46 protein-coding genes, 1 riboswitch and 1 other annotated feature are annotated in these 57,671 nt (G+C 28.7%); of the genes, 36 read left to right on the top strand and 10 right to left on the bottom strand.

The features are described from left to right. Positions 1–83: 83 nt before the first annotated feature. Positions 84–569, bottom strand: coding sequence for a Fur family transcriptional regulator (locus tag J2Z24_RS17645; protein WP_035148316.1), 486 nt, complete (start codon positions 567–569; stop codon positions 84–86). A 243-nt stretch (positions 570–812) separates the two neighbouring features. Here J2Z24_RS17645 and J2Z24_RS17640 point away from each other — a divergent pair, with 243 nt between their 5' ends. From J2Z24_RS17640 to J2Z24_RS17605, 8 genes are all read left to right on the top strand, one after another. Continuing rightward, a complete protein-coding gene (locus tag J2Z24_RS17640; RefSeq protein ID WP_035148317.1) occupies positions 813–1,073 on the top strand; it encodes a FeoA family protein in 261 nt (86 codons plus the stop codon). Beyond that, on the top strand, positions 1,070–3,061 hold the full coding sequence (feoB, locus tag J2Z24_RS17635; protein ID WP_035148318.1) for a ferrous iron transport protein B: 1,992 nt from the start codon (positions 1,070–1,072) through the stop codon (positions 3,059–3,061). Before J2Z24_RS17640 ends, feoB begins: the two co-directional genes overlap by 4 nt. 14 nt (positions 3,062–3,075) lie before the next feature. After that, entirely contained in the window at positions 3,076–3,219 is a 144-nt protein-coding gene (locus J2Z24_RS17630) for a FeoB-associated Cys-rich membrane protein (RefSeq protein ID WP_111947448.1), read from the top strand. Positions 3,220–3,333: 114 nt separating this feature from the next. Continuing rightward, entirely contained in the window at positions 3,334–3,924 is a 591-nt protein-coding gene (locus tag J2Z24_RS17625) for a TetR/AcrR family transcriptional regulator C-terminal domain-containing protein (protein WP_242990607.1), read from the top strand. A gap of 216 nt (positions 3,925–4,140) precedes the next feature. Beyond that, the gene (locus tag J2Z24_RS17620) at positions 4,141–4,665 is read left to right on the top strand and encodes an FmdE family protein (RefSeq protein ID WP_035148377.1); all 525 of its coding nucleotides are present in this window, start codon (positions 4,141–4,143) and stop codon (positions 4,663–4,665) included. Between the two features lie 3 nt (positions 4,666–4,668). Further along, entirely contained in the window at positions 4,669–5,754 is a 1,086-nt protein-coding gene (locus J2Z24_RS17615; protein WP_035148322.1) for a FecCD family ABC transporter permease, read from the top strand. Beyond that, on the top strand, positions 5,751–6,503 hold the full coding sequence (locus tag J2Z24_RS17610) for an ABC transporter ATP-binding protein (protein WP_035148324.1): 753 nt from the start codon (positions 5,751–5,753) through the stop codon (positions 6,501–6,503). Before J2Z24_RS17615 ends, J2Z24_RS17610 begins: the two co-directional genes overlap by 4 nt. A gap of 74 nt (positions 6,504–6,577) precedes the next feature. Beyond that, complete coding sequence (locus J2Z24_RS17605) at positions 6,578–7,681, top strand: iron ABC transporter substrate-binding protein (RefSeq protein WP_035148326.1); 1,104 nt, start codon at positions 6,578–6,580, stop codon at positions 7,679–7,681. A 22-nt stretch (positions 7,682–7,703) separates the two neighbouring features. On the opposite strand, the gene J2Z24_RS17600 is transcribed toward J2Z24_RS17605, so the two are convergent. Further along, complete coding sequence (locus J2Z24_RS17600; protein WP_035148327.1) at positions 7,704–8,150, bottom strand: Lrp/AsnC family transcriptional regulator; 447 nt, start codon at positions 8,148–8,150, stop codon at positions 7,704–7,706. An 18-nt stretch (positions 8,151–8,168) separates the two neighbouring features. Beyond that, positions 8,169–9,152, bottom strand: a complete 984-nt coding sequence (locus J2Z24_RS17595) for an asparaginase (RefSeq protein ID WP_035148329.1) — start codon at positions 9,150–9,152, stop codon at positions 8,169–8,171. A gap of 449 nt (positions 9,153–9,601) precedes the next feature. On the opposite strand from J2Z24_RS17595, the gene J2Z24_RS17590 reads away from it, so the two are divergent. Continuing rightward, positions 9,602–10,360: a GGDEF domain-containing protein gene (locus J2Z24_RS17590; protein ID WP_035148331.1), complete on the top strand. Its 759-nt coding sequence runs from the start codon at positions 9,602–9,604 to the stop codon at positions 10,358–10,360. A 42-nt stretch (positions 10,361–10,402) separates the two neighbouring features. Here J2Z24_RS17590 and J2Z24_RS17585 read toward each other — a convergent pair whose 3' ends face one another. Continuing rightward, positions 10,403–10,612, bottom strand: a complete 210-nt coding sequence (locus J2Z24_RS17585) for a hypothetical protein (RefSeq protein WP_241392989.1) — start codon at positions 10,610–10,612, stop codon at positions 10,403–10,405. Between the two features lie 213 nt (positions 10,613–10,825). Next, positions 10,826–11,350, bottom strand: a complete 525-nt coding sequence (locus J2Z24_RS17580) for a LysR substrate-binding domain-containing protein (RefSeq protein ID WP_085059069.1) — start codon at positions 11,348–11,350, stop codon at positions 10,826–10,828. Between J2Z24_RS17580 and J2Z24_RS17575 the strand changes: the two genes are divergently transcribed. The 7 genes from J2Z24_RS17575 to J2Z24_RS17545 all read left to right on the top strand — a co-directional run bounded on the left by J2Z24_RS17575 (position 11,260) and on the right by J2Z24_RS17545 (position 19,274). Next, entirely contained in the window at positions 11,260–12,738 is a 1,479-nt protein-coding gene (locus J2Z24_RS17575) for an SLC13 family permease (RefSeq protein ID WP_035148334.1), read from the top strand. The genes J2Z24_RS17580 and J2Z24_RS17575 overlap by 91 nt on opposite strands. 13 nt (positions 12,739–12,751) lie before the next feature. Further along, positions 12,752–13,504 (top strand): hypothetical protein, encoded by a 753-nt coding sequence (locus J2Z24_RS17570; RefSeq protein WP_051593290.1) that lies wholly within the window; start codon positions 12,752–12,754, stop codon positions 13,502–13,504. A gap of 25 nt (positions 13,505–13,529) precedes the next feature. After that, positions 13,530–14,681 (top strand): 2,3-bisphosphoglycerate-independent phosphoglycerate mutase, encoded by a 1,152-nt coding sequence (gene apgM, locus J2Z24_RS17565; RefSeq protein ID WP_241392987.1) that lies wholly within the window; start codon positions 13,530–13,532, stop codon positions 14,679–14,681. 478 nt (positions 14,682–15,159) lie between these two features. Continuing rightward, positions 15,160–16,617, top strand: a complete 1,458-nt coding sequence (locus J2Z24_RS17560) for an NAD(P)/FAD-dependent oxidoreductase (RefSeq protein ID WP_035148335.1) — start codon at positions 15,160–15,162, stop codon at positions 16,615–16,617. Beyond that, positions 16,617–17,858, top strand: a complete 1,242-nt coding sequence (locus tag J2Z24_RS17555; RefSeq protein ID WP_035148336.1) for an NAD(P)/FAD-dependent oxidoreductase — start codon at positions 16,617–16,619, stop codon at positions 17,856–17,858. Before J2Z24_RS17560 ends, J2Z24_RS17555 begins: the two co-directional genes overlap by 1 nt. After that, positions 17,855–18,229: a DUF1667 domain-containing protein gene (locus tag J2Z24_RS17550; protein WP_035148338.1), complete on the top strand. Its 375-nt coding sequence runs from the start codon at positions 17,855–17,857 to the stop codon at positions 18,227–18,229. Before J2Z24_RS17555 ends, J2Z24_RS17550 begins: the two co-directional genes overlap by 4 nt. Before the next feature lie 106 nt (positions 18,230–18,335). After that, the gene (locus tag J2Z24_RS17545; protein ID WP_035148339.1) at positions 18,336–19,274 is read left to right on the top strand and encodes an AEC family transporter; all 939 of its coding nucleotides are present in this window, start codon (positions 18,336–18,338) and stop codon (positions 19,272–19,274) included. Positions 19,275–19,528: 254 nt separating this feature from the next. Here J2Z24_RS17545 and J2Z24_RS17540 read toward each other — a convergent pair whose 3' ends face one another. Then, positions 19,529–20,269 carry a FadR/GntR family transcriptional regulator gene (locus J2Z24_RS17540; RefSeq protein WP_035148341.1) on the bottom strand — a complete coding sequence of 247 codons (741 nt, stop codon included), beginning with the start codon at positions 20,267–20,269 and terminating at the stop codon, positions 19,529–19,531. A gap of 213 nt (positions 20,270–20,482) precedes the next feature. Between J2Z24_RS17540 and J2Z24_RS17535 the strand changes: the two genes are divergently transcribed. The 14 genes from J2Z24_RS17535 to J2Z24_RS17470 all read left to right on the top strand — a co-directional run bounded on the left by J2Z24_RS17535 (position 20,483) and on the right by J2Z24_RS17470 (position 37,918). Next, positions 20,483–21,313, top strand: a complete 831-nt coding sequence (locus J2Z24_RS17535) for a class I SAM-dependent methyltransferase (protein ID WP_035148342.1) — start codon at positions 20,483–20,485, stop codon at positions 21,311–21,313. A gap of 69 nt (positions 21,314–21,382) precedes the next feature. Continuing rightward, positions 21,383–22,147, top strand: a complete 765-nt coding sequence (locus J2Z24_RS17530) for a MerR family transcriptional regulator (RefSeq protein ID WP_035148344.1) — start codon at positions 21,383–21,385, stop codon at positions 22,145–22,147. Positions 22,148–22,354: 207 nt separating this feature from the next. Beyond that, entirely contained in the window at positions 22,355–23,599 is a 1,245-nt protein-coding gene (locus J2Z24_RS17525; RefSeq protein WP_035148345.1) for a hypothetical protein, read from the top strand. Between the two features lie 207 nt (positions 23,600–23,806). Further along, positions 23,807–24,532 carry an ABC transporter ATP-binding protein gene (locus J2Z24_RS17520; RefSeq protein ID WP_035148346.1) on the top strand — a complete coding sequence of 242 codons (726 nt, stop codon included), beginning with the start codon at positions 23,807–23,809 and terminating at the stop codon, positions 24,530–24,532. Beyond that, complete coding sequence (locus J2Z24_RS17515) at positions 24,519–25,271, top strand: ABC transporter permease (RefSeq protein ID WP_035148348.1); 753 nt, start codon at positions 24,519–24,521, stop codon at positions 25,269–25,271. Before J2Z24_RS17520 ends, J2Z24_RS17515 begins: the two co-directional genes overlap by 14 nt. A gap of 9 nt (positions 25,272–25,280) precedes the next feature. After that, positions 25,281–26,726 carry a HAMP domain-containing sensor histidine kinase gene (locus J2Z24_RS17510; protein WP_035148349.1) on the top strand — a complete coding sequence of 482 codons (1,446 nt, stop codon included), beginning with the start codon at positions 25,281–25,283 and terminating at the stop codon, positions 26,724–26,726. Positions 26,727–26,759: 33 nt separating this feature from the next. Next, positions 26,760–27,455, top strand: coding sequence for a response regulator transcription factor (locus J2Z24_RS17505; RefSeq protein ID WP_035148350.1), 696 nt, complete (start codon positions 26,760–26,762; stop codon positions 27,453–27,455). A gap of 147 nt (positions 27,456–27,602) precedes the next feature. Further along, positions 27,603–27,974, top strand: coding sequence for an ArsR/SmtB family transcription factor (locus J2Z24_RS17500; protein ID WP_035148352.1), 372 nt, complete (start codon positions 27,603–27,605; stop codon positions 27,972–27,974). A gap of 270 nt (positions 27,975–28,244) precedes the next feature. Then, positions 28,245–30,755 carry a heavy metal translocating P-type ATPase gene (locus tag J2Z24_RS17495; protein WP_035148354.1) on the top strand — a complete coding sequence of 837 codons (2,511 nt, stop codon included), beginning with the start codon at positions 28,245–28,247 and terminating at the stop codon, positions 30,753–30,755. 157 nt (positions 30,756–30,912) lie between these two features. After that, positions 30,913–31,068, top strand: a complete 156-nt coding sequence (locus tag J2Z24_RS17490; RefSeq protein ID WP_173679947.1) for a hypothetical protein — start codon at positions 30,913–30,915, stop codon at positions 31,066–31,068. A gap of 17 nt (positions 31,069–31,085) precedes the next feature. Continuing rightward, complete coding sequence (locus J2Z24_RS17485; RefSeq protein WP_035148355.1) at positions 31,086–32,093, top strand: WG repeat-containing protein; 1,008 nt, start codon at positions 31,086–31,088, stop codon at positions 32,091–32,093. A gap of 178 nt (positions 32,094–32,271) precedes the next feature. Further along, complete coding sequence (locus tag J2Z24_RS17480; protein ID WP_035148356.1) at positions 32,272–33,636, top strand: alanine/glycine:cation symporter family protein; 1,365 nt, start codon at positions 32,272–32,274, stop codon at positions 33,634–33,636. A 224-nt stretch (positions 33,637–33,860) separates the two neighbouring features. Continuing rightward, positions 33,861–35,768: an ATP-dependent zinc metalloprotease FtsH gene (gene ftsH / locus J2Z24_RS17475; RefSeq protein ID WP_035148383.1), complete on the top strand. Its 1,908-nt coding sequence runs from the start codon at positions 33,861–33,863 to the stop codon at positions 35,766–35,768. A 20-nt stretch (positions 35,769–35,788) separates the two neighbouring features. Beyond that, positions 35,789–37,918, top strand: a complete 2,130-nt coding sequence (locus J2Z24_RS17470) for a HelD family protein (protein ID WP_035148357.1) — start codon at positions 35,789–35,791, stop codon at positions 37,916–37,918. A gap of 41 nt (positions 37,919–37,959) precedes the next feature. Here J2Z24_RS17470 and J2Z24_RS17465 read toward each other — a convergent pair whose 3' ends face one another. Together J2Z24_RS17465 and J2Z24_RS17460 are read right to left on the bottom strand one after the other, a co-directional pair. Continuing rightward, a complete protein-coding gene (locus tag J2Z24_RS17465) occupies positions 37,960–39,051 on the bottom strand; it encodes a PRK06851 family protein (protein WP_035148359.1) in 1,092 nt (363 codons plus the stop codon). A 73-nt stretch (positions 39,052–39,124) separates the two neighbouring features. After that, on the bottom strand, positions 39,125–40,303 hold the full coding sequence (locus tag J2Z24_RS17460) for a cation diffusion facilitator family transporter (protein ID WP_035148360.1): 1,179 nt from the start codon (positions 40,301–40,303) through the stop codon (positions 39,125–39,127). Between the two features lie 181 nt (positions 40,304–40,484). Here J2Z24_RS17460 and J2Z24_RS17455 point away from each other — a divergent pair, with 181 nt between their 5' ends. The 3 genes from J2Z24_RS17455 (at position 40,485) to J2Z24_RS17445 (ending at position 52,203) form a co-directional block, all read left to right on the top strand. Continuing rightward, a complete protein-coding gene (locus tag J2Z24_RS17455; RefSeq protein WP_035148362.1) occupies positions 40,485–41,786 on the top strand; it encodes a M18 family aminopeptidase in 1,302 nt (433 codons plus the stop codon). 88 nt (positions 41,787–41,874) lie between these two features. Then, positions 41,875–42,042, top strand: a riboswitch (Lysine riboswitch). Positions 42,043–42,143: 101 nt separating this feature from the next. Beyond that, positions 42,144–43,442 carry a diaminopimelate decarboxylase gene (lysA, locus tag J2Z24_RS17450; protein WP_035148364.1) on the top strand — a complete coding sequence of 433 codons (1,299 nt, stop codon included), beginning with the start codon at positions 42,144–42,146 and terminating at the stop codon, positions 43,440–43,442. Between the two features lie 106 nt (positions 43,443–43,548). Further along, positions 43,549–52,203 carry a glycoside hydrolase family 94 protein gene (locus J2Z24_RS17445; protein ID WP_035148365.1) on the top strand — a complete coding sequence of 2,885 codons (8,655 nt, stop codon included), beginning with the start codon at positions 43,549–43,551 and terminating at the stop codon, positions 52,201–52,203. A 110-nt stretch (positions 52,204–52,313) separates the two neighbouring features. Here J2Z24_RS17445 and J2Z24_RS17440 read toward each other — a convergent pair whose 3' ends face one another. After that, on the bottom strand, positions 52,314–52,517 hold the full coding sequence (locus J2Z24_RS17440; RefSeq protein ID WP_035148366.1) for a hypothetical protein: 204 nt from the start codon (positions 52,515–52,517) through the stop codon (positions 52,314–52,316). 190 nt (positions 52,518–52,707) lie between these two features. Here J2Z24_RS17440 and J2Z24_RS17435 point away from each other — a divergent pair, with 190 nt between their 5' ends. Then, positions 52,708–53,082 (top strand): desulfoferrodoxin, encoded by a 375-nt coding sequence (locus J2Z24_RS17435; RefSeq protein WP_035148367.1) that lies wholly within the window; start codon positions 52,708–52,710, stop codon positions 53,080–53,082. Between the two features lie 46 nt (positions 53,083–53,128). Then, positions 53,129–53,365: a binding site (T-box leader), on the top strand. 158 nt (positions 53,366–53,523) lie between these two features. Next, a complete protein-coding gene (gene trpS / locus J2Z24_RS17430) occupies positions 53,524–54,528 on the top strand; it encodes a tryptophan--tRNA ligase (protein WP_035148369.1) in 1,005 nt (334 codons plus the stop codon). A gap of 79 nt (positions 54,529–54,607) precedes the next feature. Here trpS and yidA read toward each other — a convergent pair whose 3' ends face one another. Continuing rightward, positions 54,608–55,417, bottom strand: coding sequence for a sugar-phosphatase (gene yidA, locus J2Z24_RS17425; protein ID WP_035148370.1), 810 nt, complete (start codon positions 55,415–55,417; stop codon positions 54,608–54,610). A 229-nt stretch (positions 55,418–55,646) separates the two neighbouring features. On the opposite strand from yidA, the gene J2Z24_RS17420 reads away from it, so the two are divergent. Further along, complete coding sequence (locus tag J2Z24_RS17420; protein WP_207714684.1) at positions 55,647–57,239, top strand: peptide chain release factor 3; 1,593 nt, start codon at positions 55,647–55,649, stop codon at positions 57,237–57,239. Positions 57,240–57,671: the final 432 nt, after the last annotated feature.

Raw genomic sequence — 57,671 nt, 5'->3', positions numbered from 1 at the left:
CCTTTCTCAACTTTTAATTTAAAAAACAATTAAATATTAAATAGATAACTCTGTAAATCATGAAGTATCTCACATGGTATGACCTATGAAAAAGTATCAGATGAGCTAAGTTTTTTATTATAACATTCATCACAATAACCATAGAACTTCATTTCCCAATTAGTGATTGTAAATGAAAATTTCTCATTAATAACATTTTTAATAATGTTTATAAGATTAAAATCACAATCTATAATTTTTTTACAGTTAAAACAAATGAGATGAGGATGATGATTAACATGAACGTCAATGTTTGTTCTATTATTTAAAAATAGTTTATAACGACTAATCCTGTCATCAAGAGATAAATGATCTAATAAGTCTAGTCTTAATAATATTTGAATAGTTCTATAAACAGTAGCTAAACCAAGTGATGGACAATTAGCTTTAACCAAATAATAAATTTCATTTGTTGTTAAATGAACATTTCTATTATTAAAGAAAATTTCCAAAATAGCAATTCGACTAGGTGTAAGTCTAATATTATTAATTTGAAAAATACGTTTATAAAATTCTAATTCTTTTTCCATAGTATGCCTCCCTAAAATTTAGTGTTAAGTAATAAATAAAATTGTAGATATAAAAAATTATATTATTATATTTTTTCAAAAAAAATCATTAACTAATATGCTAATGTTGCATAAGCAACAATCCACAATATAATGTTGCATATGCGATTATATGAAGTAAATTATTGATTGAAAAACCATATTGAATAAAATAGAATATACATGTAAATGATAATTATTATCAATTGGATGCGAGGTGAAAGTATGACATTATTAGATGGAAATATTAGAGGGAACTATATTATTGTTAGAACTAATATTAATAAAAGTATTAAAAGAAGGCTTGAAGCTCTAGGATTAACAAATGGAACCAAAATACAAATACTAAATAATAAAAAGAATGGTTCTATTATATTTAAAGTGAGAGGTACAAGGCTAGCTGTTGGAAAAAAGATAGCATTTGGTATTGAAGTAGAAGACATAAGCTCATCTTCATTAAACAGAAAGGAGAATATTACATTATGACTGAAGAACTACATATAGGTTTTATAGGAAATCCTAATTGTGGTAAGACCACATTATTTAATGCATATACAGGAGCAAGACTCAAGGTTGCTAACTGGCCAGGCGTTACTGTTGAAAAAAAAGAAGGTTCAATGAAATGCCAGAATCGTGAGTTTAAGCTTGTAGATTTACCAGGGATTTATAGTTTAACTTCATATACGATGGAAGAAAAACTTTCAAGAAAATATATAATGGAAGATGATGTAGATATTGTTATTGATATTGCTGATGCATCTTGTCTTGAAAGAAATCTTTTTTTGACACTTCAGCTAATTGAACTTGGTAAGCCAGTTATTTTAGTACTTAATATGATGGATATAGTAGAAGAACGTGGAATGAAAATAAATATACATAAATTAGAAGACATGCTTAAGATTCCGGTAGTTCCTGTATCAGCAAGGAAAAAGGTAGGATTAGATAGTCTTATATCTACTGTGATAAGTAATAAGAATAAGCATATTAAAAATAAAAAGTATACAGTTACTTATAGTGATAAGATTGAGGATAAGATTGACATAATTTCAAGAGAACTTGTAAAAAAGTATGGTGAACTTGAAAATAAACGATGGTATGCAATAAAACTTTTAGAACAAGATTTTGAAATAACAGAAAAATATGCAGTGAATTTGCCAGAGATCATTGATAAAAGTTATGAAACAGACATTATTAATGAAAAATATGATTTAATAGAAGAAATTATAAAAAAAGTACTTGTTAACAAAAGCAGAAAAGCTGAGGTAACAGATAAAATTGATGCTGTATTAACTAATAGCTATTTAGGAATTCCAATATTTTTGGGGATTATGGCTTTAGTATTTTTCTTAACATTTACTATAGGTGATATGTTGAAGGGTGTATTTGAATTAGGACTTGATGTTTTTAGTAAAGGAGCTACTAATATTTTGACTAGCATTAATGCAGGTGATATTGCAACTTCACTTATTGTAGATGGTATTATTGCTGGTGTGGGAAGCATATTAACATTTCTACCAAATATATTTATTTTATTTTTAGCCCTTGCTTTGCTAGAAGATAGTGGATATATGTCTAGAGTTGCATATGTAATGGATGGAGTAATGGGTAAGATTGGACTTTCAGGAAGAGCATTTATTCCTATGCTATTAGGTTTTGGATGTACAGTGCCTGCAATTATGGCATCGAGAGCATTAGAAGATTCAAAAGATCGATTTAAAACAATTATTATTACTCCGTTTATGTCATGTAGTGCTAGGTTACCAATTTATGTGTTATTTTCCCAAATGTTTTTCAAAAACAATGCTATGATTGTTGCATATTCTATGTATGTTATTGGCTTAATCGTTGCAATTATTGTAGCTTTAGCTATGAATAAAATAGGGGATAAAAAGGAAATTAATGCTTTACTTATTGAACTTCCAGAATATAAGACACCCAATGGAAGAACTATAGCAATATATGTATGGGAAAAAGTAAAAGAGTATTTATCAAAAGCTGGAACAACAATATTTGTTGCATCTATTATTATGTGGTTTATATTGAACTTTGGACATAATGGAATGGCATCTAATATGTCAGAGAGTTTCGGAGCATCAATTGGTAAAGGATTAGTTCCTATATTAAAGCCAATTGGACTTGGATACTGGCAAATTGTTGTTGCGCTTATTTCAGGTATTGCAGCAAAAGAGGTTGTTATATCGAGCTTTAGTGTACTTTATGGTGTTAATAACATAAATTCACAATTTGGAATGAATAGTATGATGTCAATACTTACAAGTGTAGGATTTACTTCTATAAATGCCTATGCGTTAATGGTATTTTGTTTGCTATATACACCATGTGTTGCCACTATTGGAACAATAAAAAAAGAAACTAATTCTTGGAAGTGGACAGGTTTTTCAATTTTATTTCAGTTAATTATAGCATGGTTAGTATCTTTATTAGTTTATCAAATAGGAATGTTTATTATGTAAAGGAGATAGATAATATGGTAGGAATTATATTTATAGGAATCATCAGTTTATATGCAAGTTATGTCATATATAAAAGAATGAATAATATTAAAAAAGGTGAATTTTGTAATTGCGGATGTAGTGATTGTGGTTTGGAGATAAAATGCAAAAATAAATAGTATTTATTTAAACTAACATAGGAAGTTAACATTGAATGAAATTATTTCAAATGTTATTATAAAAGGGATATAAGTTTAAAAAATGGACAATAAGAATGTTGATTTATATTAGGGGTGAGTATATTGATTGAAACACAGGATTTAAGAGTTGTAAAAACCCTAGATAATATTATGAATAGTTTTTTACAATTAATAAAGGAAAAAAAGTTTAGTAAAATTACTATAAAGGATTTGACAGAGAAGGCAAAAATAAATAGATCAACATTTTATAAATATTATTTGGACAAATATGATTTAAAAGATAAAGTAATTAATAGTTTTTTAACAAACTATAAAAATGAATTTAGTTTAAATTATATTAAGGATAGCATTGATTTAAATATAGATGAATTAGAAAAATTAATGTTATATTTTAAAAGAAAAGAAGAAATAATTATGATATTATGGGACGAAAATATGGAAGATTGTGTTAGATCAAAAATGCAACAAATTTTAGAGATTAAGATGGAAAATTGGATTAAATTAAATACAGGACAATTAGACAAAAAAGATAAGTTGTTTATAAGAATATTTTCATCTTCATTTTTAGTAATTATTAAATGGTGGTTTGAATTTTCACCTGAATGCTCAGCTAGGGAAATTGCACATCTTGTATCCGATAGTAGAGATTTAGCACATAAAAAATTTTTATGTGCTAAATCGTAATTTGTAAAAAATCTTTATATATTTGTGGATATAATTTTATCACTTAATTGACTTTATTTTACTAATATGTTATATTTAACAATAAGTCACGAAGACTCTTTAAATTTTAGTTTATTAACTTTTTATAAAATTATTGGTAAATAACCCACGAAGGGCGCTGTGAAAACAGGTCTTTTGTGGGTTTTTATTTTAATTAAGTTATAGGAGGGAATTATGTTGAATAAAACTTTGTGGGAAAAATGTGTTGAATTTCATGGGCATGAATGTCCAGGACTTGCTATTGGATTTAGGGCAAGCCAAATAGCAATGGAAAAGATGGGATTAAAGTTTTCAGAAGACGAAGAAGTGGTTTGCATAACAGAAAATGATGCCTGTAGTGTTGATGCGGTACAAGTTGTAACAGGATGTACCTTAGGAAAAGGAAACCTTATATATAGAGGTACTGGAAAAATGGCATTTTCATTTTTTAATAGAAAAAATGGTAAAAGTATTAGAGTAGTATTAAGAAAGTTTCAAGGAGAAATGAGTAGAGAAGATAGACTTAAATATATATTAGAAGCTTCAGAACAACAGGTGTTTTATATTAAAAAACCTCACTATTCAATACCCATAAAAGCAAGAAAATTTAATACTATTCTTTGTGAAAAGTGTGGAGAAGGTGCGCCAGAACATAAGATACGAATTAGTAATGGTTTAAAACTTTGCATGGATTGCTTTGAAGAATATTCAAGAGGGTGGTAAAAGATGATAGAGCCTATAACTTTAAAGGAAAACTTTCAAGGAATAAATATATATAAACAATATACTAGGAAAAAAATATTTATAATAGTTATGCTAATTTTTACAATTTTAATTTTATCTATTATAGCAATTAATGCAGGTTCCACAGCTTTAACTCCATATGAAGTTCTTAGTGCTATTTTAGGCAAAGAAGGTAATATTTCTAGTATTGTAATTTGGCGTATCCGTTTACCAAGAATTTTAGCAGGAATAGTTTCTGGAATTGGTTTATCTGTAGCTGGATGTGTAATGCAAAATAACTTAAGAAATCCATTAGCCTCACCATCAACTTTAGGAATATCTAATGCAGCAGCTTTTGGAGCAAATATAGCTATAGTATTATTAGGTGGTGGAAGTATTCATAGTACAAGTGCTGATGCGGTTAATATAAATAATCCATATATGGTGACTGCATCTGCGTTCATATGTTCTATAGTAGCTACTATAATTATTTTAGTTTTAGCTAAATTTCGTAATTTTTTGCCAGAAGCAATAGTTTTAGCAGGGGTAGCCTTAGGATCATTATTTTCAGCAGCCACTACAATAATTCAATATTTTGCTCAAGATGTTCAAATAGCAGCAGCAGTTTTTTGGAGTTTTGGTGATTTAGGTAGAGTATCTTGGAGTGAGCTCATAATTTTGAGTTTTGTTATTGGTGTATCATTAATTTATTTTATGATTAGAAGATGGGATTACAATGCATTAGATAGTGGCGAAGAATCAGCTAAAAGTCTTGGTGTGAATGTAGAGAGAGTGCGATTTGAAAGTATGTTTATTTCATCTTTAATTACTGCTGTATGTGTGTCTTTTTTAGGTATAATTGGATTCGTAGGACTTATAGGGCCTCAAATAATGAGGAGAATTATAGGTGGAGATCATCGTCATCTCATTCCAGCAGCTGCATTAATGGGAGCAAATTTGATTTTACTTTCTGATACTTTAGCTAGAACTATTATTTCACCAGTAGTACTTCCAGTAGGGGCAATAACATCTTTTCTTGGAGCTCCAATGTTTCTTTACTTGTTAATTAGGGGGAGTAAAAAAAGATGATTTTATCAGTAGAAGGAATAAGCTTTAAGTATTCTAGTCACTCTGTGCTAAAGAATATAAATTTTTCATTAGAAACAGGTGAATGTTTAGCGATATTGGGTATAAATGGTGCAGGTAAATCTACATTGTTGAAGTGCGTTAATAGAATATTGAAACCACAAAAAGGGGTGGCTTTAATTGGAAATGAAGACATTAATACTTTTAGTTCTACAGATCTAGCAAAAAGAATAGCATATGTGGCTCAAAGTAATCATTCTTCAAGAAATACTGTTTTTGACACAATTATGCTAGGAAGAAAGCCTTATATTAAGTGGGATATTTCAAAAAAAGATTTAGAGATTGTAGACAATATTATCAATATGTTAAATTTAGAAAAGTATTCTTTAAAATATATAGATGAATTAAGTGGAGGAGAACTTCAGAAGGTAATTATTGCAAGAGCGTTAGCACAAGAACCTAAAATACTTATGCTTGATGAACCCACAAGTAGCCTAGACTTGAAAAATCAATTAGAAGTTATAAGGATAATTAAGAGGATAGTAAGAACTAAGGGGATGATGGCGTTAGTCACCATGCATGACTTGAATTTAGCTCTTCGATTTGCAGATAAATTTATGTTTCTTAAAAATGGTGAGATATTTGCTGTAGGAGGAATAGAAGTAATGACTTCTAAGAATATAGAGAGTGTATATTCAGTGTCTGTTAAAGTTGAAAAGTTTAAAGATACACTAGTAGTTATACCTTTATAGTAATTTAAAACTATTAAAAGAAATAATTTTAGAATACTTTTAAATAATAAGAGTATATAAAGGAGTATTGAATTATGAATAAGAAAATTTTAAAGTTTTTTAGTATTAATTTATTGATAATAATGTTTTTATTATCAGGATGTTCCTCTAAGGTAGTAGAAACTAAAAATAAGGCTACTATTACTATAAAAGACATGATTGGAAGAGAGGTTTCGTTAAATTCATCTGTTAAAAAAGTGGTAGCTATAGGTCCAGGGGCATTAAGACTTTATTTTTATGTAGGTAGCAGTGATAAAATTGCAGGAATTGAAAATATGGAAAAAAGCAATTCAAATGGGAAACCATATATTTTAGCTAATGAATCTATTAAGTCTCTTCCAACAATTGGACAAGGTGGCCCTAACAATGCTCCAGATGCAGAAAAGATTTTAGCAGTTAAACCAGATGTTATTTTTACCACATATATTATTGATAAGAGTTTAGTAGATGAACTACAAAATAAAACAGGGATACCAGTAGTAGCGCTTAGTTATGGTAAAGTAGCTACTTTTGATCCTAATTTATATAACTCCATAAAACTTATTGGAAAGGTGATAAATAAAGAAAAGCGTGCTAATGAAGTAGTTAATTATATGGAAAACTGCAAAAAAGATTTAGATACAAGGACAAAGGATATACTACAGGAAGAAAAATGTACTACATATGTAGGAGGATTGGGAATGAAGGGGACTCATGGTATTGAGAGTACTCAAGGAAATTATTCTCTTTTTAATGTGGTTCATGCTAAGAATGTAGCTGATGAAACAGGCAAGACAGGTTCTGTAATGATAGATAAGGAAAAACTGCTTCAGTGGAATCCAGATAAAATTTTTATTGATTTAGGTGGTCTTAATATTATTAAAGAGGATTATAGAAAGAATACACAATTTTATAATTCAATTTCTGCTTTTAAAAATGGACAGGTATATTCTCAACTTCCATATAACTATTATTCTACTAATATAGATACTGCTATAGCAGATGCTTATTATATTGGTAAAGTTTTATATCCAGAAAAATTTAAAGACATAGAACCAGAGAAAAAAGCAGATGAAATATATAAATTTCTTTTAGGAAAACAGCTTTATTCAGAGATGTGTAAGACTTTTGGAGGTTTTAAGAAGATAACATTAGGGTAGAAGTATTTTTAATCTCTACCCTTTATAGTACACTTTTTGGAGCAATGATGATAATATCTTTTATAGTAGAAGACAGAATTATAAATGTTTCAGTATTACCAAATACTTGAATTTTACCGATCAGCTTTTCCAGACTTGGCATATCGGTAAGTCTGGCTTTAAGAATTTTACAATAGGGTCCGGTGACATGATGACATTCTATAATGGAATGTTCAGTTTTAATGAATTCCATAAATTTTTCATTTTCTTGAATTTTCATGTCTACATTTATAAGTACATTGATAGTTTGCCCTATCTTTTCATAATCAATAATAGCCTTATATCCCTTTATGATACCTGCTTCCTCAAGCCTTCTTACCCTTTCGGCAGCTGCAGGAGCCGAAAGGGATACTTTTTTAGCAAGCTCCTTCATAGATATTCTTCCATCTTCTAAAAGTACTTCTATAATTTTGTGATCGGTAGAATCCATATATATACCTCCTTGTTATCAATAATAATTTTTTTCGAAGATATCTTTTATTTCATATATTTTATTTGTATATCCAAGTGCAACAATAAGTTTGATTCTTGCTTTATGTGAATTAAGGTTATCTCCTAAAATAACTCCTTTTTCAGTGAGTTCTCTTCCAGCACCTTCATAGCCATAATCATCAAGAACTTTTCCCATAAGACATCTTGAAACTAGAATTATTGGAATGTTTTTGCTTAAAGCATATTCTACACCACTAACCATTTTGGGTGGAATATTTCCTCTACCCATTCCTTCAATAACCAGACCTTTGGTACCTGAATCTACACAAAACCTTATAAGACGGTCATCCATGCCACATCCACAATTTATTATATCTACTTGACTGCTGGTGTTTTTAGCCGGAATATACTGTCTTTTAGTATAGCTATAATAGAAATATACTTTGTCATTGTCAACAAAACCAATAGGACCAAAATCTACGCTTTTAAAAGTATCCAGAGTATGTGTGTTAGTCTTGGTAACTTGTGATGCAGCATGTATTTCATTATTCATAACTACCATAACACCTCTATCATATGACTCATCTGCTGCTGCAGTATTTACTGCATCAATGAGGTTCCTAGGGCCATCCCAACCGAATTCAGAGCTGTTTTTCATGGAGCCTACGAAAACTACAGGTTTAGTGTATTTATATGTAAGATCAACTAGATAAGCAGTTTCTTCTAGTGAGTCTGTTCCATGGGTAACTACAACTCCATCGTAGCCTTCATAGGTAACTTTATTATTTATTATTTGTGATAGTTCAAACATTTTCTTAGGAGTCATATGAGGTCCTGGAAGCATACCAAAGTTCACAAAATCTATATTTGCAACTTTTTCAATTCCAGGTGTAAGTTTTATAATGTCATTTCCTGACATAGTAGGTACAGCTGCATGAGTAATTTCATTTTGTTTCATGGATATTGTTCCGCCAGTAAAGATAATAATAATATTCTTCATTATTATATTCCTCTCCTTATTATAATATAAAAAGTGGTTTTTACCACATTTATTAAATTATTGTTATTAACCATTTAAGTTTAACATTGATAATTTTCAGTGTACATGCATTATAAAAAGTATAACTATATATTTACTTAACAAAATAAATTAAATAATTAAATATATTAATTTTATTAGGAATATTAAATATATATTTTAATTTAATAAACAATATATAAGTTAGGCTATGTTGGAGCCAGAAATTCATTTACAAAACATAATATGATATTTTAACATTTAATATATATAATAAAATCAATGTTAGTTTTTATATAATTATGATGAATATAGATACATATTGTAATATAAACGTGAAATGAGAAGGAAAATTTAGAATTTTGAAGAATATATAAATCCGTATAAGCCATAATAATTGAATGAATATTTAAATATGTGGGGGGATTTTTATGTGGGATATTGAAAAAATAATTGTATTTTTGTTTGTTGTAATATTTCTTTTTTATATGATAAGATTATCACTTTTTACAAGACAAAAATGGCAATTAAAAACTTATACATTTAGAATATTATTTATGGGATTATTATTGATTACAACTGCTACATTTTTAGATATGATCTCCCCTGTAATTAGTACTAAATTTACATATATACTTATGAGAGCATGCTTTACATTGGGAGCGATTTTTTACATAATAGGTGTAATTTTGTGGAGTAATTATACAAAAGAAGTAATAGAGAAATTTGAAGAACTAGCTCTAAAGGATTCTATGACAAGCTTACTTAACAGAAAAGGTATGGAAAAGATATACAATACGATTTCTAAGGGAAATAGTCCATTTTATGTTGTTATTTGTGATCTTGATGAAATGAAAAAGATTAATGATAAATATGGCCATCTACAGGGAGATAAGTATATTACAAGTACTGCTAAAATTATTGTGGATGCAATAGGTGAAAAGGGGTATATTGGAAGAATAGGTGGAGATGAGTTCGTTATAATTTTAGAATATGAAGATATAGAAAAAGTTGAGGAAACTGTAATTGAAATAAAACAATCAGTTCATGAAATTTTTCCAGGAAAAAACACAGGAATAAGTTTAGGATATTCATTATTTCCTGATGATGGCAAAACCCTTGAAGATTTAATAAAAATTGCAGATGAAAGAATGTACAATGATAAACAAACTAGAAAAAAACGTGTATAGTGAACAGTGGACATACGGTGCCAGACACTGTATGTCCAATCATTATTTGAATGGATAAAATATGTATACTAATATTAATCCGATTATAGAAAGCAGAAGACCTATGATTAGTAGAGGTAGTGTACTTCCATTCCATGCTGGTTTATTTCTAAAAGCTCTCCATCTATATGATGCATTACTAATTCCCATAAGAAGAAATCCACTAAATAAAACTATTATACTAAATAAGAATAAATTATTTTTCAAAATCATACCCCCTGATAATTTAATTAATATAGCATAGTGTAAAATATAATATTATATTAATCAAGTAATATAATATTATATCGAAGATTTAGAATGAAAATTCCAGTAATAGTTTTAGCATTACTGGAATTTATTACTGTTGTATACACTTTAGGTAGTGTGAAACCAATAAAATAAAGATATAATCGTACATAAAATAAGTATTAAATTATAGATTTTCTATTGGTTTAAAGAATTTTTTAAAAAACTAACAAATACTTCTTCAGCTAGAGAATATTTATGTTCTTTATTTTTTATAAGATAAATTTTTCTAGTCATTTTTATATTTTCTTTAAATGGAACAGTTTTAATTAGTCCATAATTAAGTTCATTTCTAATAGAGTGATAAGATAAAATAGATACTCCTATACGTGAAATAACTGCTTGTTTTATAGCCTCTATATTACCAATTGTATAAATTTTTTCTGGATTAAATTTAAAAGATCCTAATGATTCAATATAGTTAATTATTGAAGTTTTTGGATTGGATATTAAAAAATTAGTATTCTTTAAAGCACTTATTTTTATGGCTTTTCTTTTTGCCCAAGGATGATTCTTACCTACGAATAATACTATAGGGTCTTCGTCAATAGTTTCACAAGTTAAATCTTCAGATGAAAAGAATTTCAGAAAAAGAGGTAAGTATAAAAAAGCAAAAAAGTGCTTTTGAAATAAGAATGCAGTTTTTTGGCTTAACAATCGCATTAGTATTATTTGCAATAATTTTTACAATGCCAACGCCAAATGGTCTTTCTTATTCAGGAAAAATGGCAATGGGGGTATTTTTATTTGCATTAACATTATGGATAACAAATAGTATACCTAATTATGTAACAGCATTACTTACGATAGTTTTATTACCTTTAACAGGTGCTTGGGATGAAACTCATGTTATGGGGGTTTTAGGATATGAAGTTATTTGGTTAACTTTTGCGGCTTTTATAATAGCGTCTGGCATGGAGAAAAGTGGACTTGCTAAAAGATTAGCACTATTTCTTATTAATAAATTTGGAAAGAGCACTAATAATATATTAGCATTACTTATGGTAACAAACTTTCTAATAGCTTTTGTTGTTCCATCAACAACAGCTCGTGCAGCTATGATGTTTCCAATAGTAATGTTAGTAATAGAAGCCTTTCATGTTAATTTAGATGATCCTAAAAATAACTTTGGTAGACTATTAGCATTACAAGGAATTCAGTCAAATAACTTATCGACAGCTGCTATATTAACAGCCACATCATCACAAATACTTGCGGTTAGCTTTATAAGAGACCTTTCAGGTCATGAGATTTCATGGGGTGAATGGTTTATGGCATCAGCTCCAATAACTATACTTACATTAATAGCTTCATTTTTTATAGGTGAATCATTATTTAAAGTACAAAATAAAAAAGCTACTGAAGAAGATATGAAAAAACTTAAAGATCAATATAATAATCTTGGAAAAATGTCAATAATGGAGAAAAAAGCACTTATTATATTTACTATCACAGTTGCTATGTGGGCATTAGATAAGGGACAACTTAAAGTATTTGGGTTTAGATTAAGTTTAGTTATGGTTGCAATATTATCAACAGCATTGTTTTTCATGCCTTATATAGGAATATTAAAGTGGAAAGAAGCTAAGATATCATGGAACTTATTAATATTTGCATGTGGAGCATATGCAGGTGGAGTTGCATTAAATGATACAGGGGTTGCATCATGGGTACTTAATAGTATATTTACTTCATTAGGAATTGAGAATTTAAGCTTTTATGTATTATTTGCAGTAATAATGTTTATTTCAAGTTTTAGTCACTTAGTATTCACATCAAAAACAGTAAGAACAATAATACTTATACCAACAATAATAACGATAGCAAAAACAGCAGGATATAATCCAGTTGCTCTTGCATTGCCAGCAGCATTAACTATTGCAGATACAATTACTTTACCACCAAGTAGTAAGGTCAATCTTATATATTACAACACTGGATACTTTACAGTACTACAAGAATTAATTTATGGATTGCTTGTATTAGTAGTAAAATGGGGAATTTTAATGGTTGCTTCATTTACTTGGTTTAAAGTATTAGGAATAGTTTAGGAGGTAAAATTATATGAAGAAATTAATGACTATATTATTAGCATTAACTTTAATATTTCTATCATTAGGGTCAGCTTTTGCAGCAGATAAAGAAGCCAAATTAGTATCTATAGATGATGTAATAACTAAAGATGGAAAAAACGCCAATATAAAAGAAAGTATAAAAGCTATAACAGACTCTAGAGGTAATATATATTTTCCATCTCATAAAAATGGCACAATAAATAAAATTACCGTAGAAGAGGGAACACAAAATGGGAATATTAATCTTATAAAAAATGGTGACATAGAATATAATTCATTAAACTTCAAAGAAAAGAATAAAGAAGTTAAGCTTTTTCTTGAAATTACACAAGAAGAAACTTATATAGAAAAAAAAGCTAAGATAGGGAATACATTTCCACAAAATGTAAAGTTAATTGACTTTAAAGGAAGGAATGCTTCACCTTTAAATATTGAAAATTACACAGTTAGCCTAGCAGCTCCTAAGGGATATGAACTTTTAAATGTAGTTGAATTCGATCCTGAAAAGAAATATAGGATTTTTGAAAAAGATGGAGAAACATTTGGAAGTTATGTTTTTGGGAAAATTAAAAGTGGAGATGAAATAAAATTTTCAATTAATGTGTATGACAAAAATAAAAATTTTAATTATATAGTTTGGTTATTGGCAATTGTAATTTCAACATTATTTATGATTAAGAATAAAGATTTATTACAAAAGGCTAAAGAAGAAAAATTAAAGAAAATAAGTTTAAAAAACTAATAAGATATTAAGAGGGTGAATTAATTTGAGAAAAAGACAAGGTATATTAATAATATCAGATGGTCTAGGAGACAGACCGAACAAAGAGTTAAATGGATTAACTCCACTTGAAAAAGCAAATACTCCAAATTTAAATAGGTTAGCTGCTGATGGTATGTGTGGCAATGTATATCCAAAATTACCAGGCATAAGAGTTGGTACTGATGTAGGTCACCTTGAGATATTTGGATATGATAGCGATGAAGTTTATCCAGGCAGAGGACCTCTTGAAGCCATGAGTGCTGGAATAGAGATTAAAGATGGAGATGTTGCTTTTAGAGGCAACTTCGGAACCATAGATGATAATAATATTGTTATTGATAGAAGAGCAGGTCGTATTAGAAAAGATACAGATTTATTAGCAAAGTCATTAAATGGAATGATATTAGAAGATGGAACAGAAGTTTTAGTTAAGGAATTAACTGATCATAGAGTAGCTGTTGTATTAAGAGGAGAAGGATTAGGAAAAGAAATGATTTGTACTGATCCAGGGACGGCATGCGAAGGGGAAGAATTAGTAAGACCAGTAGCAATAAATGAAAATGATAGTAGAATCAAGAAAACAGCAAAAAATCTTCTTGAATTTACAGTGAAATCCAATAAAATATTAAAAGATCATCCAATTAATCTAAAGAGAATTGAAGATGGAGAAAAACCTGCAAATGTAATTTTAACTAGAGGTGTTGGACAAAAGAAATTTATGCCGAAGATAACGGAAAAATTTGGAATTAAAGTAGTATGTATAGCTGGGGATAAAACAGTATATGGAATTGCAAATTTAGCAGGAATGGAAAAGTATACTGAAGAAGATTTTACTGCAAACTTTGATACGAGAATGGATAAAAAAGGTAGAAAGGCAGTAGAGTATATAAATAAAGGATATGATTGGGTTATTATTCATATTAAGGCAACAGACCTTGCAGGACATGATAACCTACCTCTAAAGAAAGTTGAGGTTATAGAAAAGATAGATAAGATGGTTGAATATATATTAGACAATATAGATAAATCAAAATGCTATGTAAGTTTTACAGCTGACCACTCAACTCCATGTGAAGCAAGAGATCATACTGGAGATGGAGTTCCAACTATAATATGGGGAGAAGACGTTAGAAGAGATGATGTTAAGGTAGCTTGAGAGAAATACTTTATGAATGGTTCGCTAAATAATCTTACTGCAAGAGATATTTTCATGCTACAAATGGATCTTATGGGCTTTACTAAGAAAAGAGGAGCATAGCTATAATATCATAAGATAATGTTTAATTTAAGAATGAAAATTTTAATATTTATGAATAATAATGAATAGATTATGGTGTAAGTACATGCCATAACCTATTTTTTTATTTATCTATAAGATGTTTAAATGCATTGATCAATTAAAGGTAAAAAGATATTTGCAATTATTTAAATATTTAGAAAATTATATTGACAAAATATTCCTAAGAAGTTAAAATAATATTAAGTTAATTGAGTATACTAAATTAACTTAATAGCATAGGAATTTAAGTTGCTAAAGATTAACAGCTTATATATCTTTCATTTTGAAGGTAGAGAGTGTGGCTGATGTTGGCTATGGTATAAAAATTTTAAGAATATAAGAAGAGGTGAAGAAAATGCAAAAATTATATGACATAATGGTTATTGGCTCAGGGGTAGTTGGTAGTGCAATTGCAAGAGAGATTTCAAGGTATGAATTAAAAATAGGTGTATTAGAAAAAGAATTAGATGTGGTATGTGAGACTAGTGGTAGGAATAGTGGAGTTCTTCATGCAGGTTTTAATAATAAACCAGGAACACTTATGGCAAAGTTTTGTGTAGAAGGTAATTTAGGCTTTGACAAAGTAGCAGAAGAACTCCATATTCCTTTTAAAAGGCTAGGGAAACTAGTAACTGGATTTACAGATGAGGATATAGAAGGACTTAAAGCATTAAAGGAACAGGGAGACAAAAATGGTGTTCCAGGACTAGAAATTGTATCTAGAGAAAGAATTAAAGAATTAGCACCTAATGTAGAAGGAAAAGCAGCATTATATTCACCTATGACAGGAATATTAGATCCATTTATATATACAATAGCTTTAGCAGAAAATGCTTGTGAAAATGGCGTGGATTTTTATTTTGGTAGAGAAGTAACTGGTATCCAAAGAAAAGAAGGATATTACGAAGTAACTACAAAAAATAAAGAAACTTATCGTACTAGGTGGCTAATTAATAGTGCAGGATTAAATTCTGATAAAATAGCAAGAATGGTTGGTATTGCAGACTATACCATATATCCATGTAGGGGAGAATATTTTATTTTAGATAAAAAGGCGGGGGAATTTCTTGAAATTCCAGCATATCCAGTTCCAAATAAAAAAGAGGGAGGACTTGGAATACATCTTACCCCTTCTATTTATGGGAATATATTTATTGGACCAAGTGCTCAATATATTGATGAAAACGATAACTATTCAGCTACTGAAGAAGTTATGGACATGCTTGTAAAAGAAGGAAGAAAAATATTACCTCAAATAAAAAGGGAGCATTTTATTAGAAATTTCTCAGGTATTAGACCTAAACTAGTGAGTAAAGAAAAAGGTGGATATGCAGATTTTGCAATTGAAGAAAGAGAAGAAGCATCAAATATGATTAATTTAATTGGAATCGAATCTCCAGGATTAACTTCAGCAGTTCCAATTGCAAGATATGTATTATATAAGATTAAAAATAAGGAAGATTTAAAAGAAAATAAAGATTTCAATCCTATAAGAAAAGGCATATTAAAATTTTCGGAGCAATCTGAGGAAAAGCAAGCTGAACTTATAAAAGAAAATCCTGATTATGGAGAAATTATTTGTAGATGTGAGACAGTTACAAAAGCAGAAATTATGGAGGCAATAAATAATCCATTAGGAGTAGACACAGTGACTGGAATTAAGTACAGGACAAGATCTATGATGGGAAGATGTCAGGGAGGATATTGTCAGACTAGAATTACAGAAATGATTATGAAAGAAAAAAATAAAAAAGTGGACGAAATAACCTACTTAAGAAAGAATGGAAAAATGTTTTTAGGGAGGGTGAGATAATGGAAGCAATATTAAAAGATGCGGTTATTATTGGAGCAGGTCCAGCTGGACTTGCAGCAGCTTTAAAACTAAAAGAAAAAGGAATAGACGACATTTTAATATTGGAAAGAGAAAAGAAACCCGGTGGAATATTAAGACAATGCATCCATGATGGATTTGGATTAGTAAGATTTAATGAGGCACTGAGCGGGCCAGAATATGCAAATAGATTTATAGAAAAGGTAGTGAAAGAAAATATTGAAATACAAACAAATGCTACTGTAATAAACCTTACAAACAATAAGGAAATTACAATAGCTACAAAAGAAGGACTAAGGAAATATCAAGCCAAAGTAGTAGTGCTAACAATGGGATGTAGGGAAAGAACAAGAGGCGCTATTAGTATACCTGGTACTAGACCAGCAGGCGTATTTACAGCAGGTGTAGCTCAAAGCTATATGAATTTAAAAAATATTATGGTAGGAAAAAAAGTAGTTGTACTAGGCTCTGGAGATATAGGACTTATAATGGCAAGAAGAATGACACTTGAGGGAGCAGAGGTACTTGCAGTAATAGAAAAGTTGCCGTATCCTAGTGGACTACCTAGAAATATACAACAGTGTTTAAATGACTATGACATTCCTTTATTTTTAAGTCATACTGTAACAAATATCAAAGGAAAAGGAAGATTAGAGGCAGTAACTGTAAGTGAAGTAGATGAAAATGGACAACCGATCAAGGGAACAGAAAAGGAATATAAATGTGATACCTTGATACTATCTGTTGGACTTATTCCTGAAAATGAATTATCACTTAAAGCTGGAGTAAAATTAGATGAAAGAACAAAGGGCCCAATTGTAGACGAAAATTTACAGACAACTGTTGAAGGAATTTATGCTGCAGGAAATGTTCTTCATGTACATGATTTAGTAGATTTTGTATCCAACGAAGGAGAAAAACTTGCAGAGTCAGCAGCAAAATATATAAAAGAAGAAAAACAAAATGAAAATAAAATTTTGATAACAACAGATAAGACTATTAATAATGTAGTCCCACAAAAGATAAGTGGAGAAAAAGATGTAGAGATATATTTAAGGGTAAGTAGACCTTCAAGAGACGGAGTAATAGAAATTAAGCAAGGTCAAGAAGTTATTAAAGTAGAGAAATTAAAAAAATTAAATCCAGCAGAAATGATACACATAATATTAAAAAAGCAAGAACTTATTAGTAAAGAAAATATTAAGGTGGTGGTTGCTCAATGAATAAACAGATTACATGTATAATTTGCCCTAATGGATGCGAATTATCTGTAGAATGGGAAGAAAAGAGTATAAAAAACATAAGTGGGGCTTTGTGTAAAAGAGGAGAAGAATATGTGACACAAGAAATACAAAATCCTAAAAGAACTATTGCATCTTTAGTTAAAGTAAATAATGGTGAGATACCATTGGTTAGTGTAAGAACAACAAAGGCTATTCCAAAGGAAAAGATATTCGATGTTATGGAACAAATTAAAAAGTTAGAAATTAATGCACCTGTAAAAATCAATCAAGTAATTGTTAAAAATATTCTGGGACTTGATTCACATATTATTGCTACAAAGTTTGTGAATAAGAAAGCAAGTAACTTTTAGGGTTAGTAGAATTTAAGAATTAATTATCTTCTGTTAATTTAAAGGAATGCATAATACTTTTTCATAATAGTAATACACTTCTCTATTATTGAAAGGAGGATGTTTCGTGGAACTTCTTCATGCTTTTGGTAGTATATTTAGTATTATTATAATGATAGCTATTGGATATATTCTGACTGAAAAAGGATGGATAGATAAGTCTGGAGCTAAGTTGTTCTCAAAAATTGTTATAAATGTGTCACTACCAGCGTTGATGATTAATAACCTTATGTCAGATTTTGATAGGGCAAAGCTTTTAAGTTTGGGAAGAGGACTTATAGTTCCCTTTTTATCTATAGCTTGTACTTATTTATTAGGTAAAATATTTATAAAAGTTTTTAATATTACTCCAAAGAGACGAGGCTCTTTTTTATCTATGTTCTTCGTATCCAATACTATATTTATTGGATTGCCAGTTAATTTAGCGCTATTTGGCTCAGAAAGTATTCCTTATGTTTTGCTATATTATATAGCTAATACTACTTTCTTTTGGACTATAGGGGTTTTTGAAATAAGTAAAGATGGAAAAGGTGAAACTCAGGGATTTCTATCAGTAAATACTATAAAGAGAATATTTTCACCTCCGTTGATGGGATTTATAGTAGCTATAATATTAATACTTTTAGTCATTCCTGTACCTAAGTTTATAATGGATACTTGTAAGTATTTAGGTAATTTAACTACACCATTGTCTATGCTATTTATAGGTAATACAATGTACTATATAGATTTAAAAGGAATAGGATTTGATAAAGATAATTTAGGCATTTTATTAGGAAGATTCGTAATATCACCTTTATTAGTATTATTATTATGTAAGCTTTTTCCTTTACCTGAACTTATGAAAAAGGTATTTATTATTCAAGCAGCTATGCCAGTAATGACTAATACTGCTATAGTATCTAAAGCTTATGATGCAGATTATCAATATGCAGCTATTATGATTACTGTAACTACTATATTAAGTCTATTTATAATCCCTATATATAAAATACTTCTTCAATGAAAAGTTAATGAAACATATCAAAATAAAAAGGTGGGACAATATATTTTAATATGTTCCTACCTTTTTATGGGGTGATTTAAATTATGTGTTATTGAATTTGCTTTAGAGAATAGTATAAATGATTTATCCGATGGCTACCCGCTCTAATAATGCCATCTTCTTTAAAGTGGGAGTAGAGAGCGGCTAAGTCCTTGGATAACGAATTCCCCTAAAGGATAACGACTTCTAAGGAGTAAAACTCCTAAGAATTCTGTTTATTTTGATTCAAAGGTATTATAAAAAATGCTTGGAAGTTGTTTAGTAACACCATAAGCATGTTCTAAATGATCTCTCATTGCCTTTCTTGCCATTTGTTCATTTCTACTTATAAGCGCCTCATATATAGCACGATGTTTTTCTATGGTATTATTTCTGTCATTGTTTGTTAAAGCCCTATGTATTTGTTCTAATTGATCATAAATTAATGTATTAAGAGTATTCATTAATTTAGAACATAATTCATTTTTGGCACAGTTTAAAATCGTAATATGAAATAATTGATCTAATCTAGTAAAGTTTTTTATATCTCCTCTAGGTAGATTAACAAGCTCATCAGATACTCTTTTTAACTCAGCAAAATCTTGTTCTGTTGCTCTAGATGCAGCAAGGCCAACCATCTCTAACTCTATGGACATTCTAAGTTCAAAAAGATCTGTATTACTTGTTTTTTCAAAAGCTAAAATATAGGTTAGTGGTAAATAATAGTTATTATTTTTAGGGTCACTAATAACAATGCCCTTTCGTGGAGATACATTGACTATTCCTAAAAATTCCATAACTCGCAAGGCTTCACGCAAAGTTGGACGGCTCACATTTAGAATTTCCATTAATTCTGCTTCATTATATAATCTGTCTCCATATTCAAGTTGGTTATCCATTATTAAATGAATAAAAGTTTCAATTATTTGAAAATATGCTTTTTTACTTTTAACAGGTTTCATATCTATTTTATTCATATTAGCACCTCAATTAATATATTTTGAAAAAACTATCTATAGTAAGTTCTATCTTATATTTTAAAGGCTAGAGTTGTATGTGTCTACAGTATTATACTAACACTACTAAAGAGGTTGGTCTATTAAATAAATTGTTTGATAGTTTACATAAATTACAATTAAGAATAGAATTAATTATATATTTTTAATCATTAGAAAGAAGGAGTAGAAGAAATGTTTTATAAATTATATGAATATTTGAAGAAACCCCCAAGCTATGCACCAAGCAGCACGAAGTTTTGGGATGATGAATATATATCAAAACAAATGTTAGCAGCCCATTTAAATCCGGATTTTGAGGGAGCTAGTCGGAAACATAAATTTATAGAGAAATCAGTTCAATGGATTTACAAAATTGCTCCTCCAGAGCAATACAGAAATCTTCTTGATTTAGGATGTGGACCTGGACTATATACACAACGATTAGCAGAGAAAGAATATAAAGTCACAGGAATTGATTATTCTAAAAGGTCAATTAATTATGCAAAAAATATTGCTAATAAAACAGCAACTCAGATAGATTATATTTATCAGAATTACCTTTCAATTACATATGAAAATCAGTTTGACATTATTATTTTAATTTATTGTGATTTTGGAGTTCTATCTGATATTGATAGAATGACGCTTTTAAGAAAAGCATATAAAGCATTGAAAAAAGGAGGTAAACTGATTATAGATGCATTTACTCCATATAATTTCACCCATCGTAATGAAGAAACTTCTTGGGAAGTATATGAAGAGCCCGGATTTTGGAATAATGAAAAGCATATATGCTTCAATGGTTTCTATAAATATGAAAATGATACTATGCTAGATCACATAGTAGTTATTACAAAAGAAAAAGTTTCAGCTTATTATCTATGGAACCATTGTTTTACTAAAGAAAGTTTGAACAATGAAATTGTAAAAGCCGGCTTTGAAAAATGTGATTTTTATAATGATGTAGCAGGGGAGAGGCTTTCAAAAGAAAGTAAAACAATATGTGTAGTGGCAGAAAAATAACCTTTAGGAATATATATTGACATTAACGCTACGTAAAAGTTTATAGTTATATTATCAGGAGGTGAGGATATGGAATATACAGTGCAGAAGCTAGCTCGCATAGCAGGAGTTAGTACAAGGACACTTAGATATTATGATGAAATTGGAATCCTTAAGCCGGCAAGGATCAATTCATCAGGATATCGCATTTATGGTGAAAATGAGGTTAATAAATTGCAACAAATACTTTTCTATAAAGAATTAGGTGTAAATTTAGAAAGTATTAAACAGATTGTAACATCACCTTATTTTGATAGAGCAAAAGCACTGAAAGAACATCGTCATAAGCTTCTTGAAAAAAGATTACAATTGGATTTATTAATTGAAAATGTTGATAAAACAATTACAACGATGGAAGGGAGAATTATAATGAGTGATAAAGAAAAGTTTGAAGGCTTTAAACAAAGGCTTATCGAAAATAACGAGAAAAAGTATGGAGAAGAAATACGAAAAAAATATGGTAATGAAGCTATTAATAGATCAAATAAAAAGCTAAAAAATATGACCAAAGAAGAATATAAAAAAATTACTAAACTTGAAGATGAAATTATGGAAAATCTTCAATTAGCTTTCAAAACTTCTAATCCATCTGGTGAGTTAGCCCAAAAGGTTGCAGATTTACATCGACAATGGATAAGCTTTTATTGGGATAGTTACAGCAAAGAAACTCATGCTGGTATTGCACAAATGTATGTTGATGATGAAAGATTTAAAGTATATTATAATAAGAAACAACCCGGAATGGCAGAATTTCTAAGAGATGCTATCTTTGTTTATACAGGAATTAAGAAATAATTTTTAACAAACGCATATATTTTTAACAACTTATTCTTGGATTATTTCATATGAGAGGTTATAGTATATATAATGTATGCTATAACCTCTTTCTAAAAGTTTAGAATTTGTTTATAATTACTTTAGAAAAACTATAGATGCGTCAGTTAAAATAAAAATAAGGAAAGCTTTCCTGGTAAGTATAAAATAAAAGGGAGATGTTATGAATTGAAGATTAAAAAGAAAACAGCAATGATTATGAGTGTTGCTGTAGGTACTTTAATGTTTGCAACAACTGCCATGGCAGAAGTAATATCTAAGAGTGGATATGAGCAAGCAAAAGATGCAATAAAGTATTCAGCAGATAGTTTGACTAGTAAAGTTTCTAATTATACTCTTGATATGTCTATGACAATGAAAGATAATGGTAAGATTATTATCTCTGAGAATACATTAAATAAGTATGATATAACTAAAAGTGCTTGTGAGAATGTTAACACAACCGTTAGAGGAAATAAAAAGGGAAAAAGCTATTACTATAGAGATAAAAATGGAATGGTTAATACTAATGAAAGAGTTGATGAAAACATTTATTATGTAACTGAATTTGAAACTCCGGATGAAGGAAGAGATTTTAAAAATCCATTTAAAGAAAAAGAAGCAGGGGATATTGAAAAGATAGTGGATGCTGCTGTAGGTAATTTAAAAGATTATGTTATAGTAGACGAAAAGGCTGATGGAAGTAAAGAATTATCTGGTTCCATAAAAGAAGCTCAAATACCTGCACTTATTAATGCAGTTACATCCTATGCATTAAAGAATGAAACTTCAATTAATAGAGGTCCTGAAGAAGACAATGTTATGCCTAGAATTACTAAGGATGTATATATTAAAGAAGTTAAAGGTAAGATGATTGTAGATAAGAATGGATTAATAAAAAGTATTCTTGGTACAGGAATACTTTCAGGAAAAGATAAACAAGGCAAGGAGCATGAATTAACTATTGAAATACTTGGTAAAGTAACTAATGTGAATTCTACTGTTGTTAATAAACCAAGCCTTTCAGGAAAGAAAGTAGAAAAGCATATACAAAGAAACAATGATGAATTTGTAAATCCTGAAAAGTATGTTGGTAAGTATAAAAGTAATATAATTATAGAAAAAGATGGAAAATTCCAAAAAATTGGGGAGAGAATATTAAATATAACTCATTCTGATAATGAATCTATTGTTGGAACATATGATGAACAGTATAGAAAAGGATATGAAAGTTATAAAACAAAAGCATCAGGTTTAAAATTTGATGCAAAATATGATAAAGATAAGTACAATGCAAGATTTGATATTGAAGGTTACTCAGATAAGGGTAATATAAGTATTGATAGAAACAGTGTAAAAGTATATTTCTTTATGCCACATTCATCAAGAGGTGGAGCTAATTGTGATGATGAGTTTAATAGAGTATTTGATTAATAATATATAAAATAAGAAATGTAACCAATTTTTTTAGAGTGTAGATTACAGATAACAGAATACAGATAAGGACATTTTTCTTCTGTTATACTAAAGAAAATTTAAATTAGAAATTTGTGGTAATAATGAAAAATTATCTATATCTGTATTCTGTTATCTTGCTCTGTACTTTAAAAAAGTGCGGTGCACTTTTTGGGAGGGTTTCGATTGGATAAAGTTATTGAGATAAATAACTTGAGTAAGGTATATAAAAATGGTAGGGGTATAACAAACATTAATCTTGAGATAAATAGGGGTGAGATATTCGGATTTTTAGGACCAAATGGAGCTGGGAAAACTACTGCTATGAAAATTATGACTGGATTAATAAAACCAGATAGTGGTGATGTTAAGCTTTTAGGATATAGTGTATTAGAAGATTTTGAAAAAGCTATGTCAAAGGTAGGATGTATTATCGAAACTGCGGAATCATATTCTTATTTAACTGCTTATGAAAATCTTAAACAATTTTCAAGATATTATAAAAATGTTGATGATGATAGAATTGAAGAAGTGCTAGAACTTACAGGTATTAGTAAGTTTAAAAACGAAAAAACTAGAAAATTTTCCCTGGGGATGAAGCAGAGACTTGGAATTTCAGCTGCAATTATATCTAGACCTGAAATTGTTATTTTAGACGAACCTTTAAATGGCTTAGATGTTGAAGGAATGATTGATATAAGAAATCTTATAAAAAATCTTGCAGAGAAAGAGAAAACTACTTTTTTTATATCAAGTCATCTTATTCATGACGTGGAGCTTACTTGCAATAAGATAGGAGTTCTATATAATGGAAGAATTCTTAATGTTGATACTACTAAAAACATATTAAATGATTATGCTTCACTAGAAAATTATTTTATAAGTGAGGTGGAGAGAAATGGTAGAATTTAAGGCTGCTGTAATTAATGAAGTTGAAAAGTTATATAAGAAGAAAAAGATTTTAGTAGCAGTAATAGTGTCACTTATTTTCATTGTAATAGGACAACTTACTGTTGTTGGAGTAAGAAGTGGATTTGGATTAAGAGGGGCTTCTAGTATGCAGTTTCCCATACTGGTACTTTCTGTAGTAGTGAACACAATTTTACCGCTATTTACTGCACTTGTAACTATAGATAGTTTTTCAGGAGAATTTTCTCAAAACACTATGAAGATTGCAATTACAAGGCCAATTACAAGATTAAAATTTTTTACTGCAAAAATAGTCTCTATAATGCTTTTTATATTGGCTAATCTTTTATTTGTAATGATTTTTTCAATTATAGCAGGAATTATTTTTAATTCAAACTCATTTACTTTACAAGGATTGATGAGAATAGTTTTATGTTATATAGTTACAATGATACCTATGATGATTTTAGTATTATTAATTGTGACTTTTACCAATATGATAAGGAGTGGAATAGGAGTATTTTTCTTATCTATTCTTGTTTTAATTATTTTTAAAGTTTTAGAGATTGTTTTCTCACAATATTCAGGGATATTTTTTACGTCAATGTTTAGCTGGTATAATTTATGGATGATGAGCAGCTTTCCTTTTCTTAAGATTCTTCGTCAGTTTATGATGATGTGCAGTTACGGAATATTACTTTTTACATGGGGTTATTACTTATTTGATAAAAAAGATTTTTAAGGTGAAAAGATGGATGTAAAAAAACGATTTATAATATCTAATATTATAATAGTTATAGTACCAATCATCATTACAATTACAACTATGTTTGGATTTTTATTTATTTCTTCAAAGTTTTTTAGAAGGGATATAAATTATGATGGTGTTAAAAAACATATAATTGTAAGATCTGAGTTAGTAACTATTAGAAATCATATATTAAAACAAAATATTGACAATGTTGAAGACTCCAAATTTCAGAATGATTTACTACAACAACTTTCTAGCTTAAATGGTAAATTTATAATTGTTAAAGAAAATAAAATTATAGCAAATCCTAAAGATATTAATAAAATAGATATAGAAAAATGTATGGAAGTAGCAAAAGGAAATACTGTAGATAAAAGGATTGGAATTAGTGGTATTTCTTATATGATGGAAATTATAGACTTAAATTTAAAAGATAAAATGGCTACAAGCTTAATACTATTGGCACCTGTAGGAAAAGAAATAAATATATTCAATAAACTTATTATTACTGGTATTTTTGTTTTTATTATATCTTTTATAATAATTAATATAATTATGTCATATGTTTTATCAGAAAAGATAATAAACCCTATTAAACGTTTGAAAAAGGCTACAGATGAAATTAGTAATGGGAATTTAAATTGTGAGATTATTGAAGAAGGAGACCAAGAAATAAAAGAATTATGTCATGGATTTGAAACTATGAGAATACAACTTAAAGATTCTATAATTATGAAAATGAAGTATGATGATAATCGTAAAGTTCTTGTGTCTAGTATTTCTCATGATTTAAAGACACCAATAACATCAATCAAAGGTTATGTTGAAGGAATTTTAGATGGAGTAGCTAATACTCCAGAGAAAAGAGATAACTATTTAAAGACCATTTATTCAAAGGCTGAACATATTGACCATATGATTGATGATCTACTTTTATATTCAAAACTTGACCTAAAGCAAATTCCTTTCAATTTTGAGAAAATAGATATTGTTGAATACTTTGATTATTGTATATGTGAAAGTGAACTGGAGCTTAAAAAAGATAATATAACAATAGAGTTAAGGAATGATTTGAAGACTTCTAGGTTTGTTATAATGGATAGGGAAAGAATGAAAAGAGTTATATTAAATATTATAGAAAACTCTCGTAAATATATGGATAAAGAGCAAGGAAAAATAATTGTAAATTTAAGAGAGACAAAATCAAGTATTATTGTAGAGATAAGGGATAATGGTGCTGGAATTAGTAATGATAATATAAATAAAATATTTGATAGATTTTATAGAGGGGATTATGCAAGAAGTGGAGCAAAAGGAAGTGGATTAGGACTTTCAATTGCAAAGCAAATTGTAGAAGGACATAAAGGAAGAATATGGGCAGTCAGTCACGGAAACGAAGGGACTAGTATAATGATATCTCTTGGAAAGGTAACATTAAATATATAATAAGAATATTAATATTTAGGAGGCTTTTACAGTATGAAAAAAATATTAGTAGTTGAGGATGACTTAAGTATTGCAGAACTTCAAAAAGACTATTTAGAGATTTCAGGATTTGAAGTTAAAATTTGTACTGATGGGGTATCAGGTTTAAATGAAATAAAGGAGAACAAATATGATTTAATAATACTTGATGTTATGCTTCCTAAAATTGATGGGTTTGATATATTAAGGATTATAAATGAAAATAAGGATGTACCGGTTTTATTGGTTTCTGCGAAAAAAGAAGAAATTGATAAAATAAAGGGTTTAAGTCTTGGAGCGGATGATTATATAACAAAGCCTTTTAGTCCAGGAGAATTGGTGGCAAGGGTTAAATCTCATCTTCAAAATTATGAGAGATTAAAAAATAAGTTTGGAAATAAATCAGATGATAATAACATTACTATAAGAGGATTACAAATAAATAAAGACTCAAGACAAGTATTCATCAATGGAAAAGAAGTTAATTTAGCACAAAAAGAATTTGAATTATTATTATATATGATGCAAAACCCAAACAGAGTATTTGGAAAAGATGAGTTATTTGAGAGAATTTGGGGGCTTGAGTCATTAGGAGATAATGCTACAGTTACAGTACATATTAGAAGAATACGAGAAAAAATTGAATCCAATCCGTCAGAACCACAGTATATTGAAACGGTGTGGGGCGTTGGATATAGAATTAGAGTATAATAACATTGACATATATTGAAAGAAAACATATAATTAGTAGTAATATATGAATGGATTTTCATATATTACTACTAATTATTTATGTTAATTTATGGTGAAAAAATTATATAGATATTTATATGCTTAAATTTACAGGAGGAATTTTATATGGATGAAAAACAAGTAGATTTTGAGAGATGTGATTGCAATGTTATTCATGAAGAGATTGTAAATAAAGTCAAAGAAGAAATGACTTGTGAAGAGAAACTAAATGATTTAGCAGAGTTCTTTAAAGTTTTTGGAGATAGCACAAGAATAAAGATTATATGTGCTTTATTTTCATCAGAAATGTGCGTATGTGACATAGCTATTTTACTCAATATGACACAATCAGCTATATCACATCAATTGCGTGTTTTAAAGCAAGCAAGACTTGTAAAGTACAGAAAAGAAGGAAAAGTAGTTTATTATTCACTTGATGATGATCACATTAAGCGAATATTTGATCAGGGATTATTACATATAAATGAAAGAAAATAGAAAAGGATTTATAATATTTAGATGTTATAATAAATTTTTAAATATATGAGCATGTTTTCATATAAAAAGTATTGACATTTATATTTGGAAAACATATAATTATATTATAACATATGAATAGTTGTTCATGTGTTTCTGAAACTTAATTATAAATAATAACTTTAACTTGCAATAGTATTATTTATAATAATATGAAGGAAAGACATGAATATAATTTTGCTTAAAGTATGAATGATTGTTCATTTATTCATATTATGAGGGGGGACTGGAATGAATAAAGTAGAATTAATATTAGAAAATCTCGATTGTGCCAACTGTGCTTCAAAAATAGAGAATAATGTGAAAGATATTGAAACTATAAAGGAAGCAACATTAAACTTTATTTCTAAAACTCTTACATTTGAAACTTATAATGGAGAGAATATAGATAAAATAAAAGAAGAAATTAAAAGTATAGTAAATAAATTTGAACCAGATGTAATTGTAAAAGAAAAAATTAAGAAAAATAACCGTAAATTGAAAAAAGAATATATATTGGAAAATTTAGATTGTGCTAACTGTGTTTCAAAAATAGAAAATAGGATTAAGGAAATAGAAGATATAGAAGAAGCAACAGTAAATTTTATGACCAAAACTTTAACTTTTAAACTTAACAAAGAAGGAAGTTTAAGTGAAGTTGAACAGGAAATAAATAATATAGTTAAAAAATTAGAACCAGATGTGGTATTAAAGAAGAAAACAAGTAAAAAAACTATAGGTAATTTAAAAAGAGCAACGACATGCTGTAGTGGACATGATTATGATCATGATCATAATTATAGTCATAAGCACCACCATGAACATGAGCATAATCATCATAATAAAAATGACAAGTGTTGTAGTGTTTATGAGGAAGAACATGATGAACACGATCATGCACATAATCATGGAGAAGATAATAATAAGAAAGCTGTATTAAAGCTTGCACTAGGTGGTTTAATATTTGCTATTGGTATAATTGGTAAATTTAAAACTAATATAGAATTAATAATATTCTTAAGTGCCTACATTATAGTAGGAGGAGAAATTGTTCTTAGAGCTTTAAAAAATATCACACGTGGACAAATCTTTGATGAAAACTTTTTAATGACTATTGCAACAGTTGGAGCATTTGCTACTGGAGAATTTCCAGAAGGTGTAGCTGTTATGCTATTTTATCAAGTAGGAGAACTGTTCCAAGACATAGCAGTAAATAAATCAAGAAAATCTATAACTTCATTAATGGATATTAGACCAGACTTTGCAAATTTAAAGATAGATGAAGAATTAGTTAAAGTATCACCAGAAGAAGTATCAGTAGATGATATTATAGTTGTAAAGCCAGGAGAAAAAATTCCATTAGATGGAGTAATTATTGAAGGGAAATCCATGTTAGATACTTCAGCTCTTACAGGAGAGTCAATTCCACGTAATGTAGAAGAAGGCGATGAGATTTTAAGTGGATTTATAAATCAAAGTGGAGTAATTACTGTAAAAGTAAGTAAAGAATTTGGAGAATCTACAGTTTCTAAGATATTAGATCTTGTGCAAAATGCAAGCAGTCGTAAAGCTAAAGCAGAAAACTTTATTACAAAGTTTGCAAGATACTATACTCCAGCAGTAGTAATAGTAGCAGCAGCCCTAGCTATATTACCTCCAATTTTTATAAATGGTGCAACTTTTGCACAATGGGTATATAGAGCATCAATATTTTTAGTTATTTCTTGTCCATGTGCTCTTGTAATATCTATTCCATTAGGATTCTTCGGAGGAATAGGAGCAGCTTCGAAATATGGTATTTTAATTAAAGGAAGTAACTATTTAGAAGCACTTAATGATGTAGAAACAGTAGTATTTGATAAAACAGGAACTCTTACTCAAGGTATATTTAATGTAACACAAATAAATTCAATAAATGGATTTAATAAAGATGAAGTTTTAAAATATGCAGCTTATGCAGAGAATTATTCTAATCATCCTATTGCAACTTCAATTGTTAAAGCATATAAGAGTGAAATAAATAATCAAGAAATAAGTAACTATGAAGAAATACCAGGACATGGAATAATTGTACAAGTTAATGGTAAAAGAGTTGCAGCAGGTAATTATAAACTTATGAATGATGAAAAGGTAGAGTTTCAAGAAGTTGATTCAGTAGGAACAGTGGTATATATAGCAGTAGATAGAGTTTATGCAGGAAGTATAGTGATTGAGGATACTATAAAAGAAGATGCTATAAAGGCTATTAAAGAACTAAAGGACAGCGAAGTTAAAAATACCATTATGCTAACAGGAGATAATAAAAAAGTAGCAAATAAAGTAGGAAATCAGCTACAGGTAGATGAGATTTATGCTGAATTGCTTCCACAGGAAAAAGTAGAAAAACTCGAAAGTATTGATAGTAAAAAGACACCTGGAAAAAACATTATATTTGTAGGAGATGGAATAAATGATGCTCCAGTTCTTGCAAGAGCAGACGTAGGAGTTGCTATGGGAGGTTTAGGATCTGATGCAGCTATTGAAGCAGCAGATGTAGTTATTATGACAGATGAACCATCTAAAATAGCTACAGCAATAAAAATATCAAAAAGAACTAGAACTATAGTTATTCAAAATATTGTATTTGCACTAGGTGTTAAAGCTTTAGTATTAATATTAGGAGCATTTGGAATAGCTACAATGTGGGAAGCAGTTTTTGCAGATGTAGGAGTATCTGTAATTGCTATATTAAATTCAATGAGGGTAATGAGATTTAAAAAATAGTATCATAAATTACAATTTAAAGAGCATCTAGTTAAGGTGCTCTTTTTTATATATGAAATATAAAAAGTATATAATTAATAAAAAATAATTAAAACAACATAAAGAAAATGGTATAATACAAAGAAAGAGTGCTATTATAATCAAAGGAGAATAAAATATGTCAGATAAAAACATTGAAATGATGAAAAAATTAATAGAAGCTAAAAAGCAAAAAGCAAATAAGAAAGGAAATTTTTTAAAAGCTGACAAGAGTATAGGTGGAGCTAGAAAAGCTAATATAAGTAAGAAAACTGGAGGACTATTTGACAAATAAAAAAGGGGATGTTATAAATGGAGAAAGAAAAAATGCTATATCCAATAAAATTAAAAAATAAGTATGGTTATATAGATAATTCAGGAGAAGTTTTTGTAGAGCCTAATTTTGATTATGCTGAAGAATTTAATGGCGATTTTGCCATAATAAGTATAAATGATAGTTTTGGGTTTATGGACAAAAGTGGTAATACAGTAGTTAAAGTGGAGTATGATGATGTTTATGATTTTACAGAAGGATTAGCGGCAGTTGAGCTAGAGGGAAAGAAGGGATATGTGAATACAGAAGGTAATATGGTCATTAAGCCTCAGTTTGATGAAACTAATGGTTTTTCAGAAGGTCTAGCGGCAGTAAAGGTTGGATATAAATGGGGATATATAAATAAAAAAGGAGAAGTAATAATTAAATCTGAATTTTTAGATGCTTTTGATTTCAGTGAAGGATTAGCCTTAGTACAATCAGGAGGAAAGCTAGGATATATTGATAAAAATGGACATATGGTTATAAATCCCAAGTATAATTATGCATATGCATTTTCAGAGGGATTAGCAGTAGTAGAAGTAGAAAATAAATATGGATTTATAGATAAATTAGGAAGTAATATTATAGAAGCTAAATACACTATGGCCAATGATTTTAATGAAGGACTAGCGGCAGTTGAATTCAAAAATAAATATGGATTTATAGATTTAAAAGGAGAGACAGCAATACCTTTTAAATATGATTGGGCAGATAATTTTTATAACGGGTTAGCTGTAGTTTCTATTGGGGATAAATATGGACTTTTGGACAAAGAAGGAAATGAGATTATTCCAGTAGAATTTGATAACATTGATAGCATTAGTGAGGGATTAATATGTGTAGAGGTAAATGGAAAATGGGGATATGTAAATAGAGAATGTAAATTTATTATAGAACCAATTTTTCAAGAGGCATCTAAATTTGTAAATGGTATTGCAAAAGTAATAGATGATGGTAAAGTTAGATATATAAATAAAATTGGAGAATGTATTTGGAAAAATTAATATTTATGATATAATACTTAATTAAATAAAGTATATTTGGATTAAATTTATAATTGAAAAATAAATTATTGTGTAATATAATGAAAAAATAATTACTTTTATGAATTATAATGAATAAAATTTATGCTTTACTTCAATAGTAAAGCTATTTTTCTTTAGTGGGGAGGGATGCAAACTAATGGGAAGTTTGAACGATATTATAGCTAAAATAGACAGTTTTTTATGGAATTGGCCATTACTTATTTTATTATTGGGAACTCATATATTTTTAACTTTCAGATTAAAATTCATTCAAAGACATTTGGGAAAAGCTATAAAACTTTCTGTAGCAAAGGATGAAGATGCAAAAGGAGATGTTAGCCAATTTAGTGCATTAACAACGGCCTTAGCAGGTACTATTGGAACAGGAAATATAGTAGGAGTAGCCACAGCTATATCTTTAGGAGGACCTGGAGCAGTATTTTGGACATGGCTAACTGGTGTATTTGGTATATCTACTAAATATGCAGAGAGTTTACTTTCCACTAAATATAGAATGAAAACTGAAGATGGCACTATGGCAGGAGGCCCTATGTATGTACTAGAATATGGCATGAAGAAGAAGTGGTTAGGAGTATTATTTGCTTTATTTACTAGTATAGCTGCAATAGGAACTGGTGGCATGGTACAAGCAAATGCCATCTCAATGATGGTAAACGATACTTTTAAAGTTCCTACTAAAATAATAGCAATAGTAGTAGCAGTACTTACTGCAGTAGTTATATTAGGAGGAATAAAGAATATAGCTAAGGTGTGTCAAGTTTTAGTTCCATTTATGGCAGGGTTTTATATTTTAGGTTGTTTTATAATATTGGCAATGAATTATAAAAATATACCTAATTCATTACATACTATAATTTCTTCTGCTTTTACAGGAAGAGCAGCTATTGGTGGATTTGCAGGATCTTCTGTAATTATGGCAATGAGATTTGGAGTGTCTAGAGGACTTTTTTCTAATGAATCAGGATTAGGAAGTGCTCCAATAGTATCAGCAGCAGCCCAAACTAGAAATCCGGTAAGACAAGCTCTTGTTGCATCTACAGGAACATTTTGGGATACAGTTATAGTATGTGCTATTACTGGTCTTGTTTTAACCAATACTGGAGTATGGACACAAGGTCTTCAAGGAGGACAATTAACTAAAGAGGCATTTGCATCTATACCTGTTGTAGGTCCTGTAGTTTTAACAATAGGATTAATGACTTTTGCATTTTCTACTATATTAGGTTGGTCCTATTATGGGGAAAAATCTATAGAGTATCTTCTAGGGAAAAAAGCAATATTACCTTACAAAATACTATGGGTTATTATGGTTTATATAGGAGCTATATTTTCATTAGATTTTGTTTGGAATTTTGCTGACTTAGCTAATGGGCTTATGGCAATACCAAATCTTATATCTTTAATAGCATTAAGCGGTGTAGTTGTAAGTGAAACCAAAAAGTATTTGTGGGAAGGTAATTTGGAACAAAATATGGAAGAAGAAAAAGTAGCAAATTTATAATAGTTTAAGCCAACACATGTATTATTTATTATGTATTAATATAAATATGTGTTGGTTTTTTGTAATGTGCTTTAAAAATACTTAATATGTATTATAATATAGCTATTAGATAAAAATATGTACAAATTCAAAACTATTTTAAAGTATTGTAAATACTGTTTTTAAAGCTAAAAATATTTAGTATAATTAAAATGTAGCTTTATTATTAAAAATGGAGGGGAAATATGGCTAACAATAAGAAAAAATCGGATGGTAGTAGATTTGATAATAATAAATTTAAGTACATTATTTACTACGCTATTGCAGTAACTATAGTAGTTTATTTGATTAATGACTTTGTAGTTAATTCAGAAACGCAACATATAAAGTATACTAATTTCCTTAATATGATTAGTCAAAATCAAATTAAGGAAGTACAATTTTCAAAGGATAAAGTAATTGTTTATCCAAAAGAAGATTCAGAATATGGTGACAAGCTACTTTATACTGCAAAGTTAGAAGATGATAAAGAGTTATTAGGAAAATTAAATAAAGCGAATATACCATATGATGGTATTATACCTAAACAAGATGGACCTATAAAGAATTTTATATTTACTTGGGTATTACCATTTATAATATTTATGATGCTTGGAAGATATATTTTTAGTATATTGGATAAAAAGATGGGAAGCGGTGTTATGTCTTTTGGCAAAAATACTGCTAAAATTTATGCAGAAAATGAGACTGGGGTTACTTTTCAAGATGTTGCAGGACAGGAAGAAGCTAAAGAATCTCTAGTAGAAATAGTAGATTTTCTACATAATTCTCAGAAGTATTCTGAAATAGGAGCTAGATTGCCAAAGGGAGCACTTCTAGTAGGACCACCGGGAACAGGTAAAACATTAATAGCTAAGGCTGTAGCTGGAGAAGCCAAAGTGCCATTTTTTTCTTTATCTGGCTCTAGTTTTGTGGAGATGTTTGTAGGAATGGGAGCTGCTAGAGTAAGAGATTTATTCGAGCAAGCTCAACAGAAAGCACCATGCATAATATTTATTGATGAAATAGATGCTATAGGAAAGAGCAGAGAAGGAAATGTAACAGGTAATGATGAAAGAGAGCAGACATTGAATCAATTACTTTCTGAAATGGATGGATTTGATTCATCAAAGGGAGTTGTAATTTTAGCAGCAACTAATAGACCAGAGGTATTAGATAAAGCTCTTCTAAGACCTGGAAGATTTGATAGAAGAGTAATAGTTGATAGACCAGACCTTAAGGGAAGAGAAGAAATACTTAAAGTTCATTCAAAAGGCGTGAAAATGTCTCCAGATGTAAGTCTACAAGATATTGCAAAATCAACTCCTGGAGCAGTAGGTGCAGATTTAGCTAATATAATAAATGAAGCAGCTCTAAGGGCAGTAAAAAATGGCAGGAAAGAAGTTATACAAGAGGATTTACAAGAAGCAGTTGAGGTTATAATAGCAGGAAAGGAAAAGAAAGATAGAATATTATCTCCTCAAGAAAAAAGATCAGTAGCTTTCCATGAGGTAGGTCATGCTTTAGTAGCAGCTCTTTTAACTCATACAGATCCTGTTCATAAAATTACTATAGTACCAAGAACTATGGGAGCTTTAGGTTATACAATGCAATTACCTTCTGAAGAAAAGTATTTAAGTACAAAAGAAGAAATGTTAGATCAAATTTGTGTAATGCTAGGAGGAAGAGCTGCAGAGGAAGTTGAATTTAATACAATATCTACTGGAGCATCCAATGATATAGAGAAAGCCACATCAACAGCTAGAAGTATGGTTACTATATATGGTATGACTGAAAAGTTTGATATGATGGGATTAGAATCTATATCCAATAGATATCTTGATGGAAGACCTATTAGAAATTGTAGTGCTGAAACAGAATCACAAATAGATGAAGAAACTTTAAGAATAATAAAAGAAGCGCATAATAGAGCCATAAGTATATTAAAAGATAATAGAAGTCTTTTAACTAAGATAGCAGAGAGATTACTTGAAAAGGAAACTATTATGGGTGAAGAATTTATGTCATTAGTAAAAGGTGAAAGTATAATAGATAAAGATGTGGACAATAATGATAATGATTTAATAAATAACAGTGATGAATCCTTAGAATAAAATTGGGTTGGTGACGTAAAATGAATAATTTTCATTTAGAAGAGGAAATACAAAGAGAAATAGAATTAAATCTTGAAAATGAAAAATTGGAAGAAAGTATAGCTATTATAAATAAAGAAATAGTAAACTTAATTCATACAAGAAAACATATGGTCGAAAATATAATGGAATATAGAAAACAGGTACTAGACGAATATAAAGATGATGAAGATAAAGTAGCAGAATTCTTTGACCATGAAAGATTTATCGCAGAAGAACAGTTTAAATTTATAGATAAAAAGTTAAAGGAATTAACTATATTAACCTCATCACCTTATTTCGGAAAGGTTTGCTTTATTGATGAAGAATATTTAGATGAAGAATGCATTTATATAGGAAGATTTGGAGTTACTCCTAAAGGTGCTTATGAGCCATTAATAATAGATTGGAGATCACCTGTAGCTGCCTTGTTTTATGCAGGGAAATTAGGAGAAGTAACTTATACTGCACCAGTTGGAGAGATTAAAGCAAACATTTTAGGTAAGACACAATTAATAATTAAAAAAGGTAAATTGTTAGGTATATTTCATTCAGCAGTAGATGTAAAAGATGAAATATTACAAATGGTCTTAAGCAGCAATTCCAGTGATAAGTTAAAAGACATAATTATGACAATACAACAAGAACAGGATAACTTAATAAGGCAACCCAAGAATAGAACAATTGTAGTAGATGGAGTAGCTGGTAGTGGAAAGACTACAGTAGCCCTGCATAGAGTGGCATATTTACTATATAATTATAGAAAAAGCCTTCAGGATAAAGTACTTATATTAGGACCTAATAACATATTTATGGAATATATATCTACAGTCTTGCCAAGTCTTGGTGAGGTTGGAGTTAGACAAATGGTTTTTAAGGACTTTGCTTCTGAATTGATAGGTGTAGATAATATTATGAGTTTTCAGGATTATATGGAGAATATAATAAGTGAAAATAGTGATTTTATAAATAAAATACTATATAAAACTTCAAAAGAGTATATACAAGAGTTAGATAATTTAGTGACAAAGCTAAATGAAAGTTACTTTGAAATAATGGATATAGAATTTTTAGGTAATATTATTGTATCTAAAGAAGAAATAGAAAAGATGTTTAATGAATATTTTTCTTCAATGCCTTTATTTAGGAGAAGTAAAAGAATTAAAAGAATTATATATTCTAAAATAAAGGATACAAGGAATGAAAAAGTAAGAGAAATAGAGAAAAACTATAAGGAACAATTGTCTAAATTAACAGCTGAAGAAATAAATTTATATGGAAATGACTTGGAATTTAAAAGAAGATTAGAAATAAGAAATATAATTTCTGAAGTTATAAGAATAAAGAATAATTTACAGTGGATTAAAAATCCAAATATACTAGATATGTATGTAAAATTTAATAAAGAGAAAGAACTTACACAAGATGACTTGGCTCCTATTCTTTATTTAAAAATAAAGTTAGAAGGTTTAAGTTATCCAGAGGAAATAAAGCATGTAGTTATAGATGAAGCACAGGATTATAGTGCTCTTCAATTCATAGTTATTAAGCATTTAACTAAATGTCAATCATTAACTATAGTTGGAGATAGTAATCAAAGGCTTATACCTATAAATAATGAAATTCCTATGAATACTTTAAATGAATATTTAGAGTTTGAAGAAATAAGTAATTTTAAGCTTCAAAAAAGTTATAGATCCACTCAAGAAATTATGAAGTTTTCAAATAAATATTTAAATAAGGATGAAATAGTACCTCTTGTCAGAAATGGTGAAGAAGTTAGAGTTAGTAATGTACACAATGAATCTGAACTAACAGAAAAGTTAGTAGCCATATTAAAGCAATTAAAGGAAAAAGGTTATGAAAGTGTAGCGGTTATATGTAAGGATATAAGTAGAACAGAATATATAAGTAGCTTAATCAAGCAAAAGATGTATATTAAAGTTATGGATAAAGAAAATGTTATATATAACTCTGGAGAAATTATTATACCATCTTATTTTGCAAAAGGATTAGAATTTGATGCAGTAATAATAATTGATGATAATAGTACTAATATTAATTATAATAAGATGATGTATGTTATGGCGACAAGGGCTCTGCATGAATTATTTGTTTTTAATTTAAATTAATAAGGAAGCTAAATTTTTAGCTTCCTTATTTTAAACTATGATTATAGAATTTTCTTCTCATATTCTAATAATCTATTTATTAGTTTTTCACACATAGCATCAATTTCTTTGAAATTTATATTTTGAACATAGTATTTTTCTAATTCATCATGTAATTTTTTACAGTTAGAAATATTATTTAAACCTATATTTAATAATTTATAGAAGTTGTCTTTATTTTCTTTTATGTCATCTTTTATTGTATTAATGTAGCTTTTATTTAATAAATCATTCATATTAAATTCTATTCCTTGAAAACTACTGTTATTTATTTCATTAGAACTTAGAATTGCAGTTTCTAAATCAGGAATTATTATATGCTCTATTCTAGATGGAATTAATGGATCATGAAATACTTCTACAAAATAGCCTTTTCTTAAAGCCTCATCCTTAATAAAATTTAATAAAGTGGTTTTACCAGTACCAGGTTCCCCATTTAGGATATATATATTATTACAATCTTTATATATAGTATCTACATAAGATACTATTCCATTAGGAGTAAAGGCTGTAGCAAATAAATGCCTTTCTTTTCCTAAGGTATTTTTAGAATCTTTTAAAATCTCATTCTTTAATTTTTCGCAAAGGGAATTTAAAGATTTAATATCAAGGGCTTTTTTATTATGGTAACTCCAGTTATCATGTATTATTCTAGCACTTTTTATATAAGTATAAGCTCTGTTAAAATTATCCTTTATTTTATTTGAAATTTCTACAATATTATCTTTTTCTAGTTCTAATTTTTTTTCATCTAGGCAAATTCCTAAATTTAAAATCTCATCTATAGCACCAGGAAAGTTAGGATCATTAATATGTGGAGCAGTTCCATCAATTAATGCTACTCCTAAATTATTTATATTGATAGCGTCCAAAGATTCATTATCTGAAGAACAGTGAAAAAACTCAACAGTATAACCTTTATCTAAAAAAATATTACCTATTTTTTTCATAAGTGACGATTTACCAGTGCCAGGGCCACCTTTTATATAAAATATTCTTTTAGCTTCATTTGTATTTATTATATATTGAAAAAAGGGATAAAAGCCTTCAGAGGTATTACTACCAGGGAATAAATGTCTTTCTTTTTTTACCATATAAATTCACACTCCATAATAAAAGAATCAGTATATATTATGCTGGGGTGTATAATATGTTAACAAAAATATATTATGTAAAATCTCTATCTATAGTAATTACTGCATCATAGAGAGGATGAATTTTTTTTATATCTTTGCTTAAGTCTTCTACTATTTTAGTTTGAAATTCTTCTGTAAGGGACTGATTATAATCTATAACTATATCGAATATTAAGTTCTTTTTTTCTCCCTCACCTACAATTCTAAAATCATGGATTGATTTTATTACACTATAATTTTTAATTATTTTTTCTAATTCTTTTCGTGCAAAGTTTACTTCTTTATCATTAGTATTTATAGGATCCATATGAATTACTAGTATTATGTTCAATTCATTAGATAATTCTTTTTCAGCTCTATCTATTATTTCATGAATTTTTACTATGGATATGTCCTGTGGTACTTCTGCATGGATACTAGCCATAAATTTATTAGGGCCATAATTATGTATAACTAAGTCATGAACACCGCTAATATATCTATAACTTAATACTCCGTTTATGATTTTATCTACTAGCTCTTCGTCTGGTGCTTCTCCTAAAAGTGGATTTAGAGTCTCTTTAATAAGAGAAAATCCAGAGTATATTATAAAAGCAGAGACTAGAATACCTATATAACCATCTAATGGAAAAGTAGTCCATTTTGATAATACTAGTGATAAAGCAACGCAACTTGAAGTGATTACATCACTTAATGCATCAAAGGAAGAGGCTTGAAGTGCAGAAGAATTAATTTTTTTACCAATATATTTGTTAAATCTACTAATCCATACCTTTGTAAGTATTGATAAAAGTATTAGTATAAAAGGAATTATTTGAAAATTAACTTGAATAGGATTAGTTATTCGGGAATAGGAAGATTTAATAAATTCAAAGCCTACTAACATTACCATAAAGGATACAGCCAATCCAGATATATATTCTATTCTTCCGTGTCCAAATGGATGTTCTCTATCAGCAGGTTTTGAAGCTAGTTTAAAGCCAATCATTGTAATCAATGAGGAAGTGGCATCGGAAAGATTATTGAAAGCATCTGCTGTAACAGAAATACTGCTAGTTATAATTCCAACTATTAATTTAACTATGAATAAAATTGTATTAATTATTATTCCTACTGTACTTCCTAAAAATCCATAGCTATTTCTAACCTTTTCATTTTCTATTTCCTCATAATTTTTAATAAAACGAGTAACTAAAAATTTAGAAATCATATTAAACACCTCTTATGAAAATATAAATACATTTAATTATTATAGCATATTATAACAAATATAAATAAAATGATTTAATGCAAAGGTTTTATAGAAAATTATTCCATATATATTTGAAAGCCCTATATAAGTATGATATCCTTATAATGAAAAATAATTAAAATGAGAGGTAGTGAATATAATGGAGAATAAGATAGAATTATCCAAAGAACTTATAGATTTTATATATGATAGTCCAACAGCTTTTCATGCTGTTGAATGTGTAGAAAATGAACTGTTAAATGGTGGATTCCAAGAATTGAAGGAAAGTGATAAATGGAATTTAGTTCAAGATGGCAAATATTATACAAAGAAGAATAATTCGGCTATTACAGCTTTTATAGTTGGGACTAGTAGTGTAGTAGAGAATGGATTTAAGATAATAGGGGCTCATACAGATTCACCAACCTTTAGAATAAAACCAAATCCACATATGATATGCGAAGGCGGATATTTAAAGTTGAATACAGAAGTTTATGGAGGTCCAATATTAAGCACATGGATGGATAGACCTTTAGCTATAGCTGGAAGGGTTGTACTAAGAAGTGAAAATGTAATGGAACCAAAAGAAGAATTGGTAAATATAAAAAAACCTTTATTGATTATACCTAATTTAGCTATACATATGAATAGAGAAGTAAATAAAGGAATAGAATTAAATGCACAAAAACATACACTTCCATTAATGAGCATAGTAAATGATGCTATGGAAAAAGAAAATTATTTATTAGATATATTACAGGAAGAATTGAAAGTTAGTAAAGATGAAATAATTGACTTTGATCTATTTTTATATGAGTATGAAAAAGGTTGTATTATGGGAATGAGAAATGAGTTTATATCTTCACCAAGATTAGATGATTTAGCTATGGTACATGCTGGATTAAAAGCATTGTTGGAATCAAAACATTCAAAAGGGACAAATGTATTAGTTTGCTTTGATAATGAAGAAGTAGGAAGCTCTACTAAGCAGGGGGCAGATTCTATAATGTTGTCAAGCGTTTTAGAAAGAATAGTAGAAAAAGAAGAACAGGGAAAAGAAGCTTATTTTAGGGCATTATCAAAATCATTTATTATATCATCAGATTTGGCCCATGCAGTACATCCTAATTCACCAGAAAAAGCTGATCCAGTGAATAGACCTATGATTAATAAGGGACCTGTAATTAAAATAAGTGCAAGACAAAGTTATACTTCTGATAGTTTTTCTTCAGCAGTTTATGAAGAAGTATGTAAAAAAGCAGATGTACCTGTGCAACGATTTGTAAATCGCTCAGATGAAAGAGGTGGATCTACTATAGGACCTATATCATCAACACACATAAATATACCATCTGTAGATATTGGAACTCCTATACTTGGAATGCATTCTATAAGAGAGTTAGGTGGAGTAGAAGATCAATTTTATGTAACTGAATCTTTTAAGCAATTTTATAACTTATAATATTTTAGAAAAATTTTATTTAATATACTATTGAAATAATTGACGTATTATGATAATATATTTTCAATAATTTAATATATTAAAGTTTACCTGGGGTAGAGGTGCTGTAATTAATAGTACTCATTTTGAGCAGCCAAGCTATGAAAAAAGAGGAAAGGGATTATAGCCGAAGAAAGCAATGTGGCAAGTTGTTTTCTGGCTTTATATATAACATATGTAAAGTTGTCACTGTTTATGGTGGAGAGCTACAGAGGTCACAGAAGTTGTCTTTAATGCAGCTATAGGTGTACCTAGCTGCATTTATTTTTACCTAAATTTACCCAGATGGTAACCTTGATTTAGAAGGAGAGGATTAAAATGAAATTATTTGGTACTATGGAGGTTAAAGATAATAACTTATATATTGGTGGGATTAGTTGTTTAAATTTAGTAAAAGAATATGGGTCACCATTATATGTCTTTGATGAAGAGCTTATAAGAAGAAATTGTAGAGATTATTATGAAAGCTTTAGGGTAAAAGAGTTAGGTAATAGGGTAGCATATGCAGGCAAAGCATTTTTAACTTTAGCCATGTGTGAAATAATAAAAGAAGAAGGTTTATGCTTAGATGTAGTTTCAGGTGGGGAATTGTATACAGCTATGAAAGCGTCTTTTCCTATGGAAAAAATATATTTTCATGGAAATAATAAGACAACTGATGAAATTGAAATGGGCGTAAGTTTAGGAGTAGGAAGATTTGTAGTAGATAATTTTTATGAAATAAAAAGAATAAATGAAATAGCAAAAAATAATGGAATAGTTCAAAAGGTAATATTAAGGATAACTCCAGGTATAGAAGCACATACTCATGAGTATATAAAGACAGGACAGATAGATTCAAAATTTGGGTTCACTTTATTGGAAGATGAAGTTTTTAGAGCGGTGGAGCAGTGTATAAAATCACCTAATATAGATTTATTAGGTATTCATTGTCATATAGGTTCACAGATATTTGAAACAACTCCTTATGAAGATGCTGTAGATATAATGTTTAATATAATTAAGGATATAAAGGATAAGTTAAATTATGAATTACAAGAGTTGGATTTAGGGGGAGGATTTGGTATATACTACAAAGAAGGAGATACACCTAAATCTACAAAAGAATACTGCGACTATATTTTAAATAAAGCAGTTTCTAAAGCTAAAGAATTAAATGTCAAATTTCCTTGTTTAGTTATAGAACCAGGAAGGTCCATAATAGGTAATGCAGGAACAACGCTTTATTCTATAGGTGCTATGAAAGAGATTCCAGAGATACGAAAATATGTATCTGTAGATGGAGGAATGACAGATAATATTAGACCAGCTCTTTATAACGCTGAATATGATTGTATGGTAGCAAATAAGGTAGAAAGCAAAGATACACAGTGTGTAACTATAAGTGGGAAATGTTGCGAATCTGGGGATATATTAATAGAGAACACAAATATATCAGAATGTGAAAGTGGAGATGTTTTAGCGGTTCTTTCTACTGGAGCATATGGATATTCAATGTGCAGTAATTATAATAAAATTCCCAAAGCTGCAGTAGTTTTGGTAAAAGATAAATCATCTAAATTAATTTGTAAAAGAGAGAGTTATGAAGATATGTTAAAGAATGAGATTTCTTTATAGATAATATTAGGAAGAATTACTAAGTAATTCTTCCTAATATTTTTTTTAGTTGTTGGAAATAATAATTTAAGCGATTCATTTACTAGAATGGAAAGGATGGATTATTATGTTCTACTACGGAATTAGTGCTGTTTTAATACTAGGAATATTAGTTGTAGTTGTCCTTTATAAATATTTTAAAGATGTAAATAATTATGAACATGATGTAGATTTTATTTATAATAATAACGAAATTCATAGGGGAGAAATAGAAGAATGTCCATATAATAAGAAGAGTGAAAGTATTAGAGCAAAAAGGAAGATTGTAAAAAGTTTAGATAAAAGTTATAGAAATATTTTAGAAGGTTATGATTATATAAATAATGAGGCGAAAAGCAAAAAAGATATAGTATCTGCAGGGGAATGGTTGTTGGATAATCTATATTTAATTCAAAAAGAATATAAGCAACTAAAGAATAATATGTGTATAAATTATTGTGATAGTTTACCAATTATATGTAAAGGTGTAATGGAAGGTTACCCTAGAATATACTATATTGCAAAAAAGATAGTACACATTACAGATGGAAAAATAGATGAAGAAATTATAGAAAATCTAATAAAGGAATATCAAAGTCATACTCTATTAACCAGCAGTGAGTTATGGGCTTTACCAGTGATGTTAAAAATAGCTATTATACAAAACATAAGCAAAGTGACAAACAATATAGTTTTTTCACAAAAAGAAAAGAATAAGGGAGAAGAATTAGGAGAAAAATTAATTAAATACACTAATGATGAAGAAAACTTAGTAAGTATATTTAACCAACAATTTAGTTTTACACCTTACTTTACAGAAAGATTATTGAAGGTATTAAGGGATAGTGGATTAGATAATGCAAATGTATACAAATGGATTGATGATCAGTTAGCTAAAAAGGAAACAGACACGAAAAGAACAATTATATTAGAGCATAAAAAACAAGCATTTTTTAGAATGATTATAGGAAATAGTATTACAGGAATGAGAGAAATTTCTTCATTAAATTGGAAACAGTGTTTTGAGAAGTTAAGTTACTTAGAACAAACTTTAAGAGAGGACCCAGCAAAGCTGTATGACAAAATGGATTTTTCATCTAGAGATTATTATAGAAGAAATATAGAAAAGCTAGCTAGATATATGAAATTAGGTGAAACTTTTGTAGCTAAAAAAGCTATTGAATGTGCACTAGAGAATGAATATATAGAAGATAAAGCTTACTTAAAACATGTTGGATATTATATTATTGATGACGGAATAGAATGTTTGAAAAATAAAATAGGATTTAAGGATAAAGGAATAGAAAGATTGAAAAATAGCAATAAAAATAAAAAGGTTAATTATTATATAAATTTTATTGTGATAACAACTATTCTTTTATCTTTTATACTTCTTTATTTAAACTTATATCCATATTATGATATTGCTATTTGGAAGTATATTATAGGATTTTTAATTATTCTTATTCCTGTAAGCGAAATAGTTACTTCTATAGCAAATTGGAGTATAAATCATTTATTAAAGCCAAGTTTTATACCCAAAGTAGAGTTTAAAGATAGCATACCAGAAGAATATAGCACTATAGTAGTAATTCCAACCTTATTGAATAATAAAAAAAGAGTAAAAGAACTTATTGAAGATTTGGAGATATATTATTTAGCCAACAAAAGTGAAAATATTTATTATGCTATATTAGGAGATTTTAAAGATAGCCAGGAAGAACATGAAGAAAAAGATGAGGAAATAATACAAAGTGGATTAAATGGAGTTAAGCAGCTTAACCAAAAATATGCATCAAAAGAAAAGGATATATTCTATTTTTTTAATAGATATAGACAATTTAATGAAAAGGAAGGAACATGGCTAGGTTGGGAGAGAAAAAGAGGAAAATTAATGGAGTTTAATGCTCTAATAAGAGGAGATAAAAATACTAGCTATAATGTTATAAGTGGAAATTTGAATGAATTATATAAAGCGAAATATATTATAACATTGGACGCAGATACTCAACTTCCAATGGATAGCGCTAAAAAACTAATAGGAGCTATGGCTCATTTACTAAATAAACCTTATATAGATAAAGAAAAAAAAGCTGTATTAAGAGGACATGGATTAATGCAACCTCGTATAAATGTTTCCACTGTTAGCGCAAACAAAACTTTATTCTCAAAAATTTTCTCAGGAGAGACAGGGATAGATTTATATACTACAGCAATATCTGATGTATATCAGGACTTATTTGATGAAGGTATATTTACTGGAAAAGGTATATATGATGTAGATACATTTAATTATATGCTAAGGAATGAGATGCCAGAAAATTCAGTATTAAGTCATGATCTATTAGAAGGATCTTATGTAAGAGCAGCTCTTCTAACTGATGTAGAATTAATAGATGGATATCCTGCTTATTATAATTCTAGTTCCAAAAGATTACATAGATGGGTTAGAGGTGACTGGCAGTTAGTTCCATGGCTTGCAAAGAAAACATCTTTAAATAAATTATCGAAATGGAAAATATTTGACAATTTAAGAAGAAGTTTATTAGCTCCATCTATAATAATATTAATTTTATTATCATTAGTATTATTTAGTTTGCCAGATAAATGGTTAATAGTAGCTCTTATTGGTCTTTTAGCACCAATGCTATTTGATGTATCTGAATCTGTTATAATGCCTATAAAAGGAATCAGTTTATCAGGTAAAATTTATAATTGGAAGATAGGTATAGAGCAGTTTTTTTTAATTTTTTCTTTTTTACCGTATCAAGCGTATTTAATGTTAGATGCAATAATAAGAACTTTATATAGAGTTTATATAAGTAAAAAAAATCTTTTAGAATGGCAAACAGCAGCTGATGCAGAGGCTAGTTCTGGTAGAGAATTAAAACACTTCGTACACTCTATGTGGCAAGGAAGTGCTATTGCAGTTGTTATAGCTGTATTGGCTTTTTATAAATCTATCAATATGGGATTTATTTTATTGCCGTCTTGTATAATATGGTTTTTAAGTCCTTATATTGCTTATTTTATAAGTAAGGAAAGAAAAGAGAAAATTAAAGAGCTTAGTGAAGAGGAAATAATTTTATTTAGAAGACTTAGTAGGAAAATATGGTCATACTTTGAAGATTTTAATAATAACAAAAATAACTGGTTAGCTCCGGATAATTATCAAGAGTATCCTGAGAATGGATTAGCTCATAGAACATCTCCTACTAATATGGGAATGGGTATTACATCTAATATTGTTGCTTTTGATTTAGGGTATATAGACTTATGTCAATGCATATATAGGCTAAATGAAATTTTAAATAGTATGGACTCACTAGATAAATATGAAGGGCATTTTTATAATTGGTATGACACAAATACAAAGGAACCTCTTTATCCAAAGTATATATCTACTGTAGATAGCGGAAATTTATTAGGATATTTATGGTTGCTGAATATATCTATAGAAGAATTTTTAGATACACCTATATTAAATATTAATATGACGGAAGGGTTAATAGACTTATTGAGAATATGTGAAGATGAGTTAGAGAATGAAGAAAAAATAGACTATAGAGAAAATATGGAAGCTTTAATTAATTGGAATGAAGATACTATTGAATTGATGAAGATATTAAAGAGCCTAAAAGAAATTGCAACAAATTTAATAAAAAAATATGAAAAAGATGATAAATTATATTGGAATAAAAAATTACTATATACGGTAAACACTTATATTAATAATATATATAAATTATTTCCATGGGTTCAATTGTTAGAAGATTATTATATATGTGAGAGTAGAAATAATAACAATTTCTTTCATGAAGATGAAAGAAATATATTAGATAAATTAATAGATATTATCAAGTTTGAAGGAGTAAAGGAGGCTATTGTTAAACTACAACATATTGAAGACAAAATAGAAAGATTAGATATTTATTCATATAAGAATTTAAACAAAATATATGTGGCTATAATTAATGGAAAAAAGGAGATAAATAATCTTTATAAAGAAATAAATAAACTAAAATTGATTATAGATAAGATTGCTAGTGAAATGAATTTTAGTATTTTGTTTAATGAGTCTAAGCAGCTGTTTTCTATTGGTTATGATGTAGAAAAAGGAAAGATTGATAATTGCTACTATGATTTACTCGCTTCAGAAGCAAGGCAAGCAAGTTTTATATCTATAGCTAAAGGAGATGTAAATCAAACACATTGGTTTAAGTTAGGAAGAGCTTTAACTTCTGTAAATAAAAATAAAGGATTGGTTTCCTGGAGCGGAACTATGTTTGAATATTTAATGCCGCTACTTATAATGAAAAGTTATCCAGATACTTTACTAGATAATACCTATAACTTTGTTGTAGATAGTCAAAAATTTTATGGGAATTTAAGAGAGGTACCTTGGGGAATATCTGAATCAAGTTTTTATGCTTTTGATGTAAATTTAAATTATCAATATAAAGCTTTTGGAGTACCAGGAGTAGGTCTTAAAAGAGGACTTTCTAATGAATTGGTTATATCTCCATATTCTAGTATAATGGCATTACAGGTGAATAGAAAAGATTCCTTTTTAAATATAAAGAAAATGATAGAAAAAGGATTTGAAGGGCGATATGGATTATATGAAGCAATAGACTATACTAAAGAACGATTACCAAAAGGAAAAGAGTTTGCTATAATAAAATCTTATATGGTACATCATGAAGGAATGAGTCTTATGGCTTTAGATAATATATTGAGAAAAAATATATTGCAAAGCAGATTTCATAGAGATCCAAAAGTTAGAGCAGCAGAATTGTTATTACAAGAAAAAATGCCTAATATGGTAGTGTATGATAGAGAAGAAAAATATAATGAGAAGATATTTATAAAAGATAGAAATATTACTATAGTTAGAAAGTATTTAACAGCGAGGACTACTTATCCGGAGACGCATCTACTATCTAATGGAGACTATTCTATTATGATCACAAATAGTGGAAGTGGTTATAGTAAAAAAGATAATATGATGGTTTATAGATGGAAAGAAGATATAACAGAAGATAATACAGGGATGTTTTTCTATGTAAAAAATTTGAATTCTAATGAGTATTGGAGTAATTTTTATCAACCTTGTAAAAATGAAGGAGATAGCTATGAAGTGAATTTTTCACTTGATAAGGCGGAATTTAATAGAGTTGATGGCAATATAAAAACAACTACTCAAATAGCTGTTTTAAATGAAGATAACGGTGAGGTAAGAAAATTATTTATAACTAATAATAGTAATAGTAGTCGTACAGTAGAAATAACCAGTTATTGTGAAGTAACTTTAACTAATTATAGTGCAGATTTGGTTCATCCGACTTTCAGTAATCTTTTTATAAAAACAGAATATATAGAGGATCCTTTGTGTTTATTAGCTTATAGAAGAAAAAGACAAAAAGAAGGAAAAGAACCTTGGGCAATACAGACTGTATTAACTGATGATAAGATTATTGGAAAAGTACAATATGAAACCAGTAGACCTAATTTTATAGGAAGAAACAGAAATCTAAGTAAACCAGAAGTTATGGAAAATGATTCACCATTAAGTAATACTGTAGGAGCAGTATTAGATCCTATATTAAGTATAAGAGTAAGAGTTCAAATACCACCAGGAGAAACTTGCCATATAGCATATACTACAGCTGTAGCTGATAGTAGAGAGGAAGCTATAAAATTAGGAAGAAAGTATAGGCAATGGAGTAATATTAATAGAATATTTGAATTGGCATGGACACAAAGTCAAGTAGAAACTAGATATTTAGGAATAAATTCATCTATTGCTAATGTATATCAATCATTAGCATCTAAGATTATATTTTTAAACAATACTTTTAGAGAAAGAGAGAACTATATAAAATCTATAAATAAAGGTCAGTCAGATTTATGGCCTTACGGAATATCAGGGGATTTGCCTATAGTAGTGTTACTAATTAGGAAAGAACAGGACTTAGATTTAGTCAGACAAATGCTTAAGGCACATGAATATTTAAATTTAAAAGGATTAAAAATAGATTTAGTTATTTTAAATTTAGAAGATACTTCGTATATTCAAGCATTACAAGAATCCATTTTGGATATAATTAACTCTAGTCATGCAAGAGATATACAAAATAGATTAGGAGGAGTATTTCTATACAATAAATCCACTATGGCAGAAGAATATATTAAGTTTATAATGTCTATATGCAGACTTATTATTGATGGAGAAAAGGGAGGTATTACTGCTCACATAAGAAAAAATGAGAATTTAAATTACGATATAAAATTATTAAAGCATAATGAAATCAGTTTTAATGATAAAGGGCAGGAGATAGAAATACCAAAATTAAATTATTTTAATAGTTTAGGTGGATTTACTGATACTGGAGATAAATATGTTATTGTATTAGAAGATTATAAAAATACTCCAGCACCTTGGATAAATGTAATAAGTAACGGTAATTTCGGATTTCATGTTTCAGAAAGTGGGATTGCCTATACATGGTATAAAAATAGTAGGGAAAATAAAATAACTACTTGGTCTAATGATCCTGTTAAAGATAGTGAATCAGAAGCTCTTTATATAAGAGATGAGGTTTTTGGCAAGTTATGGAGTATATCACCTAAGCCTATAAGAGATGAAGGAAGATATATTATAGAGCATGGCTTTGGATATTCTACATTTAAACACAAGGTGTTTGGAATAGGTGGAGAAGTTACCATGTTTTCTCCTATGAACAATAGTATAAAATTATCCATTGTAAAGTTAAAGAATGATACAGATGTAGAAAGAAAGTTATCTGTTACTTATTATGCACAACTTGTACTTGGTGTCGTACCACAACAAACAGCACAATATATTTCTACTTATATAAATAGTAACAAAGAGTATATGTATGCAAAGAATCCTTACAGTAATAATTTTGGAAATTTAATAGCCTATCTTAAAATAGCTGGAGGAGAAGATGAATCCTATACAGGAAGTAGAAGTGAATTTATTGGAAAAGAAGGATTTATAGAAAACCCAGAAGCACTTAAAAAAGAAAGATTTTCAAATACTGTAGGTTCTGGTTTAGATCCTTGTATGGCAGTAAATAGTAAAATAACCTTAAAGCCTAATGAAGAAAAATATGTTTTAATACTTTTAGGTGAGGACGAAAATATATATAAGGTAGATGAATGTATAGAAAAATACAGATCAATAAATGTTGTTTTAGAAGAACTAGAGAATGTTAAAAATTATTGGAAGGATATGTTGGGCAGGATACAAATAGAAACGCCAGATAAAACTATGGATATTATGGTAAATGGATGGCTTATGTATCAAGCTATAGCGTGTAGATACTGGGCAAGAACAGCTTTTTATCAATCAGGAGGAGCTTATGGATTTAGAGATCAATTACAGGATTCTCTAGCAATATCATATATAGAACCTGATTACACAAGAAAACAGATATTATATAGTGCTTCAAGACAGTTTATAGAAGGAGATGTGCAACATTGGTGGCATCCTGTTGTTGATAGTGGTATACGAACAAGATTTTCAGATGACCTTTTATGGCTTCCTTATGTGACTGCACAGTACATTGAGAACACTGGAGACTATGGTATATTAGATGAAATTGTTCCATATCTAGAAGATGAACCTTTAAAGGAAGGTGAAGATGAGAGATATAATATAGCACGTCAATCTAATAAAGATGGAAGTATATATGAACATTGTATAAATGCTATAGATAGAGCTCTTAAATTTGGAGAACATAATATTCCTCTCATGGGATCAGGCGATTGGAATGATGGAATGAGTACTGTGGGAAATAAGGGAAAAGGCGAAAGTGTATGGCTTGGATGGTTTTTATATACTATATTAAAAGACTTTATAAATATATGTAATTGGAAAGATGATAAAGTAAAAGAAGAAAAATATAAAGAGATGTCAAGTTTTATTATAGATAATATAGAAGCTAATGCTTGGGATGGAAACTGGTACAGAAGGGCTTATTTTGATGACGGAACACCTTTAGGTTCTTCGGAAAATGATGAGGCACAAATTGATTCATTATCTCAATCTTGGGCTGTTATATCTGGAGGTGCCAGGGAAAGTAGAGCCAAAGAAGCTATGCTATCTGTGGAAAGATATCTTGTAAAATATGACAAAGGACTGGTAATGTTATTGACTCCAGCCTTTGATAAATCTTCTTTAGAGCCGGGATATATAAAAGGATATGTTCCAGGAGTAAGGGAAAATGGAGGACAGTATACCCATGCTGCTATATGGTATATTTTAGCTTTAACCATGATAGGATTTAATGATAAAGCTCATAATATATTTAATATGATTAATCCTATTAATCATACCTTAGCTTATTTAGATTGTGAGAGATTTAAAGTAGAACCTTATGTAGTTACTGCAGATGTATATGCTGTTGAACCTCATATAGGAAGAGGTGGCTGGAGTTGGTATACTGGTGCAGCTGGCTGGATGTATACCACAGCAGTTACAGGTATATTAGGATTAAAATTAGATGAGAATAGAGGTTTTAGATTAAAACCAAATATACCTAAGGGTTGGAATGAATTTAAAATGACTTATAAAAGAGGGAAATGTGTATATAAAATTGATGTAAAAAGAGATAATGAAGAATATATAAATTTAGATGGAAAAAGGCTTGATAATGATTTAATACCATTTTTAACTGAAGGAGAACATTTTGTTGAGGTAGCTATAAATCATTAAAAGTAACAACTAAATGGTTTATATTGAAATTTTAAATATACATTTCATATAAAAAAATAGCTATCACAGATAAGAAGTGATAGCTATTTTTTATTAAACTATAAAAAATGTTACGAGAATATATCATTCTCTTCCATATCTTTAGAGGTATTATCAAATTCCCAAGTAGCTATGTTATTAGATACTATAGGATCTCTTACGTTATCAGGTAATTTTGTATAATCTCTTTTATCTTTTGAATATGATTTAACTATTTTTTGGTTTACTTCTAAATAATCTCTTTCACTAGGAAGATAAGGTTCATCTTTACTCATTTTTAGTCCTCCTTATACATTAAAATATATTATTTATGTTTAGTATTTGATAGATAGTAAATACTATTCATTATATTCTATATAGAGAATAAATAAAAAATTGGTAATAAAAAAGGAAAATAAGTATTATTATAGAATATTTATTATATAAATATCTGAATAAAAATATATAAATTAGGAGGGGATTTTAATGACGGAAGTAAAACAAATATACAAATGTGAAATATGCGGAAATATAGTAGAGGTTGTTCATTCAGGTGCTGGAACTTTAGTATGTTGTGGGAAACCTATGGTGCTAAAAAAAGAAAACACCACAGATGGGGCAAAAGAAAAACATGTTCCTATTATAGAAAAAATAGAAGGTGGAGTATTAGTTAAAGTTGGAGAAGTAGAACATCCAATGATTGAGGAGCATTATATTGAGTGGATTGAAGTGCATACAGAAAATAAAGTATATAGAAAATATTTAAAACCAGGAGAAAAACCACAAGCTGAGTTTAAATTAGATGAAGAAGTTATTGCCGCTAGAGAATATTGTAATTTGCATGGCTTGTGGAAAAAGTAATGCTATTGACAAAAAAATATATAATATTATAATTAATAAATAAATACAATATTCTATGATAGGAAGTAAGTAAGTTTAAAAGCAGGTTTAAAGAGAGTTGTAGATGGTGGAATTACAATAATTATGATTAAACTGAATGGGTCCTGGAGATTCAAGATGAAATATAAGTAGTTTAGACGGAAGTCTCGCGTTATAGAGACAGGATATAATATTTGTATCTAGATAAGGAGAAGACTTAATATCTTCTTAAATTTAGGTGGTACCGCGCTAATACGCCCTATAGTAATAAATTTACTATAGGTTTTTTTATTTGAAGTTTATATAAATATTCAATAGAGTTTATATGAAAATATCCACATTGCTAATAGTGGTTATCTCTTATTTAATAACTAGGAGTAGCAATGGTAGAGGTAGATAAATATAAGAATAGGAGGAATAAAAATGGAAAATAATAGAAAGGTGATATTTAGTGGCATACAACCTTCTGGAAACTTAACTATAGGCAATTATTTTGGGGCTATAAAGAACTGGGTTAAATTACAGGATGAATATGATTGTTACTACTGTGTAGTAGATTTACATGCTATAACAGTAAGACAGGAACCAAAGGAGCTAAGAAGAAGAACTTTAGAAGTACTTGCAACATATATAGCTTCAGGAATTGATCCAGAAAAAAATACTTTATTTATTCAATCACATGTATCAGCACATAGTGAAGCTGCATGGTTATTAAATTGTTATACTTATCTTGGTGAATTAGGAAGAATGACGCAGTTTAAAGATAAATCTCAAAGATATGGTGAATCAGTAAGCGCAGGATTATTAGATTATCCAGTATTGATGGCAGCAGATATATTATTATACAACGCTGATTTAGTACCTGTAGGGAATGATCAAAAACAACACTTAGAATTAACTAGAGATATTGCTGAAAGGTTTAATAACATATATAGCCCAACATTTAAAATTCCTGAACCATATATACCTAAAGAAGGAGCTAGAATAATGGATTTACAAAATCCATCTAAAAAGATGTCTAAGTCTGCAGATAATTCTAATAGTTATATATTGATTATGGATACACCAGATATAATTAGAAAGAAATTAAACAGAGCTGTTACAGATAGCATAGGAGTAGTAAATTATAGTGATGAACAACCAGGAGTTAAAAATTTGATAAATATTTTAAGTGCTGCTACAGGAAAGACTCCTGAAGAAATAGTTAAAGAATATGAGAAAGTAGGTTATGCTAAGTTTAAGAGTGATGTAGCTGAAGCTATAATAGCTGAAATTGAACCAGTACAAAATAAAGTAAAAGAATTATTAGAAAACAAGGATTACTTAGAAGCAATATATAAAAAGGGTGCAGAAAAAGCAAATTATGTAGCTGGTAAAGTACTTGCTAAAATGCAGAGAAAGATAGGATTTGTAGGAAAAACTAAATAATAGAATATACAAAATCATATAAAAATTACACACAGATTGTTGAAAACTTTTAAATACACTGTGTGTAATTTTTATAAATTTATTTATGAGATAAAATAAATTTGTTAATTACATGGGCGACTCCATGATTGTCATTAGTTAAAGTTATGTAATCCGCTATTTTTTTTACTTCAGGAAATGCATTTTCCATAGCTACTCCAAGACCTGCAAGTTCTATCATATGCATATCATTGCCAGCATCACCAACACAAATAACATGATTTTTATCTATATTTAGACTTTCTGTTATTACTTCTACTCCACTACCTTTATTAGCTTTTTTATTTAAAAATTCTAAAAAGAAAGGTGCACTTCTTACTACTGTATACTTAGATAATGCTTCATCAGGTATTTTGTTCATAATTTTTGATATAAGTGAAGGTTCATCTGCAAAGACTATTTTTACTATTTCTAATTCTTTATTTAAAGCATGAAAATCCATAACTTTTAGAGGGATGTTGTTTAATTCACATTCTAACTCAGTATATTTGCCTGATTTTGGTGTGATACATAACTCAGGAGTAAGGGTATGGATATGGATATTTAATTTTTTACTTAAATCGTATAAATATGCTACATCATCTATAGATAATAATTTTTTACAAAGAAGTTTTCCGGTTTTATTATTCTGTACTATGGCGCCATTATACACTACAGAATAATCTTCATCATTTATAAGATTTAGTTTGTTCAAATATTTTTTTATACCTTCTAAAGGTCTACCAGTAGACAAAACAATTTTTACTCCTAATTTTTTTGCATTTTTTATAGCAGTTAAATTTTCCTTAGATATATTTTTATTAGAATTTAACAATGTTCCATCCATGTCTAAAGCAATTAATTTATACATATACATTTCTCCAATCTAATAAAATAATTACACTTTATTATAACACTAGATAATACATATATAGAGTTATATTAATAAAAAAATATAAAGTATTAATATTTATTATATAACATGTTAAAAATAATATAGTGTATTATATTATTCCTATATAATTAGGGCAATTTAATTGACAGTTAATTATATAAAAGATAAAATCATTGATGTACATAAATATAAAAGAGGAGAGAGTATGGTGGAGGATTTAATAAAGGAAATAGAGAGAAGAAGAACTTTTGCAATAATATCACACCCAGATGCTGGTAAGACTACCTTAACCGAAAAACTTTTACTATATGGAGGAGCTATAAGACTTGCAGGATCAGTAAAAGCAAGAAAAGCTTCAAAACATGCAGTTTCTGACTGGATGGAAATAGAAAAGCAGAGGGGAATATCTGTAACATCATCTGTTATGCAGTTTAATTATAATGGATATTGTATAAACATATTGGATACTCCTGGGCACCAAGATTTTAGTGAAGATACATATAGAACATTGATGGCTGCAGATAGTGCAGTAATGGTAATAGATGGAGCTAAAGGTGTAGAAGAACAAACAAAAAAATTATTTCATGTGTGTAGTTTAAGAGGAATTCCTGTATTTACATTTGTCAATAAGATGGACAGAGAAAGTAGAGATCCATTTGAACTTATGGAAGAAATAGAAAATGTTCTTGGAATAAGATCTTATCCTGTAAACTGGCCTATAGGGTCAGGAGCAGATTTTACGGGAGTATATGACAGAAATAAGAATTTAATAGAAGTATTTAATGGCGGAAATCACGGACAAAGCACTGTTGAATCTGTAGAGGGAAGTGTAGATGATCCGGTATTTAAAGATTTACTTGGAACATCTTTACACGACAAATTAGTAGAAGACATAGAGTTGTTAAATATAGCAGGAGATGAATTTGACATTGAGAAGGTTAGAAAAGGTGAATTAACTCCTGTATTTTTTGGAAGTGCGTTAACTAATTTTGGTGTAGAACCATTTCTAGAAGCATTTTTAAAATTAACTACAGCACCTCTTGGAAGAGAATCAGATTCAGGTGAAATAGAACCATTTTCAGAAGACTTTTCTGCTTTTATATTCAAGATACAAGCTAATATGAATCCAGCTCACAGAGATAGAATAGCATTTATGAGAATATGTTCAGGAAAATTTAAAAAGGGTATGGAAGTATTCCACATGCAAGGAGGCAGTAAAGTAAAACTTGCTCAACCACAACAATTTTTAGCACAGGACAGGGAAATAGTAGAAGAAGCTTATGCAGGAGATATAATAGGAGTATTCGATCCAGGCATATTTAGAATAGGTGATACTTTATGTAAAAGTAATAATAAATTTAAATTTAATGGCATACCGATTTTTGCACCAGAGCATTTTGCAAGGGTAAGAACAGTAGATACTATGAAAAGGAAACAATTTATAAAAGGTATTACTGAAATATCACAAGAGGGAGCTATACAAGTATTTAAAGAAATAAATATTGGTATAGAAGAAATTGTAGTTGGTGTAGTTGGAGTGTTACAATTTGAAGTACTGGAATATAGAATGAGAAATGAATATAATGTAGATATTAAAATGGAAAGATTACCATTTAGATATGTAAGATGGATAGAAAGTTATAATGGAGATCCAGAAAAATTAAATATAACTAGTGATACAAAGACAGTAAAAGACTTAAAAGATAGGACATTATTGCTATTCCAAAGTGATTGGGCTATAAGCTGGGCTTTAGAACATAATAAAGATTTATTATTATCTGATGTTGGGAAAAGTTAAATTTTAAATAAGCAGTGCTTAGAAGGCACTGCTTTAATTATTATGGAGAAGTAAACTAAATACTTTTCTTTCTAAGGAATAAGGAGTCTACTACAAATATTATAACAGATATTAATAATAGGAAGTTTATTAGCTTACCTCCTATTCTAAATATTAATCCTATTAGACAAAATAGGAGAATAAAGGCACTTAACCATCTAATAAATCCCATAATGTAACCTCCATCCAAAACTATAATAAATATAAATTAAAAACAAAGTACTATAATATTATTAACAAGTTATAAATAATTTATCCCTAATACTATTTAAATGGAGAATAAGATAAAATAAAAAGAAATAAATATCCACCAGCTAAGCTGGTGGTTTTTCTTAAGCCCTATAAGGGCACTTTACCAGCATTGTGCCTTAAGGCACGTATGAAAATCTCGCC

The organism is Clostridium tetanomorphum (assembly GCF_017873215.1).
Taxonomy (GTDB): Bacteria; Bacillota; Clostridia; order Clostridiales; family Clostridiaceae; genus Clostridium_AO; species Clostridium_AO tetanomorphum.
Note: the sequence above shows the minus strand (reverse complement) of the source record. Positions and strands in the feature narration are given on the sequence as shown.

Excerpts from the sequence above, each read along its gene's own strand:
- J2Z24_RS17645 (WP_035148316.1), bottom strand. The coding sequence starts at position 569 with ATGGAAAAAGAATTAGAATTTTATAAACGTATTTTTCAAATTAATAAT.
- J2Z24_RS17640 (WP_035148317.1), top strand. The coding sequence starts at position 813 with ATGACATTATTAGATGGAAATATTAGAGGGAACTATATTATTGTTAGA.
- feoB (WP_035148318.1), top strand. The coding sequence starts at position 1,070 with ATGACTGAAGAACTACATATAGGTTTTATAGGAAATCCTAATTGTGGT.
- J2Z24_RS17630 (WP_111947448.1), top strand. The coding sequence starts at position 3,076 with ATGGTAGGAATTATATTTATAGGAATCATCAGTTTATATGCAAGTTAT.
- J2Z24_RS17615 (WP_035148322.1), top strand. The coding sequence starts at position 4,669 with ATGATAGAGCCTATAACTTTAAAGGAAAACTTTCAAGGAATAAATATA.
- J2Z24_RS17610 (WP_035148324.1), top strand. The coding sequence starts at position 5,751 with ATGATTTTATCAGTAGAAGGAATAAGCTTTAAGTATTCTAGTCACTCT.
- J2Z24_RS17605 (WP_035148326.1), top strand. The coding sequence starts at position 6,578 with ATGAATAAGAAAATTTTAAAGTTTTTTAGTATTAATTTATTGATAATA.
- J2Z24_RS17600 (WP_035148327.1), bottom strand. The coding sequence starts at position 8,150 with ATGGATTCTACCGATCACAAAATTATAGAAGTACTTTTAGAAGATGGA.
- J2Z24_RS17595 (WP_035148329.1), bottom strand. The coding sequence starts at position 9,152 with ATGAAGAATATTATTATTATCTTTACTGGCGGAACAATATCCATGAAA.
- J2Z24_RS17590 (WP_035148331.1), top strand. The coding sequence starts at position 9,602 with ATGTGGGATATTGAAAAAATAATTGTATTTTTGTTTGTTGTAATATTT.
- J2Z24_RS17585 (WP_241392989.1), bottom strand. The coding sequence starts at position 10,612 with ATGATTTTGAAAAATAATTTATTCTTATTTAGTATAATAGTTTTATTT.
- J2Z24_RS17575 (WP_035148334.1), top strand. The coding sequence starts at position 11,260 with ATGAAAAGAATTTCAGAAAAAGAGGTAAGTATAAAAAAGCAAAAAAGT.
- J2Z24_RS17580 (WP_085059069.1), bottom strand. The coding sequence starts at position 11,350 with ATGCGATTGTTAAGCCAAAAAACTGCATTCTTATTTCAAAAGCACTTT.
- J2Z24_RS17570 (WP_051593290.1), top strand. The coding sequence starts at position 12,752 with ATGAAGAAATTAATGACTATATTATTAGCATTAACTTTAATATTTCTA.
- J2Z24_RS17560 (WP_035148335.1), top strand. The coding sequence starts at position 15,160 with ATGCAAAAATTATATGACATAATGGTTATTGGCTCAGGGGTAGTTGGT.
- J2Z24_RS17555 (WP_035148336.1), top strand. The coding sequence starts at position 16,617 with ATGGAAGCAATATTAAAAGATGCGGTTATTATTGGAGCAGGTCCAGCT.
- J2Z24_RS17550 (WP_035148338.1), top strand. The coding sequence starts at position 17,855 with ATGAATAAACAGATTACATGTATAATTTGCCCTAATGGATGCGAATTA.
- J2Z24_RS17540 (WP_035148341.1), bottom strand. The coding sequence starts at position 20,269 with ATGAATAAAATAGATATGAAACCTGTTAAAAGTAAAAAAGCATATTTT.
- J2Z24_RS17535 (WP_035148342.1), top strand. The coding sequence starts at position 20,483 with ATGTTTTATAAATTATATGAATATTTGAAGAAACCCCCAAGCTATGCA.
- J2Z24_RS17530 (WP_035148344.1), top strand. The coding sequence starts at position 21,383 with ATGGAATATACAGTGCAGAAGCTAGCTCGCATAGCAGGAGTTAGTACA.
- J2Z24_RS17515 (WP_035148348.1), top strand. The coding sequence starts at position 24,519 with ATGGTAGAATTTAAGGCTGCTGTAATTAATGAAGTTGAAAAGTTATAT.
- J2Z24_RS17510 (WP_035148349.1), top strand. The coding sequence starts at position 25,281 with ATGGATGTAAAAAAACGATTTATAATATCTAATATTATAATAGTTATA.
- J2Z24_RS17505 (WP_035148350.1), top strand. The coding sequence starts at position 26,760 with ATGAAAAAAATATTAGTAGTTGAGGATGACTTAAGTATTGCAGAACTT.
- J2Z24_RS17500 (WP_035148352.1), top strand. The coding sequence starts at position 27,603 with ATGGATGAAAAACAAGTAGATTTTGAGAGATGTGATTGCAATGTTATT.
- J2Z24_RS17495 (WP_035148354.1), top strand. The coding sequence starts at position 28,245 with ATGAATAAAGTAGAATTAATATTAGAAAATCTCGATTGTGCCAACTGT.
- J2Z24_RS17490 (WP_173679947.1), top strand. The coding sequence starts at position 30,913 with ATGTCAGATAAAAACATTGAAATGATGAAAAAATTAATAGAAGCTAAA.
- J2Z24_RS17485 (WP_035148355.1), top strand. The coding sequence starts at position 31,086 with ATGGAGAAAGAAAAAATGCTATATCCAATAAAATTAAAAAATAAGTAT.
- J2Z24_RS17480 (WP_035148356.1), top strand. The coding sequence starts at position 32,272 with ATGGGAAGTTTGAACGATATTATAGCTAAAATAGACAGTTTTTTATGG.
- ftsH (WP_035148383.1), top strand. The coding sequence starts at position 33,861 with ATGGCTAACAATAAGAAAAAATCGGATGGTAGTAGATTTGATAATAAT.
- J2Z24_RS17470 (WP_035148357.1), top strand. The coding sequence starts at position 35,789 with ATGAATAATTTTCATTTAGAAGAGGAAATACAAAGAGAAATAGAATTA.
- J2Z24_RS17465 (WP_035148359.1), bottom strand. The coding sequence starts at position 39,051 with ATGGTAAAAAAAGAAAGACATTTATTCCCTGGTAGTAATACCTCTGAA.
- J2Z24_RS17460 (WP_035148360.1), bottom strand. The coding sequence starts at position 40,303 with ATGATTTCTAAATTTTTAGTTACTCGTTTTATTAAAAATTATGAGGAA.
- J2Z24_RS17455 (WP_035148362.1), top strand. The coding sequence starts at position 40,485 with ATGGAGAATAAGATAGAATTATCCAAAGAACTTATAGATTTTATATAT.
- lysA (WP_035148364.1), top strand. The coding sequence starts at position 42,144 with ATGAAATTATTTGGTACTATGGAGGTTAAAGATAATAACTTATATATT.
- J2Z24_RS17445 (WP_035148365.1), top strand. The coding sequence starts at position 43,549 with ATGTTCTACTACGGAATTAGTGCTGTTTTAATACTAGGAATATTAGTT.
- J2Z24_RS17440 (WP_035148366.1), bottom strand. The coding sequence starts at position 52,517 with ATGAGTAAAGATGAACCTTATCTTCCTAGTGAAAGAGATTATTTAGAA.
- J2Z24_RS17435 (WP_035148367.1), top strand. The coding sequence starts at position 52,708 with ATGACGGAAGTAAAACAAATATACAAATGTGAAATATGCGGAAATATA.
- trpS (WP_035148369.1), top strand. The coding sequence starts at position 53,524 with ATGGAAAATAATAGAAAGGTGATATTTAGTGGCATACAACCTTCTGGA.
- yidA (WP_035148370.1), bottom strand. The coding sequence starts at position 55,417 with ATGTATAAATTAATTGCTTTAGACATGGATGGAACATTGTTAAATTCT.
- J2Z24_RS17420 (WP_207714684.1), top strand. The coding sequence starts at position 55,647 with ATGGTGGAGGATTTAATAAAGGAAATAGAGAGAAGAAGAACTTTTGCA.